Origin of the sequence: Paeniroseomonas aquatica, from assembly GCF_030409335.1 — a bacterium.
GTDB classification, from domain to species: domain Bacteria; phylum Pseudomonadota; class Alphaproteobacteria; order Acetobacterales; family Acetobacteraceae; genus Belnapia; species Belnapia aquatica.
In genome coordinates, this window is record NZ_JAUFPN010000174.1 from 1 (window position 1) to 44,838 (window position 44,838).

Genomic DNA, 44,838 nt, shown 5'->3' on the forward strand with positions numbered 1-44,838 from the left:
CCGGCGAGGCCGCCGGCATCGCCGCCGAGGCCCGCCGCGCCGCGCCGGGGCTGGCCGGCCGCTGCGCCGCCGCCGGCATCCCGCTGCTGTGGGTGGAGGACGGCTTCCTGCGTTCGGTCGGCCTCGGGGTGGATTTCATTCCCTCCGCCTCGCTGGCGGTCGATGCGCTGGGGCCGCACTACGACCCCCGCCAGCCCTCGGCGCTCGAGCGCATCCTGGCGGAGGAGGCCTTCGACGCGCCCCTGCTCGCCCGCGCCGCGGCGTTGCGCCGGGCGATCGTGGCGCGCGGCCTGACCAAGTACAACCTGCGCCGCCGCCCGCCCCGGCTGCCCGCCAGCCCCGGGCGCCGCCGCATCCTGGTGGTCGGGCAGGTGGAGGACGATGCCTCCATCGCCCTCGGCGCCGGCCGGGTGCGGACCAACCTCGGGCTGCTGGAAGCCGTGCGCCGGGCCGAGCCCGAGGCCTTCCTGGTCTTCCGCCCGCACCCGGATGTCGAGACCGGCTACCGCCGCGGCTATGTCCCGCGCCGCGCCGCGCTGCGCTGCGCCGATGCGGTGGTCGCCGGCGGCGATATCGGCGGCCTCTTCGCCGAGGTCGAGGCGGTGCACGGCATCACCAGCCTGGCGGGGTTCGAGGCGCTGCTGCGCGGCCTCGCCGTCACCACCTGGGGCATGCCCTTCTACGCCGGCTGGGGCCTGACCACGGACATGGAGCCGCCGCCGCGGCGCGGCCGGGCGCTCAGCCTCGATGCCCTCGTCGCCGGGGCGCTGATCCGCTACCCCCGCTACCTCGACCCGGTCAGCCAATTGCCCTGCGGCCCGGAGCTGCTGCTGGACCGGCTGGCCGACCGCGCCGCCTGGCCGCGGCCGTCGCCGGGGCGGCGGGCGGCGGTGCTGGGCTGGCGCTACATGGGCTGGTGGCTGAAGCAGTGCCGCCGCTTCGGGCTCTGGCAGCGCTGAAGGGGGGCGGCGCTGAGCTTCAGCTCCGCACGAAGGGCGGCGGCAGGGTCGGGGCGAGGTCGGCGACCACGCTGCGGACCACGTCGCGGTAGTCGGTGGCGACGCGGAGGTCCACCCCCTCGTCCAGCAGGTCCGGCGCCAGCCCCGGCCAGGCGCCGAAGTGCCGGCCGAGGCCGAAGCCACGGGTGCCGAAGGCCAGCATCACCCCGGCCCGGCCATGGTCGGTGCCGAGGCTGCGGTTGGACCGCAGCCGCCGGCCGAACTCGCTGACCACCAGCACCGTGCAGCGGCACGGCAGGCCGGCGATCTCGGCATCGAAGGCGCCGAGCCCCTGGGCCAGCACCCGCATCCGGTCGGCCAGCCGCCCCGGCTGGCCCTCATGCGTATCCCAGCCGCCGAGGTCCACCGTGGCGGCGACCAGCGCCGGGTTCAGCGCCGCCACCTGCGCCACCACCGCCAGCGCCCGGCCGAATTCCCGGGCCGGCGCGTAGGCCGCCGCGGGCTGGACCTGCGGCCGGCCCGCGGCATCGCGCGGCAGCAGGATGTCGATGCTGCGCAGCCCGGCCAGCGCCTCCCGCCCCGACCGGGCGGCGAGGCCGTGGCCATCCCCTGGGCCATCCCCTGGGTCGTCCCGGTGGAGGGCTTCCAGCATCGTCGCGCCGAAGGGGCCGCCGGGGGGCGCCAGCCCATCCGCCAGGCTGGCGATGCCGAGGCCCTGGCGGGCGCCGCGCAGCTCCGGCGCCAGCCCGCCCTGGGCCGAGAGCGCGGTGACCGGCGCCTCGGCCGCGCCCGCCGCCCAGGCGGCGAGCCAGCCGGTGGCGCCGCCGGGGTCGGCCCGCAGCGCCAGGCCGAGGCCCATCATCGCCTGGGCCTCGAAGTGGCTGCGGGTCGCCTGCGGCACGCCGGCGGCCGGCCAGATCGCCATGCGGCCGTCGCGCCAGATCTCGAACAGCGGCGCCGCCTCCGGATGCAGGCGGAAGTCGATGGCGGACGAGGCCTCCAGCCGGTGCCCGGCGCGCGGGCCGCTGGCCGCGGTGCGCAGCGCATCCGCCCGGAGGTCGACGAAATCCGCGTCATCCGCCGGCGAGAGCGCATGCAGACCGTCCATGCCGCCGCGCAGGTTGACCAGGACCAGCAGCGGGCGGGCGGCGGCCGGCTCCTCGGCGAAGGCGAGGCGGCGCAGGCCGGGCAGGGCGGCGGTGGCGAGTCCGGCGCGCAGCAGGTGGCGGCGGCCGAGGTGGAAAGCCATCTGCGGTCTCCCTCGCTCAGGCGGTTTGGAAGGCGGGGGCGGTCAGCACCCAGCCGGCCAGTTCGGCGACCTCGGCCGGCCCGGGCCGCGCCGAGCGGCCGGCCGCCGTCCAGACCCCGGCGACAGCGGCCCCGACCGCGGCCCCGGCCGGGCCGAGCGCCGCCTCGGCCAGCCGGGCCGCAACCTCGGCGACCGGCGTCTGGGCCAGCGGAGCATAGAGCGGCGACAGGCCGGTGCCGCCGCTGTTGCGGGCGAGGGCGATGGCCATGCCCCAGCGGGCGCGGAGCGCTGTGGCCCCCAGGTAGCCCTCCGGGTCCAGCGGCTGGCCATCCGGCGGGCCCCAGCCGAAGGGCAGCTGGCCGGCCAGGGCCATCTGGCCGATCAGGCCGGGGGTCGGGGTGAACGGCAGGGCGAGGGCGCGGGCGGCGGCGGCCACCACGTCCAGCGGCCGGCGGATGCGGGCCGGGGCCGGGTCCAGCGCCTCCGGCCCCGCCAGCAGGGCGCGCACCGCCTGGGCGATCTGGTCGTCCCGCGCCGCGTGGCGGCGGAAGGCCGTCTCGGCCCGGGCGACGGCGGCGGCCGGCACCGGGTCGCCGAGCAGGAAGCGGGCGAGCTTGGTGCAGAGGAAGCGCGCGGTGGCGGGGTGCTCGGCCAGGGCATCCAGCACCGCGCGGCCATGCGCCATGGCCGGGGCGAAGGGGTCGAGGTCCCGGCCGAGGAAGCGCTTCTGGTAGGGGTCGTGCCAGGCGGCGACATAGGCGAACTCGCCGGTGCGGGGCAGGGTCCGCAGCCCGTCGAAGGCCTGGCCGGCGGCGATGCTCCAGCCGGTCAGGGCGCGGGCGGCTTCCCAGACGTCGGCATCCACGTAGAAGGCCGGGCGGCCATCCGGCAGCTGCGGCACGTCGCGGCCGCTGCGGGCGCTGCCGCGATAGGCGGCCTGGCCGAGGGTGTGCAGCTCCAGCAGCTCGCGGGCGTAGTTCTCGTTCGGGGCGCCGGCGCGGGAGCTGTGGTTGTTGAGGTAGACCAGCATGGCCGGGCTTGTCGCCATGGCTTCCAGCAGGGCGCGGAAGGAGCCCAGGGCATGGGCGCGGATGCGCCGGTCGTGCTCCGGTAGCGACACCGCGACGCGGCTGTCGGCCTGGAAGGCGAGGCTGAAGTGGTCGTGCCAGAACTCCACCAGGCGCTCGCGCAGCTGGGCCTCGGCGGCGGTCTTGCGGAGCAGGGTGACCAGGGTCAGCTCCAGCCGTGGCCGGTCCCGCTCCGCCGCGGGCATCCGGTAGCCGGGCCGCTGGTCCGCGAGCGGCCAGCGTTCGGCCTGCGACTGACGCAGGGTGACCGGCGGGCGGCGTTCGTCGGTGAATTGCTCGCCCGGGCCGGGGGCGTAGCGGATCGGGATGAGCAGCCCGTCGATCCGGGCCTCGAGCGCGGGCTCCTCGGCCGGCAGGGCGAGCTGCCGGTCGAGCCAGGCCGGGATGCCGTGGCGGGCGAGGGCGGCGGCCTCCCCGGGGCAGGCGCCATAGGCGGCACGGGCGAGGAAGCGACGGGCGCCTGCCTCGGCGATCGGAGCAGCCTGGATCATCCCCGCCTCGCCTCCTGGAGCATACCGGTGCGCGAAGATAGCACGATCCGATCGCCGCAGGGGTGAAACCCGGTTCAGGCCCTGGTCATGAAAGGTTGCGCGGAACCATGCCGGCAGGAGGTTCCAACAAGCGAGGCCGCAGCCGTCTAACCCATTGGAAGGAATGGCGGACCCGATACGATTCGAACGTACGACCTTTGCCTTCGGAGGGCAACGCTCTATCCAGCTGAGCTACGGGTCCCGCTCCATCCCAATAGCCCAGACCGCCCCCCAAAGAAAGCCCCCTCCTGCCGCCCGGCGTCAGACGAATTGCGCCGCCTGCGGCACGCCCAGCAGGTGCCGGCCCACCATCTCGAGGTGCGCCGGCGTCGCCTGGAGGTGCTGGGAGATGCAGAGCGCGTCGCGGAAGCGCCGCTCGAAGGGCTGGGATTCCAGCACCGCGGTGGTGCCCGCAGCGCGGTAGCAGGCGACCGAGACCTCGGTCGCCTCCCCCATCACGCTGGTGGTCGCCAGCCGCATCGCCATGCGGGTGTCGAGCGAGAGGCCGCCGGTCGCCGCGGCCTCGGCCCAGGCCTCGCCCACCGTGCCTAGCAGGTACATCCGGGCGCTGCGCAGCTTGGCCTCCAGCTGCGCGACCTGGGACTGGATGGCGTGGTTCTCGGCCATCGCCTGCGCCCCGGCCCGCGCGGTCTTGCCACGCGCCAGGGCCATGAAGCGGTCCAGCATCCCGCGGGCGGTGCCCAGGGCGGTGGCGGCGAAGCCCGTGGCGTAGCAGAGGTGGGAGGTGAAGGCGGTGACGGTGCCGTGCTCCTGCCGGCCCTCCAGCCGGTCGCGGAAGCAGGCGTGGCTGTCCGGCACGAACACCCCGTCCAGCGCGTAGGTGTCGCTGCCGGTGCCGCGCAGTCCCATGGCGGACCAGTCCTCGGTGATCCGCGCCGCCCCCCGGGGGAACAGCACGGTGACGAATTCCGGCTTGCCGTTCGACCCGATGCGCGGCGTGCCGTCGGCCAGCTTCACCGGCACATGCGCCCCGAGGGTGGTCGCATGCCGGCTGCCGCTGGCGAAGTCCCAGGTCCCGGTCACCTGGAACCCGCCCGGCACCACCACCGCCGCGGCCTGGTTGTGCTGCGCGCCCCAGGCCAGCGCCTGGTCGCGGCCGCCGAACAGGCTGCGGCCGACCTCCGGCGCCAGGTAGGTCGAGGAGGTGAGGCTCGAGACATTGCCCTGGTTCACGCACCAGGCGGTGCTCGGGTCGCCGATCGCCAGCGCCTCGCAGATTTCGGCGAAGGTCACCAGGGAGAGGGCCTGGCCGCCGATGCCGCGGGCGGTCAGCAGGCGGAAGAAGTCATTGGCGCGAAGCGCCTCCAGCACCTCGGGCGTCAGCTGCCGCCCGGCCTCGATCGCCGGGCCGGCGGCCTCCAGCAGCGGGATCAGCGCCCGGGCGCGTTCGACCGGCCCGGCGCAGGAGAGGGCCTTCGAGCGTTGCGGCTCCAGCTGTCCGAGCTCGGCGGCGGCCATCGTCGTTCCCTCCCTCGCACGGGGTGGCTCCCCGGTCTTGCCGGGAGGCTAGCATGGCGCCACCGGCCGGCAAAACGGATATGCACGGTCGACCGACCACATCAAGGGCGATGGCCTCAGGGCCGCAGCCGGGCGAGGCGGTCCGCCGCGGCGGCCCGGCCCATGGCCGCCGCATCCTCGGGCAGCAGCAGCCGTTCCGCCACCAGCCGCGCCGCCGCCGCCTCCACCGCCGCGGCGTAGTCGCCCGGCCCGGGGTAGCGCTCGGCCAGCGATGGCCGCGGGTCCCCTGCCGCCTCGCGCTCCGCCCTGGTCGCGGCGAAGGGCAGCACCGCCCCGGTGTTGTAGCACAGCGCCCCCGGCGCGAAGCCGGCCGCGCGCGGGTTCCAGCCGGTATAGGTGGCCTTCGGCACCTCGATCGCCGGCGACCGCAGCCCGGCGACCGCATTGCCATCCGGGTCCACCCGCGGCAGCAGCACCGCATACTCGCCCTTGACCACCGGCGGCTGGACCGAGGCATCCACCCATTGCGCCGGGCCATGGGCCCCCTGGTCGCCGAGCGCCGGGATGGCCGGGTAGAGCCCGGCGGCCGGCAGCAGCGTGCCGTCCCGCCGCATCGGGTAGCGGCTGGCCGGCGGCTCCACCCCGTCCCGCGTCCAGGCCTCCAGCGCCGCCAGCAGCGCCCGCATCGGCCCGCCCGCGTGCAGCGGGTTGACCGGCAGGGCGCAGCGGTCGATCCGCCCCGCCACGGCCTGGGCGGCGGCGAAGTGGGGATGCCCGGTCATCAGGTAGGCCCGCACCTCCGGCGGCAGGTCGAGGTGGCGGCCCCGGGTATCGGTCACCAGCAGCGAGGCCCGGGCGCCCCAGAACTCGTATTCGCTGTCCGTCTGCATGATGCGGGGGCAGGTGCCGGTCAGCCGGCAGCGCAGCAGCAGCCCATCCCGCCGGCCGCTGAGGTGGTCCTCCGTCACCGCGTAGGTGAAGGGGAATTGATCCGCCGGATAGAGCCGGTCGCCGTGCGGGGTCGGGTTGCGGCTCGGCTGGGCGAAGCGGGCGTTGGTGAAGGTGCGGCGGGTGCCCGGGATATGCGCCAGCATGGCGTCGAAGACCTGCCGCCCGGCCTCGTCCTCGTTGAAGCCCTGGTACAGGTAGTCCCGCACGAAGCGGCCGGATTGCGAGATGCCGGCCAGCACCGCCCGGTCCACCGCGGGCCGCGCGCCGGCCGCTGCCGCCAGCGGGTTGGCCTCGCTGCGGTCCCGCCGCAGGAAGGTGGCCACGTCCCGCACCGCGGCGAAGGCCAGCCCCTGCACCACCGGGTCCCTGGCCGTGTAGATCAGCTCGTACAGCGCCCCGGCGTCGAAGCCCTCCGGCCGGGTGATCTCGACCCGCTGCGGGTCGAGGAAGCGGAAGCCCAGCCCGGGCGGCGTCTGCCGCGCATCCCCGGCCTGGGCCCGCACCGTCAGCGTGGCACCCTCGGGCCCCGCGGCCGGATAGGTCAGCGGCACCGTCACCGGGGACTGGCGGTGGTCGAACAGGAATTCCTCCCGCGACGGGCCGGTGACGCCCGGCACCACCGGCGCCGCGAGCCGCAGCCCGCCCCCGGGCGGCAGGTCCGCCTGCCAGCCGACCCAGGCCAGGGTATAGCCCTGCCGCAGCAGGTGCCCGTTGCCGGCCGCCGTGCCAGCGGCCAGCGCATTCGCCGCGGCGGTGTCGTCCATCAGCTGGCCGAGGATCTCGCGGCCCCGGTTGGGCACTTCCAGCAGCAGGGTGCCGTTGCCCCGGGCCGGGTCGGCGGGGCGCAGGATCACCACCTCGGCCACCGCCTCCACCCGCCCCGATGCGGTGCGGGGCGCCAGCTCCAGGTCGGCGATCAAGCGGTTCCGCGGATCGTCCGGGTCCACCGACAGGGTCGCCTTGCCGGCGATCCGCACATAGCCCCCGGCCGCCCCGAAGGCCTCGCCGCCGAAGGCCGGCGTGGCGGCGCCCTCGGGCACGAAGCGGATCACCTCGGCCGGCGCCGGCGCGGCCATGGCGACGCCGGCGGCCAGCAGGCCCGCGGTCAGGATGCGCATCGGATCCAAGTCCTCCCCGGCCGCAGCCTGCGGCGCTAGGCGGGGTTCGGCAAGGCCCGGGCCCGCTGCTGCACCCGCCAGTCCCGCCGGGTGATCCGGTACAGCAGATGGGTCCGCAGCGGATGGCCCTCCGGCAGCCGCGGATGCTCGAAGGTCCCGGTCGGGCGCATGCCGAGCTTGGCCATCAGCAGCCAGGAGGGCGCGTTGCGCGGCACGGTGAAGGCCACCACCTCCTGCAGCCCAATCGGCCCGAAGCCGGCATCCAGCGCCAGCCGCGCCGCCTCCTCGGCATAACCCTGGCGCTGGAAGGGCCCGGCGATGCGCCAGCCAATCTCGACCGCCGGGGTGAAGCCGGGGTCCCAGGGCGGCTCCCAGGCCAGGTGCAGCAGGCCGACCACCCCGACGAGGCCGGGTGCGGCCTGCCGTTCCACCGCCCAGAAGCCCCAGCCATGGGCATCCATGTGCGCCGTCAGCGCGGCGGCCCAGGCGTCGCTCGCGGCGCGGTTCAGCCGCGCCGGGAAATGCCGCATCACCGCCGGATCGGCCTGCAGCGCCGCCAGCGGCGCGAGATCCTCCGGCCGCCAGGGACGCAGCCGCAGCCGGGAGCCTTCGAGCACGAGCGGCGTTGGCGCCGCCGTGGACTCCCTGCTGCTCAAGACTTGCAGCCCGGTGCCCGGCAGGAAATTCGCACAAAAGCCGGGTTCGGATTACAGAGGGATGGCATCGGACCTTCGACCGGGCGGCGGCGCCGGGCCGCCTTGCCAGCCCGACGGTCCGGGAAAGCCGCGACGCCTGCGGCGGAGTAAAGGAAAGCGACTGGATGACCGACGCAACACCCGCCGTTAAGGGCAAGGGCCTGGCCGCTTCCGCCGGCGCGCTCGCTGGCCTTCGGGTGATCGACCTGACCCGCGTGCTCGGCGGACCCTATTGCACCATGGTGCTGTCCGATCATGGCGCGGAAGTGATCAAGCTGGAGCCGCCGCAGGGCGACGAGGTCCGCGACTGGGGCCCGCCCTTCAACGAGGCCGGCGATGCCAGCTACTTCGTCGGCGTGAACCGCAACAAGCGCTCGGTCGGCCTCGACCTCTCGAAGCCCGAGGGGCGCGAGGTGCTGCTCCGGCTGCTCGACGGCGCCGACGTGCTGATCGAGAATTTCAAGCCGGGCAGCATGGAGAAATGGGGCCTGGGCTACGAGGCGGTGCTCAAGGCCCGCTTCCCCGCGCTGGTGCATTGCCGCGTCTCCGGCTTCGGCGCCGATGGCCCGCTCGGCGGTTTCCCCGGCTATGACGCCGTCCTCCAGGCGATGGTCGGACTCATGTCGATCAATGGAACCGAGGATAGCGGGCCGACCCGGCTGGGCAACCCCATCGTCGACATCGCCACCGGCCTGTTCAGCAGCATCGGCATCCTGATGGCGTTGCAGGAACGGGCGCGCAGCGGCCTCGGGCAATACGTCGACATGACGCTCCATGATTGCGGCATGGCCCTGCTGCACCCCCATGCGGCGAATTTCTTCCTGAACGGCAAGCAGCCGAAGGCGACCGGCAACCCGCATCCCAACCTGGCGCCGTATTCGAAGTTCCGCACTCGCACCTGCGAGATCTTCGTCGCCGCGGGCAATGACCCGGCCTTCCGCAAGTTCTGCGACTTCCTCGGCTTCCCCGAGATGGCGAAGGACGAGCGCTTCGCCACCAACGGCGCCCGCGTCGTCAACCGCGACGCGCTGACCGAGGTGCTGAACGCGCGCTTCGCCGAGGAGGACGGGCATGAGCTGACCCGCCGCATGCTCGCCGCCGGCCTGCCGGCCGGGCCGGTGCTGCATGTGGATGAAGCCATGGACGCGGCGCATACCGCGCACCGTGCCATGGTGACCGAACTCGGCGCCTACCGGGGTCTCGGTACGCCGATCAAGCTGTCGCGCACCCCGGGTGGCACCCGCTCCGAACCGCCGCGCTACGCCGAGCACACCGACAGCGTGCTGTCCCAGAACGGTTTTTCCGCCGCCGAGCTCGCAGCCTTGCGATCCTCTGGCGTGCTGGTGGATACACGCCGCCGATGAGCGATTCCCCGACCACCGAAGCCCCCGCCGTCCTCGACATGCTGCGCCTGCAGCCGATCGAGAACCGCAACGACGTCCAGGCGCTGTTCGCCCAATGGGCCCGCGCCCTGGCCACCGACGAGCGCTACAAGGGCGCCCGCAACGCCTTCAAGCCGGATGCGGCGGCGGCGCTGGAGCCGGTGAAGGGCGCCTTCGAATGGCGCGTCACCCTGCGCCCCGCAGGCATTACCGCGGGGCTCGACTTCAACCTGCGGCTGATCGACAAATCCGCCTCCTACACGCCGCTCGACCGCACCAATCCCGGCGCTTTCGGCCGCGACCCGACCGATGGCGCGACCTATGCGCTGCGCCAATGGTACGACACCAAGCGCATCGGCAGCCGTCCCCTGAAGGACGAGGCCCTGATCAAGTACGAGGCGCCGCCGACTGCGGAGCTGTTCCACGCCGCCTCGCATGCCAATGCCGGGCGCGGGCGGCTCTACCTGATCGTGGCCAGGCTGACCGATCCGGCCGCCGAGATCGCGCAGCAGACCTTCGATGCCATCGGCGGCTTCCACAAGGTGGCCGCCGCCGCCCGCGAAGACGCTTGGTGACCTGAGCGACCGGGGAGGGCGCCAGCCGGCGTCAGCCCCGCGGGTCGCGCGCCACCGCGACCAGCACCGCCGCCGGCGCCGTCCCCACCCGCCGCAGCCGATGCGGCAGGTGGCCGGCGAATTCCACCGCATCGCCGCTGCCGAGCAGCAGGCTGCGGTCGGCGAAGGCCAGCTCGATGCGGCCGGCCAGCACGTAGAGCAATTCCTCGCCGGCATGCTCGTGCGGCCCGTCCTCGGCGAAGGCCGCGGCCGGGTGGATGATGAAGGCGGCGAGCGGGCCGCGGCCCTCGGTCAGCATCTCCAGGGCATGCGCCGCCGGGTCCCCGGGGCCGCGGCGGCGGGCCGCGGCGCGGGTCACCCGCACCGCATCGGCCGGCAGGCTTTCCCCCAGCAGCTCCGCCACCGGCACCGCCAGGGCGGCCGAGAGCCGCAGCAGGCTGGCGACCGACGGCGCCTTCTGCCCGCGTTCCAGCCGCGAAAGGTAGCCCTTGTCCAGCCCCACCGCCTCGGCGAGGGCATCGAGGGTCAGCCCCCGGCCCAGGCGCAGCCGGCGCAGCTGCGGGCCGAGCACGCCGGCCCCGGGGCCGCGGGCGGCTGGGGCGGCGGCGCCGCTCACAGGTCGAGCACCAGCCGCGGCCCGGCGCAGCCGGCGACGCAGGCCATGAGGTCGGTCGCGCGTTCCTCCGGCCGCAGCACCCGGTCGCGGTGGACCGGCGGGCCTTCCAGCCAGCGCACCCGGCAGGCGCCGCAGATGCCGCCCTCGCAGCTGGCCTCGACCTCGGCGCCCAGGGCGCGGATCGCCGGCAGCAGCGGCGCGCCGGCCGGCAGCGCCAGGCTGCGGCCCGACTTCGCCAGGACCAGGGTGAAGGGCCGCGCCTCCGGGTCCGGCGGCAGCGGCGGCGGGACGAAATGCTCGACCTGCGCCTGGCCGGCGGGCCAGCCGGCGGTGGCGGCCGCGAAAGCCTCGATCAGCCCGGCCGGGCCGCAGCAATAGGCCTGGATGCCGGGGCCGGGCGGCCCGAGCAGCCCGGGCAGGGCAGGGCGCCCGCCGCGGGTGTCGTGCAGCACGCTCCGCGGCGGCAGCAGCGCGGGCAGCGGCACCCCGTCCCGGTGCAGCAGGTGCAGGACGTAGTCGCCCCCGGCCCGGTCCAGCGCCGCCGCCATCGAGAGGAAGGGTGTCACCCCGATGCCGCCGGCAATGAAGACATGCCGGGTCGCGCCGGGCGCCAGGGGGAAGGTGCAGCGCGGCAGCGAGGTCGCCACCGCATCCCCGACGGCCAGCCCGTCGTGCAGGTAGGCGGAGCCGCCGCGCCCCTCTGCCTCCCGCTTCACCGCCACCAGCCAGCGGTCCTGCCGCGCCGGGTCGCCGCAGAGCGAATAGGCCCGCACCCGGCCCTCCGGCAGGTGCAGGTCGAGATGCGCGCCGGGGCGGAACCGCGGCAGCGGCCAGCCGTCCGGGTCCATCAGGGTGAGCAGGCGGATGCCCGGCCCGGCCGGCTCGGCCGCCCGCAGGATGGTCCGGATGTGCCGCATCAGTTGCCCTGTCAGATGCCCTGTCAGACCGGGCGGATGGCGTCGCCGAGCCGCACGGTGCCGCCCTCGAGGATGCGGCAATTGAGGCCGGAGCGGTTGATCATCGGGTCGAAGACCGGCTTCTCCAGGATCTCCTCGATGTGCCGGCAGGGGATGGAGAGCCGGGTCGCCTCCAGCAGGCAGTCGCCCAGCTTGAAGCGGCGGCCGACCAGATGCGTCAGCGGCACCCCGCGCGTGGTCACGTTGCGGCGGTGCTCCTCGGGCAGCAGCTCGATCCCGTGGTCGCGGCGGATGCATTCCAGCGCTTCCTCCTCGAACAGGGTGATCTGGCGGCCGTCCTCGGGCTTGGCCGAGTAGAAGCCCTCCTCGGTGCCGAGCATGTAGCGGTCGCCCAGGATGCCGCGGCCGGCGACCAACTCGATCGCCTCCATCCCGCGCATCGGCAGGAAGGCGCGGGCGGTGATGTGGAGATGGGCGACGGTGCCCAGCCAGGTCGGCGACACGGACATGACGATATGCTCCCGCATTGGGCAACAGGTTGCCCGGTGGACAGCCAGATGCCATGGCGGGGAGGCGCATTCAAGCGGCATGGCGGTGGCACCGGGTTTGCACTGCCCCGGCGACTGGCCGCCGGGAGACCCTTCGATGCAGCGTCGCTTCATGCTTGCCGCCGGCGCCGCCGCGCCGGTGGCCCTCGCCGCCCCGGCCCTGGCGCAGGGCCTGCCCGAGATCCGCTGGCGGCTGACCAGCAGCTTCCCCCGGGCGCTCGACGTCACCTACTCGACCAGCGAGTACATGTGCCGGATGGTGAGCGAGATCACCGACGGGCGCTTCCGCATCACCCCCTTCCCGGCCGGGGAGCTGGTGCCCGGCCTCCAGGCCATGGATGCGGTGAGCGCGGGCAGCGTCGAGATGGCGCATTCCGGCGGGCTGTTCTTCACCGGCAAGAACAGCGCGCTCGCCTTCTCGACCACCGTGCCCTTCATGCTGAACGTCCGCCAGCAGCATGCCTGGTTCTTCCATGGCGGCGGCAACGAGCTGCTGAACGGCGTCTACAAGGACTTCGACATCCACGCGCTGCCCTGCGGCAATACCGGCAACCAGATGGGCGGCTGGTTCCGCAAGGAGATCCGCACCGCCGAGGATTTGCGCGGGCTGAAATTCCGGGTCGCCGGGCTGGCCGGGAACGTCATGGCCAAGGTCGGCGTCATCCCGCAGCAGATCGCCCCCGGCGACATCTACCCGGCGCTGGAGCGCGGCACCATCGACGGCGTCGAGTACATCGGCCCCTACGACGACGCCAAGCTCGGCTTCAACAAGGTTGCCCGCTACTACTACTACCCCGGCTGGGGCGAGGGCGGCGCGGTCTTCCACGCCTTCGTCAACCTGCCGAAATTCCAGGCCCTGCCGGCCGCCTACCGCGCCGCGATCGAGACCGCCTGCACCGCCGCCACCACCTGGATGCTGGCGCAATACGACTGGAAGAACGTCGAGGCGCTGTACCGGCTGGTCGCCGACGGCGTGCAGCTCCGGGCCTATCCGAACGAGGTCGTCGATACCCTCCACCGTGCGACCCAGGAGGTCTTCGCCGAGCTTTCTGCCGCCAATCCGAAGTTCAGGGAGCTGCTGGACAGCCAGGTGGCCTTCCGGGACCGCCACTACGCCTACCACCAGGTCTCGGATTACGCCTTCGACAGCATGATGCTGCGGCTGCGGCGCCAGCAGGGCCGCTGAGGCCGAACCCTAACGCTTTGGTGCTTGCGCATCCCCCGTCTTGCCCGCTCAAATGCCGGCCGTCTGGAAAGAACGGCGGCCGGCCCCTGAGGGGCAACGGCCCGCCACAAGGGGGGTGCATGGCAGGCCGACAAGGTCCTTCGCCGCTGCGTCGCGCGATCCGCCGCCATGGCGGGGGTCGCTGACGCATGGCTTTGCTCGAGGTTCGTGACGTCATCGTCCGGTTCGGCGGCGTCACCGCCGTGGCCGGGGTCTCCTTCGCGGTGGAGGAACGCCAGATCTGCGGGCTGATCGGCCCCAACGGCGCCGGCAAGACCACCCTCTTCAACGTCATCAGCGGCATCTACAAGCCGACCGAGGGCGAGGTCCGCTTCGCCGGCCAGGGGACGACCGGCCTGCCACGCCATCGCATGGCCCCGCTCGGCCTCGGCCGCACCTTCCAGAATCTGGCGCTGTTCCGCAGCATGACGGTGCGGGAGAACGTGCTGGCCGGCGCCCATGCCCAAGGGGCCGCCGGCTTCCTCGCCAATGCGCTGCGGCTGCCGGTGGCGCGGCGGGAGGAGGCCGCGGCCGAGGATCATGCCCGGTCGCTGCTCTCGCTGCTCGACCTCGAATCGGTGGCCGAGGTGCCGGTCGCCGCGCTGCCCTTCGGGACCCAGAAGCGGGTCGAGATGGCCCGCGCCCTGATCGGCCGGCCGAAGCTGCTGCTGCTCGATGAGCCGGCGGGCGGGCTGAACCATGGCGAGGTCGATGGCCTCGCCACCCTGCTGCGCGACATCCGCCGCAACTTCGAGCTCAGCATCCTGCTGGTCGAGCATCACATGAACCTGGTGATGCGGGTCTCGGACAAGGTGGTGGCGCTCGACTTCGGCAAGAAGATCGCCGACGGCACGCCGGACGAGGTGCGGGCCGACCCGGAGGTGATCCGCGCCTATCTCGGCGCCGAGGCGGAGCCCGCGCATGCTGCTTGAGGTCAAGGGGCTGCGGGCCGGCTACGGCCAGACCCATGTGCTGCACGGGCTCGACTTCGTGGTCGAGGACGGCGGGGTCACCGCCCTGCTCGGCGCCAACGGCGCGGGCAAGACCACCACGCTGCGGGCCATCTGCGCGATGATCCGCACCGAGGGCGAGATCACCCTGAACGGCGAGCGGATCGACGGCCGCGCCACCGAGGACATCGTCCGCCGCGGCCTGGCGCATGTCCCGGACGGCCGCGGCACCTTCATGGAGCTCTCGGTCGAGGAGAATTTCCGCCTCGGCGCCTATACCCGCCGGGACCGCGAGGTGCAGGCGGATTTCGAGCGGATGTTCGGGATGTTCCCCCGCCTCAAGCAGCGCTGGAAGCAGCAGGCCGGGACGCTCTCGGGCGGCGAGCAGCAGATGCTGGCGATCGCCCGGGCGCTGCTGCTGCGGCCCAAACTACTTCTGCTGGACGAGCCGAGCTTCGGCCTCGCCCCGCTGATCGTGCAGGAGATCTTCGGCATCATGCGCCGCATCCGCGACGAGGGCGGCGTCGGCATCCTGCTGGTGGAGCAGAACGCCAACCTCGCCCTCGAGCTCGCCGACCGGGCCTACCTGCTGGAGACCGGGCGCATCGTCGTCTCCGGCCCGGCGGCCGAGATCCGCCAGGACGAATCCATCCGCCGCTCCTACCTGGGATACTGAGCACCATGGATGGTCTCGCACATCAGGTCATCGCCGGCATCGCCACGGGCGGCATCTATGCCTCGGTCGCCCTGGCGCTGGTCATGATCTACCAGGCGACGCATCACGTGAACTTCGCGCAAGGGGAGATGGCGACGCTCTCGACCTTCATCGCCTGGTCCATGGTGCAGGCGGGGATGCCCTATTGGGTCGCCTTCTTCGGCACCGTGGTCGTCTCCTTCGTCATCGGCGTGCTGGTCGAGCGGATACTGCTGCGGCCGGTGCAGAATGCGCCGGTGCTGACGCATGTCGGGGTCTTCATCGGGCTGCTGCTGATCGTCGGCAACCTGACCGGCTGGGTCTTCGGCTATACCACCAAGGTCTTCCCCACCCCCTTCAGTTCGGAGAAGCCGATCATGGGCGGGCTGGTTTCGGCGCATGAGCTCGGCAGCACCGCGGTGACCCTGGTGGTGCTGACGCTGGTCTTCCTGTTCTTCCGCTATACCAGCCTCGGCCTGGCGATGCGGGCGGCGGCCTACAACCCGCGCTCGGCCCGGCTGGTCGGCGTGCGCGTCGGCTGGATGCTGGCGCTCGGCTGGGGGCTGGCGGCGGCGATCGGCGCGGTGGCCGGGATGATGGTGGCGCCGGTGGTCTTCCTCGACCCCACCATGATGCTGGGGATATTGCTCTATGCCTTCGCCGGGGCGCTGCTGGGCGGCATCGACAATCCCTCCGGCGCGGTCATCGGCGGCTTCGCCGTCGGCGTGCTGGAGAACCTGGCCGGCGCCTATGTGGTGGGCACCGAGCTGAAGCTGACGGTGGCGCTGGCCATCATCATCGGCGTGCTGGTGGTCAGGCCCTCCGGCCTGTTCGGCCGCGTCGTGACGAGCCGGGTGTAGGGGCGATGAGCGAGAACCTGGTCCTCCCCCTCTCCACCGCCTCGGCCCGGCCGGCGACCTCGGCCTGGCAGCGGCTGGCCTTCGTGCTGGCCGGCGTGGCGCTGGCCGTCCTGCCGCTGTTCCTGCTGGAGAGCTTCCACCTGTTCCAGCTCACCATGGCGGTCATCATGGCGCTGGCGGTGCTCGGGCTGAACATCGTCAGCGGCTACAACGGGCAGATCTCGCTGGGGCACGGCGCCTTCTTCGCGGTCGGCGCCTATGTGACCGCGATACTGATGTCGCACCTCGACTGGTCCTTCTGGGCGACGCTGGCACCCTCCGCCGCCATCTGCGGCCTGGTGGGCTACGGCGTCGGCTTCCCGGCGCTGCGGCTGGGCGGGCTCTATCTGGCGCTGACCACCTTCTCGCTGGCGGTGGCGGTGCCGCAGATCCTCAAGCACAAGGCCATCGAGGACTGGACCGGCGGCGTGCAGGGGCTGTTCATCACCAAGCCGGAGCCGCCCACCTGGCTGCCGCTGGCCATCACCGCGGACCAGTGGATGTACCTGGTCACCGTCGGCATCGCCGCCGCCTGCTTCCTGCTGGCCTGGAACCTCATCCGCGGCCGCATCGGCCGGGCGCTGATGGCGACCCGCGACCATCCGACCGCGGCCGAGGCCATGGGCATGGACACCGCCACGCTTAAGACCCGCGCCTTCGCCACCTCCGCGATGATCACCGGCATCGCCGGCTCGCTCTCGGCCGTCGCGGTGGAATTCGTGGCCCCCGACAGCTTCACCTTCGGTGTCTCCATCACCCTCTTCGTCGGCATGGTGGTGGGCGGCGTCGCCTCCATCCTGGGCTCGCTCTTCGGCGGGCTGTTCGTGCTCTTCGTGCCCAACATCGCCGAGGCGATCTCGAAGGCCGCGCCCGGCGTGATCTACGGCATCATCCTCATCGCCTTCCTCTTCATCCTGCCGGATGGCTTCGCCGGCCTGCTGCGCCGAATCGCCGCGAAACTGCGCGGCCGATAACCAAGCAAACGAGAACCCGGGACAATGACCATGACCATCAACCGCCGTGCCCTGCTGACCGGAACCGCCGCCGTACTGGCTGCCCCCGCCATCGCCGCCGCCCAGGAAGCCCCGGGCGTGACGGCGACCGAGATCCGCATCGGCAGCACCAACGCGCTGTCCGGCCCGGCCTCCTCCTATTCGGTCATCTCCCGCTGCCTAACGGCGATGTTCAAGCGGCTGAACGACCAGGGCGGCATCGCCGGCCGGCAGGTCAATTTCATCGTCTACGACGACAGCTACCAGCCGCCGCGCACGCTGGAGCAGACCCGGCGGCTGGTCGAGCAGGACAAGGTCGCCTTCCTGTTCAACCAGCTCGGCACGCCGACCAACAGCGCCATCCACCGCTACGTGAACTCGCGCAAGGTGCCCCACCTGTTCCTGGCGACGGGGGCCGACAAATGGGCCCAGCCGAAGGAGTATCCCTGGACCATCGGCTGGCAGCCGAGCTACCGGACCGAGGCGCAGATCTACGCCAAATACGCGCTGGAGCAGAAGCCGGCGGCCAAGATCGGGCTGCTCTACCAGAACGACGACTTCGGCAAGGACTACGTCAACGGCGTCCGCGACATCCTGGGCGACCGCTTCGACGCGGTGGTGAAGCTGGTCTCGCATGAGGCGACGGATGCGACCATCGACAGCCAAATCGTGACGCTGCAGTCCTCGGGCTGCGACGTGCTGATCTGCGGCATCATCCCGCGCTTCGCCGCGCAGGCGATCCGCAAGGTCTTCGACATCGGCTGGAAGCCGATGATGTTCATGACCAACGTCTCGGTCTCCGGCTCCATCGTCATGCAGCCGGCAGGGGTCGAGAAGGGCATCGGCCTCATCACCTCGGACTACCGCAAGGACCAGTCCGACCCGAGCTGGGCCGACGACGCCGGGATGAACGAATGGCGCGACTTCATGCGCCGCTACATCCCGGACGGGGAGCTGGGCGACAACAACTACACCTACGCCTACGGCGCCGGCAGCACGATGATCCAGGTGCTGCGCCAGTGCGGCACCAACTTCTCCCGCGACAACATCATGAAGCAGGCGACGAACATCGCCCCGCTCGAGATCGGCACCCTGCTGCCCGGCGTGAAGGTCAGCACCGGCCCGGCCAACTACCACCCGATCCGCCAGATGCAGCTGCAGCGCTGGGACGGCAAGTCCTGGGTCCGCTTCGGCGGCGTGATCGAGGGCGCCAACGTGTAGCCTTCGCCGCACCACGACAGGGAGGACAACGATCATGCTGAACCGCCGCATGCTTCTGGCCAGCGCGCTCGCCGCGCCGGCGATAGCCCCCAGTGGCGCCCGGGCGCAGGATCTGCCCGGCGTCACCGCCAGCGAGATCCGCATCGGCAACACCATGCCCTACAGCGGACCCGCCAGCGCCTATGGCAGCATCGGCCGGTCGCATACCGCCTTCTTCCGCATGGTCAACGACCAGGGCGGCGTCGGCGGCCGCCGGATCAATTTCATCACCTACGACGACGGCTACAGCCCGCCGAAGACGGTGGAGCAGACGCGGCGGCTGGTGGAGCAGGACAAGGTCGCCTTCCTGTTCAATCCGCTTGGCACCGCCAGCAACAGCGCCATCGTCCGCTACATGAACCAGCGGCGCGTGCCGCACCTGTTCCTGTCCACCGGCGCGGACAAGTGGGGCACCTGGCAGGACACGCCCTGGACCATCGGCTGGCAGCCCAGCTACCGGACCGAGGCGCAGATCTACGTCAAGCACATGCTGGAGCAGAAGCCGAACGCCAAGCTGGCGCTGCTCTACCAGAACGACGACTTCGGCAAGGACTACGTCACCGGCGTGCGCGACATCCTCGGCCCCCGCTTCGACGGCGTGGTGCGCGCCATCTCGCATGAGGCGACCGACCCGACCATCGACAGCCAGGTCGTCTCCCTCCAGGGCAGCGGCGCCGACGTGCTGCTGACCGCGACCACGCCGAAATTCGCGGCCCAGACCATCCGCCGCGTCGCCGATGTCGGCTGGAAGCCGCTGCACTACCTCACCAATGTCTCGATCAGCGTCGGCACGGTGATGGAGCCGGCCGGGCCGGAGCGCGGCATCGGCATCATCACCTCGGCCTACCTGAAGGACCCGACCGACCCGGCCTGGGCCAACGACGCCGGCATGAACGAATGGCGTGCCTTCATGGCGAAGTACCTCCCCGACGGGGACCTGAAGGACGGCAGCTTCCCCTTCGCCTATGGGGTGGCCAGCACGCTGATGCAGGTGCTGAAGCAGTGCGAGGGCAATTTCGCCCGCGAGTCCATCATGCGCCAGGTCGCCGGCCTCAAGGCGCTCGAGGTGCCGACCCTGCTGCCGGGCATCCTGGTGAATACCGCGCCGGACAACTTCCACCCGATCCGCCAGATGCAGCTGCGGCGCTGGACCGGCACCACCTGGGAAGGCTTCGGCGGGCTGATCGAGGGCGCGAAGATCTAGCCGGCGAAGCGCAGCGCCAGCGTGCTTAGCACCGCGGCCGCCACCAGCAGCGCCAGCGCCAGCCGGCGCGCCGCCGGCTTGGCCGCGCCCTGCGGCTGCAGCCGCGCCGGGCCGACCCTGGCCGGGTGCCGCGGCAGCAGCCCGACCAGCCGCTCGGCGATCACGGTCGCATCGGGCAGCGGCCAGGGGCTGGCCGGCATGCCGGCGATGGCCTGCGCCAAGCCCTCCACCGCCGCCCGCGCCGGCAGGCTGGCCAGGCGCCTTGCCTCCTGCCAGGGGTCGAGGCCGAGGCGGGCCAGCACCGAGAGGACGCTCAGCGGGTTGCCGCTGGTCTCCTCGCCGACCTGGGCGAAGAGGAAGCCGTTCAGGTCGGATCGCTGGAGCGCATAGGCGTCGGTGTCGGTCATGGCCGCCCCGCGTCCGCGGCGCGGGCCCGGGCCAGGTCCTGCGGGTCCACCGGCAGCATCTGCACCACCGCCTGCGCCCGGCCCGGCCGGTGGGTGATGGTGGTCGAGACGCGGCGCCAGGCCGGGAAGGACAGGCCCTCGACCAGCTCCTCCTCGGTCTCCAGCACGTAGGTGCCCGCGGGCTGCAGCTCGGCCCAGCCGCGGAGCGAGAAGGGGTGCCGGAAGACGATGTCCTCGGTCTGGATTCGGTTCGACACGCGGTGCCTCCCTGGACGCATTGGATCGGCGAGGCACGACAGCGGCGATATGGTGACGCCGGCGTGCCGATGCACCCTCAGCCCCGCGGTTCCAGCAGCATCGGCAGCCGCTCCCCCGGCCTGAGGGTGAGGCGGCAGACCGGGAAGACCCGGGCCTCCGGCGCCAGCCGCAGCCGGAATTCCTGGCAGAGCGTCGCCAGCATGATGACGCCCTCGGCCAGGCCGAAGCCCATGCCGGTGCAGACCCGCGGCCCCAGGCTGAAGGGGATGTAGCTGTGCCGCACCCGCTCCGGTGCCTCCGGCAGGAAGCGCTCCGGCGCGAAGGCGTCCGGCTCCGTCCACAGCCTGCGATGCCGGTGCAGCAGCCAGGGCACCACCACCACCAGCATGCCGCGGTCCACCGCATGGCCGGCGATCTCCAGCGGCGCCTGCGCCTGCCGCGCCAGCAGCGGCACCGGCGGGTAGAGCCGCAGCGCCTCGTCCAGCACCGCCCGGGCATAGGGGAGCTTCGGCAGGTCCTCCCACCCCGCCGCCCGGCCGCCGAGCACCGCGCGGGCCTCCGCCGCCAGCCGCGCCTCGGCCGCCGGCGCCTGGGAGAGCAGGTAGAAGGACCAGGCCAGCATGTTAGCGGTGGTCTCGTGCCCGGCCATGAACAGCGTCGCCGCCTCGTTGCGGCAGGCGGTGGCATCCATCGGCCGGCCGCTGCCGGGCAGCGCGGCGCCCGCCATGGCCTTGATCAGCGAGGCCTCGCCGCTTCCCAGGGCGCCGGCCACCAGCCCGTCGACCACCGCATGGATGCGCCGCACCTCCGGCGTCAGCCCAGCCCGGAAGCGCGGGAACCAGTCCGGCAGCCCGGCCAGCGAGGCGAGGTCGATGTTGCCGACCCGCCCCTGGTAGCGGCGGAAGGCCTCCACCACGGTCGCCGCCCCGGCGCCGCCCAGCCGGCGGCCGAACAGCGTCGCGCAGATCACCTCCGCGGTCAGGTGGCCCATCTCCGCCAGCACGTCGAGCGGGGCCCCCGCGGGCAGGGCCCGCCAGGCGGCCTGCCGTTCCGCGGCCAGCGCGGTCATCACCGGCACCAGCCCGGCGAGGCGGGAGGGATGGGTCACGGCGGCGACGGTGCGGCGGCGCTCCTTCCAGACCAGCCCGTCCGAGATGAACAGCCCGTCGCCCAGCAGCGGCTCCAGCGCGTGCCGCATCTGCGGGCTTTTCCGCTCCAGCGCCGCCGGGTTGTCGATGAAGGCCTGCTGCACGCTGGCGGGGCTGTTGCAGATCAGCATCCGCTGCGCCAGCACCCGGGTCGGGATCACCTCCTGGGCGAAATGCCCGTCCTGCCAGACCTCGAGGAAGCTGCGCCGGGCCCGCGCCAGCAGCTCCGGCAGGGGCAGCCTTGCGGTCGGGCGGTCCGGATAGGGCGGGACGAAGTGGCCCAAGCTAGCCGCGGTGGATGCGGAGCGGCCCGAAGCTCTGCACCACCGGCATCACCTGCACCAGGTTCACGTTCACCCGGGCCGGCCGGGTCGCCACCCAGTGGACGGTATCGGCGATGTCCTCGGGCGTCAGCGGGTCGGTCCCGGCATAGACCCCGGCCGCCTTCTCGGCATCGCCGCCGAAGCGGATGGTGGAGAATTCGGTCCCCCCCACCAGCCCCGGCTCCACGTCGGTCACCCGCACCCGGGTGCCGTGCAGGTCGGCCCGCAGGTTGTAGCTGAACTGGCGGACGAAGGCCTTGGTCGCGCCATAGACGTTGCCGCCGGGATAGGGCCATTCGGCGGCGGTGGAGCCGAGGTTCACCACATGGCCGGCGTCGCGTGCGACCATCCCCGGCAGCACCGCATGGGTGACGTACATCAGCCCCTTCACGTTGGTGTCGACCATCGCCTCCCAGTCGTCGAGGTCGGCCGACTGCGCCGGCTGCAGCCCGCGGGCCATGCCGGCGTTGTTCACCAGCAGGTCGACGGCGGCCCAATCGGCCGGCAGCCCGGCGATCGCCGCGGCCACCGCGGCCCGGTCGGTCACGTCCAGCGCCAGGGGCAGCACCTGGCCCGGCAGCTCGGCCGCGAGCGCCTCCAGCCGCTCCCGCCGCCGCCCGACGGCGATGATCCTGGCCCCGTCGGCGGCGAAGCGGCGGGCGATGCTGAGGCCGAAGCCGGCCGTGGCGCCGGTGACGAGAACGATCATCGGGAACTCCTTCGCGTTTGCGTGATGCATAGGGCACGCGGCGGGGGTTGAAAAACCTTACGGTTCGTCCATCTTTGCGGGGTCGGCCGGCGCTGCAGACCACCCCCAAAGGTGGCGCGTCCCCCAGGATGCGGGGACCTGTTGAGCCGATGCGCTAGCGCTCCGGCGGCTGGTGCGCAATCGGGCGCTGAGCCGTGCGCCTCCCGTCCCATCGGAGGCTTAGACCGTGCAAACTCGTATTGGCGCACCCTTTCTCGCGTGTGCCGTCCTGCTGGCCATGACCCTGGCCAGGGAAGCGCCGGCTGCCGAGCCGGCGCCGACCGAGGTCACCATCCGCCTGGATGACCGGCAGTACCGCGCCGCCGGCATCGAGGTGACGCGCGTCGAGGCCGACGCGGGCACCACCCAGACCGTGCTGCCCGGCACCGTCAGCGTCCCGCCGCAGCAGCTCCGCGTCGTCGCCGCCCCCGCCGCCGGCCTGGTCGAGGCCCTGCTGGTCGGGCCGAACGAATCGGTGACCGCCGGCCAGCCCATCGCCCGGCTGCGCAGCACCGACCTGCTGGAGGCCCAGCGCACCTATCTCCAGGCCCTCTCGGCCGAGAAGCTGGCGGCCGAGCGGCTGCGGCGCGACGAGCAGATGCACCGCGAGCGCATCATCGCCGAGCGCCGCCTGCTGACCACCCGGGCCGACTACGACTATGCCCGCACCACCCTGCAGGAGCGCGAGCAGATGATGGCGCTGCTCGGCATGTCGGAGCCCGATCTGCGGCAGCTCAAGGAAAAGCGGGTCATGGCCCCGGCGCTGATCGTCACCGCGCCCGAGGATGGCGTGGTGCTCGAGATCCGCACCACCGCCGGCGAGCGCATCGCCGCCGCGGCGCCGCTGTTCAGCATCGGCCGGCTCGACCCGCTCTGGATCACCCTGCAGATGCCGCTCGCCCAGGCCGCGGCCATCTCGCCCGGCACCCGGGTCAGCGTCCCCGGCACCCCGGCCCAGGGCGAGGTGGTGCGGCTCGGCCGCAGCGTCGACCCCGCCACCCAGTCGCTCTCGGCCATCGTCGAGGTCACCGACGGCGCCGAGGCGGTCCGCCCCGGCCAGGTGGTCAGCGCCAGCGTCGCGCTCCGGCCCAACGGCACCCCGCAGTGGCGGCTGCCCTCGGGCGCGGTGGTGCGCCATGCCGGGCAGTCCTGGGTCTTCCTCCGCACCCAGCAGGGCTTCCGCGCCCGTCCCGTGGTGGTAATCTCGGAAACCGCCAGCATCGTGTCCATCCGCGCCAACCTCGCCCCGGACGACCAGGTGGCGACCCGCGGGATCCTGTCCCTGCTGGCGGAACTGACCGAAGTCTACGGGGGCTGACCGCAACATGCTGATGAAGCTCGTGGGGCTGGCGCTGCGCCAGCGCCTGATCGTCGCGCTCGCCACCCTGGGGCTGATCGCCTGGGGCGTCGACGCCTATCGCAAGCTGCCGATCGACGCCTTCCCGGACGTCTCGCCGACCCAGGTGCTGGTCGCCATGCAGGCCCCCGGCCTGCCGCCGGAGGAGCTGGAGACCCAGGTCACCAACCCGACCGAGCTGGCGATGAAGGGCATCCCCAACCTCGCCAGCATCCGCTCCATCACCCGCTACGGCACGGCGCTGATGACCTTCGAATTCGCGCCGGGGACCGACATCTACTGGGCCCGCACCCAGGTGGACCAGCGGCTGGACGACCTGGAAAGCCAGTTCCCCGACGGTGTCTCCGGCGGCCTCGCCCCGGTGGTGACGCCGCTGGGCGAGATGCTGATGTTCACCCTCGAGGGCGGCAGCCTCTCGCCGATGCAGCGCCGCACCCTGATGGACTGGACCATCCGGCCGCAGCTCCGCGGCCTGCCGGGCGTCGCCGACATCAACACCCTCGGCGGCCATGTCCGCACCTACGAGGTCGCCCCCGACCCGGCGGCGATGGCCGCGCGCGGCATCACCACCGCGATGCTGGCCGAGGTGCTGCAGCAGAACAACCGCAACGACGGCGCCGGCCGCGTCCGCGACGGCGAGGAGGCGCTGCTGGTCCGCGCCGAGGGCCGCATCCGCACGCTGGAGGACATCCGCGCCATCGTCGTGGTCGCCCACCCGACCGGCGTGGTCCGCATCGCCGACATCGCCGACGTCCGCTTCGGCGCGCTGGCCCGCAACGGCGTGGTCACCCGCAACGGCGACGGCGAGGCGGTCTGGGGCATCGTGCTCGGCCTGCGCGGCGCCAATGCCCGCACCGTGGTGAACGGCGTGACGGCGAAGCTGGACGAGATCCAGAAACAGCTGCCCGAGGGTGTGAAGATCGAGGTCTTCTACGACCGCAACGACCTGATCGAGAAGGCGGTCTGGACCGTCCAGAAGGTGCTGCTCGAGGCCATCGCCCTGGTCGTGGTGCTGCTGATGCTCTTCCTCGGCAACTGGCGGGCGGCGCTGGTCGTCTCGCTCTCGCTGCCGCTGGCGGTGCTCTCGACCTTCGGCATCATGTCGCTCTACGGGCTGTCCGCGAACATCATGTCGCTCGGCGGCCTGGCCATCGCCATCGGCCTGCTGGTCGACTGCGCCGTGGTGGTGGTCGAGAACGCGGCGCACCGCCTCTCCACCATGGAGGGCCGCACCGACCGCCGGGCCCGGCTGCAGGCGACCGCCGAGGCGGTGCGGGAGGTGGCGGTGCCGCTGGTCTCCGGCGTCATCATCATCGTCACCGTCTTCCTGCCGCTGCTCTCGCTGCAGGGCCTCGAGGGCCGGCTCTTCGGCCCGGTGGCGCTGACCATCATCTTCGCCCTCTGCGCCGCGCTGCTCATCTCGCTCACCGTCGTGCCGGCGCTGGCGGCGACGCTGCTCCAGGCCGGCAACCATGCCAAGGACCCCTGGCTGATCCGCCAGCTGCACCGCGGCTACGACCCGTTGCTCGCCTGGGCGATGAAGAACCCGCTGAAGGTCGGCGGCAGCGCCATCGCCGGGCTGGTCCTGGCCGGCGTGCTCTTCACCCAGATCGGCTCCACCTTCATGCCGGTGATGGACGAGGGCACCCCGGTCATCACGCTGCGCAAGCACCCGACCATCAGCGTCGACGAGGCCGCCGAGACCGACCTGCTGCTGCAGCGCGAGATCATGAAGCGCGTTCCGGAGGTGCGCGGCATCATGGGCCGCGCCGGCGCCGACGAGCTGGGCATCGACCCGGTCGGGCTGAACGACAGCGACCTGTTCCTGACCATCGCCCCGCAGAAGGAATGGCGCGAGCCGAAGAACCGCGAATTCGTCATGGACGAGGTCCGCAAGGTGCTGGATGTCTTCCCCGGCATCTCCTACGCCATCAACCAGCCGATCGACATGCGCGTCCAGGAAATGATCATCGGCGCCCGCGGCGACGTGGTGGTGAAGATCTTCGGCTACTCCATCGGCGAGCTGAACACCCTGGTCCGCAAGGTCGAGGAGGCGGTGAAGGGTATCCAGGGCTCCTCCGAGGTCTTCGGCCTGCGCAACGACGGCATGAAGTACCTGCGCGTCGAGATCGACCGCTTCGCCGCCGGCCGGCTCGGCCTCAACGTCCGGGACGTGCAGCAGGCGCTCAGGGTCTGGGTCGATGGCCGCGACATGGGGCTGGTGCTGGAGCAGGAACGCCGCATCCCGCTGATGCTGCGCGGCGAGGGCAGCCTCCGCCGCTCCGCCTCCGACCTGCAGCGGCTGGTTCTCGCCCTGCCCGGCGGCCGCACCGTCGCGCTCTCCCAGGTCGCCCGCATCGCCGAGGAAGAAGGCCCGATCCAGGTCATCCGCGAGGGCACCCAGCGCTACGCGACGGTGCTCGCCAACGTCCGCGGCCGCGACCTGGTCGGCTTCGTCGCCGAGGCCCAGGCCGCGGTGAAGGCCCAGGTCGAGATCCCGCCCGGCTACCGCCTCGAGTGGGGCGGGCAGTTCGAGAACCAGCAGCGCGCCTCCGCCCGGCTGGCGGTGGTGGTGCCGATCGCCCTCGCGCTGATCTTCCTGCTGCTCTACTTCACCTTCAACTCGGCCCGGCAGGCGGCGCTGGTCTTCTGCAACGTGCCGTTTGCCGCCATCGGCGGCGTCGTGGCGCTCTGGGCCTCGGGCGAGTTCCTCTCGGTGCCGGCCTCGGTCGGCTTCATCGCGCTGGTCGGCATCGCGGTGCTGAACGGCGTGGTGCTGGTCAGCTACATCAACCGCCTCATCGCCGAGGAGGGCCTGTCGCTGCTGGATGCGGTGATGGAGGGCGCGCGCCGGCGGATGACGCCGGTGATCCTGACCGCGACCATCGCCGCCTTCGGCCTGGTGCCCTTCCTCTTCGCCACCGGGCCGGGCGCCGAGATCCAGCGGCCGCTGGCGATCGTGGTCATCGGCGGGCTGGTGACGGCGACGGTGCTGACCCTGGTCATGCTGCCCATCCTCTATTCCCGCTTCGCCCTGCCCAAGGCGGCGATCGAGGCCGGGATGCGCAATCCCGAACAACCCGCCTTGCCGCTGCCGCACCCGGCCGCGCCCAAGCCTGCCCCGGCGGAGTGACCCCGATGCGCTCGATCATGCTGCTCCAGGCGGTCGCCCTGGCAGCCCTGCTGCTCGTCTCCAGCTGGGCGAATGCCCAGACGGCGGCGCCCCGCACCGCGCCGCCGCTGCCCGCCTACCCGGAGGTGACGGCGCCGCGGGCGACCCTGCCGCGCACGGCGGCGCCGCCCCGCCCGCTGCCGCGGCCGGCCCCGGGCCCGGCCCGGGGCACGGCCTCGCTGGCGCGGCACCTGGACCAGGCCATGGCGCTGGATGCGACCGCCCGGGCGCTGGCCGCCCAGCGCGACGCGGTGGCGGCGCGCAGCGCCACCGTGCGCTCGCCCATCGCCGGCTCCCCGGCGGTCAGCGGCGCCTGGCGCACCGATACCCGTGGCCCGCGCGAGGCGACCCAGTTCGACGTCGAGGTCGGGGCGCCGATCTGGCTGCCGGGGCAGCGGCGGGCGCTCGGCGGCAGCGTCAGCGCCGCGGTGGCCGAGGTGGAAGGCCAGCTGGTGCAGCGCGAGCTGGAGCTGGCCGGCCAGCTGCGGGAGGCCTGGTGGGCCGCCGCCCTGGCGGCGCGCGAGGCCAGGCTGGCGCGGGACCGGCTGGCGACGGCGCGGGACATCGCCCGCGACGTCGACCGCCGCGCCGCCCTGGGCGACATCCCGGCCTCGGACGGGCTGCTGTCGCAGAACGAGACCCTGGCGGCCGAGCTGGCGCTGAGCGAGGCGGAAGCGAACCTGGCGGCGTCGCGGGCCAGCTATGCCGTGCTGACCGGCGGCGCCATGCCGGACCTGGAGGCCGAGGCCCCGGTCCCCCGCAACGTCAGTCATCCCCTGCTCGCCGCCGCCGAGGCCGGGCTGGCCGCGGCCGAGGCGGAGGCCCGGCTGGTCGCCGCCACCCAGCGGGACAATCCCGAGCTTGGCCTGTTCGGCCAGAGCCAGAGCGGCAACGTGACCGAGCAGGGCGTCTCCTTCGGCGTCCGGCTGCGGCTGCCGCTGGCGACCGAGGCGCGCAACGCGCCGCGGCGGGCCGCCGCCCAGTCCCAGCTCACCCGCGCCACCGCCCTGCTGGTGCAGCAGCGCCGGCTGGTGAATGCCGGCGTGCTGGCGGGCGAGGCGGCGCTGCGGGCGGCCGAGGAGGCGGCCCGGCTGGCCCGCCAGCGCCTCGGCGTCGCCGACCAGCAGCTCGACGTCGCCCGCCGCGCCTTCCGCCAGGGTGAAACCGGGATCTTCGACCTCTACCGGGTGCGGCAGCTGCAGCTCGATGCCGCCGGGGCTGAAGCCCGGGCGGCGGTGCAGGCCGGCCGGGCGCGCTCCCGGCTCAACCAGGCGCTGGGGGCGGTCCCCGGCGCCTGAGGGTCAGAGCAAACTCCGATCTGATGGACTCATCAGACCGGAGCTATCTGCTCGCCAGAACAACAGGCCAGAGCGGGCTCCGTGAGCCGGTGCGAACGGAAACTGCTCCAGCGCCGACCGATGGGATCATCGGGCGCGGCTCAGCCGGCCAGCGCCGTCGCCGTCCGCCGCCGCAGCTCGGCCACCAGCCGGTCCGCGCCGCCCTCCCGCAGGATGGCAGTGAACTCGGCGCGGCGGCTGGCCAGCTCGCTGATGGTGCCGGTCAGGTAGACGTCGACGATCCGCCCGTCCCGCAGCAGGTAGTTCAGCAGCACCGGCGCGTCGCTCGGCCGGTTGAGCCGGGTATTGACCAGCACGTCGCCGTTCGGCCGCGGGGTGGTGCCGAGGGTCTCGAAGCTCTCGCCGCCGAAGCCGTCGAAGCGGCTGGCATAGGTGGCGATGGACCAGTCGGAGAAGGCGGCGACCAGCGCCTGCTGCTGCGCCTCGGGCAGGCCGGTCCAGGGCGGGCCGACCGCGATCCGGGTCATCGCCGCCAGGTTGAAGGCGGCCTGCATCACCGGCCGCAGCCGCTGCTCCCGGCCGCGGACGCCGAGCGACCGGGCGTTCCGCATCAGGTCGAGCAGGGTGGCGTGCAGCCGGTCGACCACCCCGGCCGGGGACGGGCCCTCGGCCAGGGCGGGGCGGGTCAGCAGCAGGAGGCTGGCGGCGAGCAGGGTGCGGCGGGTCATGCCCGGCGCCATAGCATGGCCGGGCCGGGGCGGCGACCCGGGGCCCGGATCACCTCGGCTGGAAATCCCCGGCCGTCCGGGCCACAACCGGGCCGGGCAAGGGATGGGGATGCATGGCTGAGACGGTGATGCTGACGGGCGCGACCGGCTTCCTCGGCTCGGCCATCGCGCTGGCGCTGCACCGGGCCGGGCACCCGGTCCGGGCCTTGGTGCGCGAGGGCACGCCGCGGGACGTGCTGGACGGCGTGCCGGCGGCCTTCATCCCCGGCGACCTGACCGACGCGGCCTCCGTCGCCCGCGCCACCGAGGGCTGCGGTGCGGTGATCCACTGCGCCGCCGACTACCGCATCTTCGTCCCCGACCCGGCCCGGATGCGGGCGGTGAACGTCGCCGGGACCGAGGCGGTGATGCGGGCGGCGCTGGCCGCGGGCTGCCGCCGGGTGGTGCATGTCTCCTCGGTCGCCACCCTCAGGCCGCGGGACGACGGGCGGCCGGCGACCGAGGCCGATGCGGCGACGCCGGCCCAGGCGATCGGCCCCTACAAGCGCTCCAAGACCGAGGCGGAGCGGCTGGTGGAACGCCTGGTGGCCGAGGCCGGGCTGCCGGCGGTCATCGTCAACCCCTCCACCCCCATCGGCCCGCGCGACCGGCGGCCGACGCCGACCGGGCGGATCATCCTCGAGGCCGCGCGCGGCCGGATGCCGGCCTATGTCGATACCGGGCTGAACTTGGTGCATGTGGACGACGTCGCCGCCGGCTGCGTCGCCGCGCTGACCCGCGGCGCGGTGGGGGAGCGGCACATCCTCGGCGGCCAGGACGTGCCGCTCGGGGAGATGCTCGCCTGGATCGCCGCCAGCCTCGGCCGCCGACGGCCCTTCCGGCTGCCGCGCCTGCCGCTCTGGCCGGCGGCGGTGGTCGCCGAGGGCTGGGGGCGGCTCGCCGGGGGCGAGCCGATGCTGACCCTCGACGGGCTGCGGATGGCGGGCCACCCGATGTATTTCAGCGCGGCCAAGGCCGAACGGGTGCTGGGCCACCGGGCGCGGCCCTGGCCGGAGGCGGTGGCGGAGGCGATCGCCTGGTTCCGCGCCCAGGGGATGCTGCCGGGGATGCTGCCGGGGATGCTACGGCCGTGACCTGGCTGGCACTGGCCGCCTGCCTCGCCTGGGCGGTGCTGCTGCTGGGCCGCGGCTTCTTCTGGCTGGCCCGCGACGACGACCGCGCCGCCGCCGCCCTGCCCGAGCCGGCGGCCTGGCCCAGCGTGGTGGCGGTGGTCCCGGCGCGGGACGAGGCCGCGACCATCGGCGCCACGGTGCGGAGCCTGCTGGCGCAGGACTACCCCGGCGACTTCCGCCTGGTGGTGGTGGACGACCGCAGCGCCGACGGCACCGGTCCGGCGGCGCTGGCGGCCGCGGCGGGCGACCCCCGGCTGGTGGTGCGGCGCGGCGAGGCCCGGCCGGCCGGCTGGACCGGCAAGCTCTGGGCGCTGGAGCAGGGGCTGGCCGAGGCGCGGCGCAGCGCCCCGGACAGGCTGCTGTTCACCGATGCCGACATCCGCCACGCGCCGGACAGCCTGCGGCGGCTGGTGGCGCGGGCCAGCGCCGAGGGCCGCGTGCTGGTCTCGCTCATGGCCCGGCTGCGCTGCGCCTCGGCGGCCGAGCGCTGGCTGATCCCGGCCTTCATCTTCTTCTTCCAGATGCTCTACCCCTTCCGCTGGTCCAATGCCCCCGGGGCGCGGACGGCGGCGGCGGCGGGCGGCTGCGTGCTGCTCGACCGCGCCGCCTTCGAGCGGGCCGGGGGGCTCGGGCCGATCCGCGGCGCCATCATCGACGACTGCGCCCTGGCGCGGCGGATGAAGGCGGTGGGGCCGATCTGGACCGGGCTGACCGACCGGGTGGAGAGCCTCCGCCCCTACGAGGGGGCGGGGGCGATCCGGCGCATGGTGGCGCGGACCGCCTATGCCCAGCTCGGCTACCGGGCGGCGGCGCTGGCCGGGATGATCCTGGCCCTGGCGCTGGTCTTCCTGGCGCCGCCGCTGCTGGCCGCCTTCGGCCATGGGCCGGCGCGGGGGCTGGGGCTCGCCGCCTGGGCCGCCATGGCGCTGGCCTATGCGCCGACGCTGCGGCGCTTCGGGCTCTCGCCGCTGCGGGGGCTTGCCTTGCCCGCGGTCGCCGCCGCCTATATGGCCTTCACCCTGGATTCGGCCTGGGCGGAATGGCGCGGCCGGGGCGGGATGTGGAAGGGCGAGGCCGGGCCCCGGGCGGACCCGGGGTAGGGGGCGCTGAACGCCGAGGCATGCGTCCCGCCACGGTCTGCCACCCGCCGGCCCGGCCATCCGCAGGCCGGCCGATGGTCTATCTGGACGGAGATCGGGCCACAGCCCGCGACAAAACCACGCCCGAACGGGGGGCGTCCCTTCGCAATCGCGGAAAGACGCCGTATGCCGTTGGGGTTCTCGACCCGCGTCGCCTCGGCGGCCCGGGATCCATGGGGGATTGCTCGCCTTGTCCACGATTCAGGACCTAGCCGCGTCGGGGGCGGCGCATTGGCTGCGTTCGGACCTGACGCTGGCTGGACCGCTCGGGCCGCTGGCGCCGGAGCCGCTGGATGCCGCCATCGAGGGCGCCGTCGCGCACCTGCTCGCCCGGCAGCGCCCCGACGGGCACTGGGTCTTCGAGTTGGAGGCGGATGCGACCATCCCCTCCGAATACATCATGCTGCAGCGCTTCTTCGCCCGGAAGGACCCGGCGCGGGAAGCGCGGATCGGCCGCTACCTCCGCCGGATCCAGGCGCAGCAGGAGGCCACCTGCGGCGGCGGCTGGCCGCTGTTCCACGGCGGCCCGCTCGACGTCTCCTGCTCGGTGAAGGCCTATTTCGCGCTGCGGCTGATCGGCGACGCGGCCGGGGCGCCGCACATGCGCCGCGCCCGGGAGGCCATCCTGGCGGCCGGCGGGGCGGAGATGAGCAACGTCTTCACCCGGGCGACGCTGGCGCTGTTCGGCGAGGTGCCCTGGCAGGCGGTGCCGGTGATGCCGCCCGAGCTCATGCTGCTGCCGCGCTGGTTCCCCTTCCACCTCTCGAAGATCAGCTACTGGGCGCGGACCGTGCTGGTGCCGCTGACCGTGGTGATGGCGCGCCGGCCGCAGCCGCTGGCGCCGCTCGGCGTGACGGTGCAGGAGCTGTTCCGCACCCCGCCGGCGCAGGTGAAGCACTGGCCCGGCGGCGCCCATGCGGCCGAGCCCTGGCGCACCCTGTTCCGCCAGATGGACGCGGTGCTGCAGCGCGCCCATGGGCTGATCCCCGAGACGCTGCGTGCCCGGGCCGAGGCGCGGGCCGAGGCCTTCGTCACCGAGCGGCTGAACGGCGAGGACGGGCTGGGCGCCATCTACCCGGCCATGGCCAATGCCATCCTGATGTACCACTGCCTCGGCGTGCCGGCGGACGACCCGCGGCTGGTGACCGCCTGGGTGGCGGTCGAGAAGCTGGTGATGGACCGGGCCGACCAGGACGGGATGCCGGGCGAGACCTACGTCCAGCCCTGCCTCTCCCCGGTCTGGGACACCGCGCTGGTCGCCCATGCGCTGCTCGAGGCCGGCGGCCCCGAGGCGGAGGCGGCGGTCGGGCAGGGGCTCGGCTGGCTGCTCGACCGGCAGGTGACCGATGTCGCCGGCGACTGGGCCGAGGCGCGGCCGGGCGTGCCGCCCGGCGGCTGGGCCTTCCAGTACGCCAACCCGCACTACCCCGACGTGGACGACACCGCGGTGGTGGTGCTGGCGCTCGACCGGGCGCGCAAGCAGGCCGGGCCGGGCCGCGGCCCGGGCCGGCCCGCCGAGGCGCGCATGGAGGCGGCGATCGGCCGGGCGACGGACTGGGTGGTGGGCATGCAGTCCCGCGGCGGCGGCTGGGGCGCCTTCGACGCCGACAACACCCACCACCACCTGAACAGCATCCCCTTCGCCGACCACGGAGCGCTGCTGGACCCGCCGACCGCCGATGTCTCCGGCCGCTGCCTCGCCATGCTGGCCCAGCTCGGCCACCCGCCCGGGAGCGCGGTGATGACCCGGGCGGTGGAGTACCTGCTGGCCGAGCAGGAGCCGGACGGCGCTTGGTACGGGCGCTGGGGCGTGAACTACGTCTATGGCACCTGGTCGGCGGTGACGGCGCTGAATGCCGCCGGCCTCGGCGCCAGCCACCCGGCCATGCGCCGCGCCGTCGCCTGGCTGAAGGCGGCGCAGAACGAGGACGGCGGCTGGGGCGAGGATGGCGAATCCTACCCGCGGCGGGGCGGCACCCGGGCGGATCCGGACCGGGCCGCGGCGCCGAGCAGCGCCAGCCAGACCGCCTGGGCCCTGCTGGCGCTGATGGCGGCCGGGGCGGTGGAGGATGCGGCGGTGGACCGCGGCGCCCTCTGGCTGCTGCGGCACCAGGACCAGGACGGCTCCTGGCCCGAGCAGGACTACACCGGCACCGGCTTCCCGCGGGTCTTCTACCTGCGCTACCATGGCTATGCCCGGCTGTTTCCGCTCTGGGCGCTGGCGCGGGTGCGCAACCTGCGCCGGGGGAATTCGCGGGTGGTCCAGTTCGGGCTCTAGCCCCCGGACCGGCCGCCCGGCGGTGGGGCCAATCCGCCTCAATTGTCCTCAATTCCGCTCAATTCGGTAAAATTCCCCTCAATTACTGAGGATCAACCCTTTGCGTTCCTTCACTAATTGCCCCTGATCCGGCCCTTCGGCGGCAATGTTACCCCCGGCGCCGCCGGGGTGGGCTAGATGCCGGGTTTCGCTGACGCATGGGGGGGGACATGACCCGATTGGCAGGCCGGCACGTGCTGCTGGTCGAGGATGAGGCCTTCATCGGCATGCATATCGAGGATCTGCTGCTCGATGCCGGCGCCCAGGTGGTGGGGCCGGCGCAGACGGTGGCCCTGGCCCTGATGATGCTGACGCATGAGCGGGTCGATGCGGCGGTGCTCGACCTGCACCTCGAGGGCCGTTCGGCCGCCTCGGTCGGCGCCGCCCTGGACGCGCGGCGGATTCCCTTCGTGGTGGTCACCGGCGATGCCGGCGCGGCGGAACGGAACGGCCTCGGCACCGCGCCGGTCCTGGCCAAGCCCTTCGACCCGGAGCGGCTGATCACCACCCTGTCGGCGCTGCTGGCCGACCGGGAGGCGGGAACGCCGACCCGGGCGGCCTAGGATTTCCTACCTATAAATCCTTCCGCCGCCGAATGCAACGAAAAGCCGGCGGGGGCAGGGGCGGGGGTGGGGGCAGCGGCTGGCCCCCACCCCCGCCCGGGCCTCAGCCCCGCGCCACCGGCGGCAGGTAGATCTGCCCGCCGGTGTTGCGGAACTTGTCGCTCATCTCCTCCATCCCCTGCTGCGCCGCCGCCCGGACTTCCTGGCTGATCTTCATCGAGCAGAATTTCGGGCCGCACATGGAGCAGAAATGCGCCAGCTTGGCACCCTCGGCCGGCAGGGTCTGGTCGTGGAACTGCTCGGCGGTGGCGGGGTCGAGGCTGAGGTTGAACTGGTCGCGCCAGCGGAAGTCGAAGCGGGCGCGGGACAGCGCATCGTCGCGCAGCTTGGCCGCCGGGTGGCCCTTGGCGAGGTCGGCCGCATGCGCCGCGATCCGGTAGGTGATGACGCCCACCTTCACGTCGTCCCGGTCCGGCAGGCCGAGGTGTTCCTTCGGCGTGACGTAGCAGAGCATGGCGCAGCCGAACCAGCCGATCATCGCCGCGCCGATGCCGGAGGTGATGTGGTCGTAGCCGGGGGCGATGTCGGTGGTCAGCGGTCCGAGGGTGTAGAAGGGCGCTTCGCCGCAGACCTCGAGCTGCTTTTCCATGTTCACCTTGATCTTGTGCATCGGGACATGCCCGGGGCCTTCGATCATCACCTGCACGTCGCGGGCCCAGGCGACCTTGGTCAGCTCTCCCAGTGTCTCGAGCTCGGCGAATTGGGCGGCGTCGTTGGCATCGGCGATGGAGCCGGGGCGGAGGCCGTCGCCGAGCGAGAAGCTGACGTCGTAGGCCGCCATGATCTCGCAGATCTCGTCGAAGTGGGTGTAGAGGAAATTCTCCTGGTGATGCGCCAGGCACCACTTCGCCATGATCGAGCCGCCGCGGGAGACGATGCCGGTGACGCGCCTGGCCGTCAGCGGGATATAGGCGAGGCGGACGCCGGCGTGGATGGTGAAGTAGTCCACCCCCTGCTCGGCCTGCTCGATCAGCGTGTCGCGGAAGATCTCCCAGGTCAGGTCCTCGGCGCGGCCGTTCACCTTCTCCAGCGCCTGGTAGATCGGGACGGTGCCGATGGGCACGGGGCTGTTGCGGATGATCCATTCCCGCGTGGTGTGGATGTTGCGGCCGGTGCTGAGGTCCATGACCGTGTCGCCGCCCCAGCGGATGGCCCAGACCAGCTTGTCGACTTCCTGCGCGACCGAGGAGGCGACGGCGGAGTTGCCGATGTTGGCGTTGATCTTGACCAGGAAGTTGCGGCCGATCGCCATCGGCTCGGATTCCGGGTGGTTGATGTTCACCGGGATGATGGCGCGGCCGCGGGCGACCTCGTCGCGGACGAACTCCGCCGTGACGTAGTCGGGGATCTCGGCGCCGAAGCTCTCGCCGTCGCGCTCGGCGGCTTCGCGCAGTTGGGCGCGACCGACATTCTCGCGGATGGCGACGTATTCCATCTCCGGCGTGATGATGCCGGCGCGGGCATAGGCGAGCTGGGTGGGGACCTTGCCGGGCTTCGCGCGGAGGGGCTGGCGGGTGGTGCGGTCGAAGACCGGGACGCGGCGGGCCTCGCCGGGCTTCAGGCCGTCGTCCTCGGGCTTGGGGTCGCGGCCCTCGTAGGATTCGACGTCGCCACGGGCGGCGATCCAGTCCCGGCGGAGCAGGGGCAGGCCGCGGCGGATGTCGGCGACGTAGCTGGCATCGGTATAGGGGCCGGAGGGGTCGTAGACCCGGAGCGGGGGTTCCTGGGCGGAGGGGTCGAGGTCGATCTCGCGCATGGCCACCCGGATGTCGGGGTGGTGGGTCCCGGCGATATGGACCTTGCGGGAGGCGGGCAGGGGCCCGGTGGTGACGTCGAGGGCTTCGGTGGGGAAGATATCGGGCATTCTTGGACCTCCTGAGGGGAGATCCGGGCGGTGTGACGCGCGGGGCCGGGCGCAATTGGTCTTCGAATTACGCCCGCTCGTTCCGTTCCCTACGCCGGCATGACCCGGATCAGGTTCGAAGGGTCAGGGCGACTTAGCCCACTCTCAGCCCCTGCCGGGGCCCCCCTTGGAACGGACTGAGCCTGGGGCCGCGCCGGGCTGCTTGTCAACGTGGCGGCCGGCGGCGGAACCACCGGTGCCCGGGCCAGGAGTCCAACCGGGGCTAGAGCTGCTCGCGTTCCCGCTGGTGCGGCTGCGGCTGCTGCGGGCCGTCCTGGTCCTCGTCCTGGGACGACTCGCCGCCCTGGCCGTTGCCCTGGCCACCCTGGGCATGACCCTGGTGGCCCTGAGGTTGCCCCTGGCCATGCCCCTGGCCATGCCCCTGGGCATTGCCGGAGCCGTTGAACTCGGGCTGCTGCTGCTCGCCGCCCTGCTCGCCGCCCTCGTTGCCCTGGTCGGGGCCGTTCTGGTAGCGGCGCTGCTGCGGCACGCTGGCCTGCTGCTGCTGCACCTGGCTCATCGCGTTCAGGATGCGGAAGTAATGCTCGGCGTGCTGGAAGTAGCTTTCCGCCATGACCCGGTCGCCCGAGCCGGTCGCGTCGCGGCCGAGCTGGAGGTACTTCTCGAAGAGCTGCTGGGCGGTGCCGCGCAGCCGCATGTCCGGGCCGTTCGAGTCGAAGACATGGTTGCGGCTCATCGGCTGGTGGGCCGCGGGGCGGTACTGGCCACCGCCGCCGCCGCCGCCACCACCCTGGCCACCGCCACCGCCACCACCGCCCTGGCCGCCCCCACCGTGACGGTGGCTGCGGCCGCGAATCCGTTTCATGTTCATCGGTATTGCGTCTGCCGTCTCGCAGGTGGGCCGCCCCGTCCTGGCCCGCGATTCGGGCAGGATCGGCACTGGCGGTCGGGGTTTTTCAAAGCGCCATGGAGGCCAGCTCGGGCAGGCCGTTCCACGGGTCCGGTCTGCGCAGCACTGGATCGGGCCAAGCCCGCCTGCCAACGAAGTCCTTCCGCAAGCTAACCCCTGATGGGCGCAGCGCCAAACGATTTTTTCGGAAGGGCAGGGATCCGGCCGCTCAGCCCGGAGCGGCGGCCGCCCCGAGCAGCAGGGCGCGGTCGATGCCGCCGAGGTCGGCGCGGCAGCCGAGCGGCGCGAGGCCGGCGGCCCGGGCCAGGGCCTCCACCACTGGGCGCTGGCCCTGGCCCAGCTCGAGGATGGCGCGGCCGCCGGGGGCGAGCAGCCCCGGCAGGGCGGCGGCGATCAGGCGATAGGCGCCGAGCCCGTCGGCGCCGCCGTCCAGCGCCGAGGCGGGCTCATGCCGGGCCACCTCGGGCATCAGCCCGGGGATGGCGGCGCTCTCGATATAGGGCGGGTTCGCCAGGACGAGGTCGAATCGGGCGCCGGCCAGCGGCGCCGCCCAGTCGGCGGCGGCAAAGGCGCAGCGGCCGGCGAGGCCCAGGCGCCGCGCATTCTCCCGGGCCAGGGCGGCGGCGGCGGGGATGCGGTCCAGGCCGAGGCCGGTGGCGGCGGGGAATTCCCGCAGCGCCGCCAGCAGCAGGCAGCCGGTGCCGGTGCCGAGGTCGAGGATGCGGCGGACGGCGCCGGGCTCCGGGAAGGCCTCGATCGCGGCCTCGATCAGGGCTTCGGAATCGGCCCGGGGGATGAGGGTGGCGGGGGAGACGGCGAGGCGCAGCGACCAGAACTCCGCCTCGCCCAGCAGGTGGGCGACCGGCTCATGCCCGAGCCGGCGGCGCAGCAGCGCGGCGAAGTCGCGGGCGGCGTCAGGGGGCACGGCGGCGCGGGGGTCGCGCAGCAGATCCTCCTGCCGGCAGGCGAGGGCATGGGCGAGCAGGATGCGGGCTTCCTGGCGCGGGCTTTCGATCGCGGCGGCGCGCAAATGCTGGCCGGCGCGGCAGAGGAAGAAGCCGACGGTGCCCGCGGGCTCGGCGCAGGTGGAGGTGGAAGGTTTGCCGCCGCGATTCACGCTACGCTCCTCGGCCGCTGCGCAGCCTGCGGGGCTCCGCGATGGCGGCGGGTCAATCCTGGTCCGCCGCGAGCCGCGCCGCCTCGTCCTCCTGGGTCAGCGCGTCGATGATCTCGTCGAAGTCGCCGAGCATCACCTTCTCGATCTTGTGCAGGGTCAGGCCGATGCGGTGGTCGGTCACCCGTCCCTGCGGGAAGTTGTAGGTGCGGATGCGCTCGGACCGGTCGCCGGTGCCGACCTGGGACTTGCGGTCGGCGGCGCGGGTGCCGGCGAGGCGGGCGCGCTGGGCCTCGTAGATGCGGGCGCGGAGGATCTTCATCGCCTTGGCGCGGTTCTTGTGCTGGCTCCGCTCCTCCTGCATCGCCACCACCGTGTTGGTCGGGATATGGGTGATGCGGACGGCGCTGTCGGTCTTGTTCACGTGCTGGCCGCCGGCGCCGCTGGCCCGGTAGGTGTCGATCCGGAGGTCGCTCTCGTTGATCTGGACGTCGACCTCCTCGGCCTCCGGCAGGACGGCGACGGTGATGGTCGAGGTATGGATGCGGCCCTGCGTCTCGGTCGCCGGCACGCGCTGGACGCGGTGGACGCCGGATTCATACTTGAATTTGGCGAAGACGCCGCGGCCCTGGATCTCGGCGGTGGCGCCCTTCACGCCGCCCAGCTCGCCCTCGTCGTATTCCATCACCTCGAACCTCCAGCGGCGGCCCTCGGCGTAGCGCTGGTAGGCGCGGAACATCTCGGCGGCAAACAGCGCGGCCTCGTCGCCGCCGGCGGCGGGGCGGATTTCCAGGATGGCGCTGCGTTCGTCGGCGCTGTCCTTCGGCAGCAGCATGAGGCGGACCTCGCGCTCCAGCCGCGGCACGGCATCCTTCTGGGCGAGGTACTCGTCCTCGGCCAGCTCGCGCAGCTCGGGGTCGGCCAGCATGGCCTCGGCCTCGTCGCGGGCGCGCTCGGCGGCGCGCAGGGCCTCGACCTTGGCGACCAGGGGCTCCAGCTCGGACAGCTCCTTCGACATGGCGCCGAACTGGCCGCCCTCGGCGGTGGCGAGCTGGTGCTTCAGTTCCTCGGCGCGGGTCAGGACGCGGTCGAGCTTGTCGGCGATGCTCATGGCGTCGGCGCCTCGTCCTCATCCTCCTCGGCCTCGAGCATCTCGGCCAGCATGGCCTCGACCGCGCTGTCCACGACGCCGGTCTCGGCCAGGGCGCGCACGATGTCGTCGAGCGGGACGCGCTCCTGGGTGCCGGCGTCGAGGTTGCGGACCACCGCCACGCCCTCGGCGATCTCGGTCTCGCCGAGGATGACGGCGGCGCCGGCGCCGATCTTGTTGGCGCGTTCCATCCGCCGCTTGGTATTGCCGCGATAGGCGATCTCGGCGATCACGCCGGACTGCCGCAGCGCCTGCAGCAGGTCGAGCGCCGGGCCTTCCGCGGCATCCCCCACCGGGATGACCGCGACCGGGCGCGGCGCCGGCGGGGTAAGGCCGGCGGCCTCGACCAGCAGCGCCAGCCGCTCGACCCCCGCGGCCCAGCCGACCGAGGGGGTGGCGGGGCCGCCCATCTCCTCGACCAGGCCGTTGTAGCGGCCGCCGCCCATGACGGTGCCCTGGGCGCCCAGCCGGTCGGTGACGAATTCGAAGGCGGTGTGGCTGTAGTAGTCGAGGCCGCGCACGATGCGCGGATTGACCCGGAAGGGCACGCCGAAGCGGGTGAGGTGGCGCTGCACCGTCTCGAAGAAACCGGCGGCCTCGGGGGTCAGGTGGTCGAAGATGGTGGGCGCATCGGCGATCAGGGCGCGGTCGCCCTTGTCCTTGCTGTCGAGGATGCGGAGCGGGTTCTTCTCCAGCCGCATCCGGCTGTCGGCCGAGAGCGCCTCGGCATGGCCGGTGAAGTAGCCGACGAGGGCGGCGCGGTAGGCATCCCGCGAAGGCGCGTCGCCTAGGGTGTTGATCTCGAGGATGGTGCCCTCCTCGATGCCCAGTTCCTGCTGGATCTGCCAGCCGCAGGCGATGACCTCGGCATCGGCGAGCGGCTCGGGCGCGCCCAGCACCTCGATCCCGATCTGGTGGAACTGGCGGTAGCGGCCCTTCTGCGGCCGCTCGTAGCGGAACATCGGCCCGGCGTAGAAGACCTTGCGCGGCAGGCCGCCTTGCGTGAGGCCGTTGCTGACCAGGGCGCGGCAGACGCCGGCGGTGTTCTCCGGCCGCAGGGTGACGCTTTCGCCGCCGCGATCCTCGAAGACGTACATCTCCTTGGCGACGACGTCCGAGGTATCGCCCAGGCCGCGGCTGAAGACGCGGGTATCCTCGAAGATGGGGGTGGCCCATTCCTCGAAGCCATAGAGCGTCGCGATGCGGCGCGCGACCTCGATGACGCGGTGGTGGCGGCGGTGTTCCTCGCCGATCAGGTCATGGGTGCCGCGGGCGGGCTGGAGCTGGGACATGGCGATGGCGGTAGCCTTCCTGCCGGCCTGAAACAAGAGGGTTGCGGCGGCGCCTTCCTCAGACCGTGCCGCCATCCACGACGAAATGCTGGCCGGTCACCATCCGGCTGTCGTCGGCGGCGAGCCACAGCACCATCCGCGCGATATCGGGCGGGTAGAGCCGCTCCTTCAGGCATTGCCGGTCCATGTTCGCGGCCTCGTCAGCCGGCGTCGCCCATTTCTCCAGCTGGCGCTCGGTGAAGATCCAGCCGGGGACGACCTCGTTGACGCGGATCCGGTCGGGGCCGAGGTCGCGCGCTAGGCCGCGGGTCAGGCCGCGGATGGCGGCCTTGGCGGTGGTATAGGCGGGCATGCCGCCCTGCAGCTTCATCCAGCTGACCGAGCCCATGTTGATGATGGCGCCGCGGCCGAACTCCTTCATCATCGGCGCGACCGCCTGGGCGCAGAAGAAGTGGTGGCGCAGGTTGGTGTGCATGCGCTCGTCCCAGTAGTCGGGCTCCACCGTCTCGAGGCCGTGGCGGTCGTCGCGCGCCGCGTTGTTCACCAGGACGGAGATGGGGCCGAGCTGCCGGCGGATCTCGGCGATGGCGGCGCGCAGCGACGCGATGTCGCGCAGGTCGCAGAACAGGAACAGGGCGCCGGTGCGGGCGGCGGTGGCCTCGCCGGCCGCCCGGTCGAAGTCGAGGAAGGCGACGCGGGCGCCCTGGGCCGCGAAATGCTCGACCACGACGGTGCCGATACCGCTGGCGCCGCCGGTGATGAGCACGACGCGGCCCTGCAGGCTGGGGTAGCTGGCGAATTCGGGGGTGATGCTCATGCGGCGGCTTCCTTGCATGCCGGGACTTGAACCGCCCGAAAGCCTCGGAGTTTCAGCCGGTTACCGGCGGCAACACGGGCTGGGCGTCGAGCCAGGTGGTGTACCAGGAGAAGCCGAAGTGCAGGTGCGGGCCGGTGACGCGGCCGGTCGCGCCGATGGCGCCGATGCGCTGGCCGGCGGCGACCTGCTGGCCCTCCGTCACGCCCTGGGCCGACATATGGGCATAGAGGGTGTTCACCCCGTGCCCATGGTCGATCACCACGATCCTGCCGAAGAAGAAGAAGTCGCCGGCCAGCGTCACCACGCCGCCGGCGGCGGCCAGCAGCGGCGTGCCGGTCGGGGCGGCGATGTCGAAGCCGAAATGCGGCTGGCGCGGCTCGCCGTTCAGGATGCGCTGGCTGCCGAAGACGCCGCTGATCCGGCCATGCGCGGGCAGCAGGAAGCCGGCGGCGAAGTCGGTGCGGGGGCTGTCGGTGGCCCGCGCCGCGGCGAGGCGCGCGCGCTCGGCGGTGATGCGGCGGAGCGCCTCCGGGTCCGGCGTGACCTGGGCGGGGGGCAGGCCGGTGATGCGCTGGGTCGGCCAGTCCCGCCGGGCGACGGCCAGGCGCTGGGTCTCGGTCCGGCCATTCGGCGCGGTGAGGACGAGGGTCGCCTCCGCGCCATGGTCGCGGCTGAAGCCGAAGGCGTATTCGCCGCCCGGCCCGACCCGCAGCGCCCGGCCGTCGAGCGCGAGGCGGCTGCCGGGGGCGACGCGGCCATGGGCGAAGCCGCCCTGGGCCAGGCCCTCGGCGGGGATGGCGGCCAGGCCGGGGCGGGCAAGCAGCAGGGCGGGCAGGGCAAGGGCGGTGCGGCGGCGGATCACAGCAGGGTCTCCTGCGCGGGCGGGTCGCCGCGGCGGCGAGGGGTGGCCTTGGTCCCGTCGGCGGTGGCGCCGACCGCGGCATCGGCGAAGGTGAGGGTCAGCCGCGCCCCGGGCGGGACCGCGGCGGCGGTGGTCAGCGGCGCGCCCTCGGCATCCTGCACCAGGACGAAGCCGCGGGAGAGGACCGACTGGTAGGAGACGCCCTCCAGCCGGGCGACCAGGCCCTCCAGCCGGGCGCGCTTCTCCCGCACCAGCGCCTGCACCGGGGTGGCGGCGAAGCGGGCGAGCGGCGGGGCGGCCTGGCGGCGGGCCTGGAGGCGGTGCCAGGCGGCGCCGGCGCGGCCATCCAGCAAGGCCAGGGTGGCGCGGCGGGCGGCGATCTGCTCGCGCGGATGCGGCAGGCGCGGGGCGAGGCGGCCAAGGGTGGCGCGCTTGCGGTCGATCAGGCCGGGGAGGGCGAGCGCCAGCCGCTCGCCGCGATCCTCCAGCCGCTGCCGCATGGCGCCGAGGATATTGGGCAGGTCCGGCAGGCCGCGCTCGGCCAGCATGAGGCGGCGGCGGGCGCGGTCCAGCACGGCGCGGCCGAGCTGCAGCAGCCGCGCCTGGGTCTGCGCCAAGTCGGCCAGCAGGTCGGCGCGGGCGGGGATGGCCATCTCGGCCGCCGCCGTGGGGGTGGGGGCGCGGCGGTCGGAGGCGAAGTCGATCAGGGTCGTGTCGGTCTCGTGGCCGACGGCGCTGATGAGCGGGATGGGGCTCTCGGCGGCGGCGCGGACCACGATCTCCTCGTTGAAGGCCATGAGGTCCTCGAGGCTGCCGCCGCCGCGCGCCACGATGATGACGTCCGGCCGCAGCGCCCCCGCCATCCGGCCAAATCCACGGATGGCGGCGGCGATCTGCTCGGCGGCGCCGGCGCCCTGGACCGGGACCGGCCAGAGCAGGATGCGGCGGGGGAAGCGGCGGAGGATGGTGGTGCGGATGTCCTGGATGACCGCCCCCCGCTCGCTGGTCACCACGCCGATGACCTGGGGCAGCATGGGCAGGCGGCGCTTGCGCTCGGGCGCGAAGAGGCCTTCCTCGAGCAGGCGCTTACGCAGCATCTCGATCCGGGCGAGCAGCGCGCCCTCGCCGGCGTATTCGATCCGGTCGATGACGAGCTGGTACTTGGAGCGGTCGGGGTAGGTGCCGATCCGGCCGGTGGCGATGACCTCGATGCCGTTCTCCGGCTTGATCGAGAGCCGGCCGACCGAGGTCTTCCAGATGACCGATTCGAGCTTCGCCGCCTCGTCCTTCAACGACAGGTAGATGTGGCCGGAGGGGTAGCGCTTCAGCTCGGTGATTTCGCCGCGCACGCGGACGCGGCCGAAATTCTCCTCCAGCGTGCGCTTGATGGCGCCGGCGATCTCGGAGACGACGAATTCGGGGATGTTGGCCCGGGGGGCGGGCGGAGGCGTGTCCATGCGGGCACCTTATGCTAAGGGCGCCCGGCTTAGGAGGCTTGGCGATGAAGGTTCTGGTGGTCGGCGGCGGCGGGCGGGAACATGCGCTGTGCTGGGCGATTGCCGCCTCGCCCCTGCTGGAGAGGCTGTGGTGCGCGCCGGGCAATGCCGGGATCGCGGCGGTCGCGGACTGCGTCGCCATCGGCGCCGAGGACGTGGCCGGGCTGGTCGGCTTCGCCCGGGCGGAGCGCGTCGACCTCGTGGTGGTGGGGCCGGAGGCGCCGCTGACGCTGGGGCTGGCGGATGCCTGCATGGCGGCCGGGCTGAAGGTCTTCGGCCCGAGCCGGGCGGCGGCGGCGCTGGAAGGCTCCAAGACCTTCACCAAGCAGGTGGCCGATGCCGCCGGGGTGCCGACCGCCGCCTGGGCGCGGTTCGAGGATGCGGCGGCGGCGCGGGCCCATGTCCGGACGCAGGGCGCGCCGATCGTGGTCAAGGCGGACGGGCTGGCGGCCGGCAAGGGCGTGGTGGTCGCGGCGACGGTCGCGGAGGCCGAGGCGGCGATCACCGGCATCATGGAGGACCGGGTGCATGGCGCCGCCGGCGCCGCCGTCGTGATCGAGGAATGCCTGGTTGGGCAGGAGATCTCCTTCTTCGCCCTCTGCGACGGCGAGACGGCGCTGCCGCTGGGCGCGGCGCAGGACCACAAGCGGGTCGGCGAGGGCGACACCGGGCCGAATACCGGCGGCATGGGCGCCTATTCGCCGCCGCCCGTCTTCACCGAGGCGCTGCGCGAGCAGGTGATGGCCGAGGTGGTGCGGCCGACCTTGGCCGAGATGGCGCGGCGGGGGACGCCCTTCCGCGGCGTGCTGTTTGCCGGGCTGATGCTGACCGCGCAGGGGCCGAAGCTGATCGAGTTCAACGTCCGCTTCGGCGACCCGGAATGCCAGGCGCTGATGGTCCGGCTGCGGTCCGACCTGCTGCTGGCGCTGCTGGCGGCGGCCGACGGCGAGCTGCGCAACTTCGCCCTGCGCTGGGACCCGCGGCCGAGCCTGACGGTGGTGATGGCCGCGGCCGGCTACCCCGGCGCCTATGCCGGGGGCACCGAGATCCGCGGGCTGGAGCGGGCGGCGGCGGTCCCCGGGGTGCAGGTCTTCCACGCCGGGACGGCGCGGCGGGCGGATGGCGCGGTGGTGGCCACCGGCGGGCGGGTGCTGGGGGTCACCGCGGTGGCGGCGACGCTGCCCGAGGCGCGGGCGGCGGCCTATGCCGCGGTGGATGCGATCGACTGGCCGGAGGGCTTCTGCCGGCGGGACATCGCCTACCGCGCGCTCTAGCCCAGCACCTCGTCGACGGTCCCGTCGGCGACGATGCG

At 73.1% G+C, this 44,838-nt stretch carries 39 protein-coding genes, 1 tRNA gene and 1 riboswitch; of the genes, 18 read left to right on the top strand and 22 right to left on the bottom strand.

Going from position 1 to position 44,838, the window contains the following annotated elements:
• A partial coding sequence (locus QWZ14_RS18840) for a capsular polysaccharide export protein, LipB/KpsS family (protein ID WP_456307255.1) occupies nt 1-959 on the top strand: 959 nt, incomplete at its 5' end.
• A gap of 19 nt (nt 960-978) precedes the next feature.
• Here QWZ14_RS18840 and QWZ14_RS18845 read toward each other — a convergent pair.
• The 6 genes from QWZ14_RS18845 to QWZ14_RS18870 form a co-directional block, all read right to left on the bottom strand.
• Nucleotides 979-2,208, bottom strand: a complete 1,230-nt coding sequence (locus QWZ14_RS18845) for a DUF1501 domain-containing protein (RefSeq protein WP_290318358.1) — start codon at nt 2,206-2,208, stop codon at nt 979-981.
• Between the two features lie 16 nt (nt 2,209-2,224).
• Nucleotides 2,225-3,787: a DUF1800 domain-containing protein gene (locus QWZ14_RS18850; RefSeq protein WP_290318359.1), complete on the bottom strand. Its 1,563-nt coding sequence runs from the start codon at nt 3,785-3,787 to the stop codon at nt 2,225-2,227.
• 164 nt (nt 3,788-3,951) lie between these two features.
• A tRNA-Arg gene (locus tag QWZ14_RS18855) sits at nt 3,952-4,028 on the bottom strand.
• Between the two features lie 59 nt (nt 4,029-4,087).
• On the bottom strand, nt 4,088-5,305 hold the full coding sequence (locus tag QWZ14_RS18860; RefSeq protein WP_290318360.1) for an acyl-CoA dehydrogenase family protein: 1,218 nt from the start codon (nt 5,303-5,305) through the stop codon (nt 4,088-4,090).
• A 116-nt stretch (nt 5,306-5,421) separates the two neighbouring features.
• Nucleotides 5,422-7,374: an alpha/beta hydrolase domain-containing protein gene (locus QWZ14_RS18865; RefSeq protein WP_290318361.1), complete on the bottom strand. Its 1,953-nt coding sequence runs from the start codon at nt 7,372-7,374 to the stop codon at nt 5,422-5,424.
• A gap of 35 nt (nt 7,375-7,409) precedes the next feature.
• Nucleotides 7,410-8,030 carry a GNAT family N-acetyltransferase gene (locus QWZ14_RS18870; RefSeq protein WP_290318362.1) on the bottom strand — a complete coding sequence of 207 codons (621 nt, stop codon included), beginning with the start codon at nt 8,028-8,030 and terminating at the stop codon, nt 7,410-7,412.
• A 164-nt stretch (nt 8,031-8,194) separates the two neighbouring features.
• Between QWZ14_RS18870 and QWZ14_RS18875 the strand changes: the two genes are divergently transcribed.
• The gene (locus QWZ14_RS18875) at nt 8,195-9,433 is read left to right on the top strand and encodes a CaiB/BaiF CoA transferase family protein (RefSeq protein ID WP_290318363.1); all 1,239 of its coding nucleotides are present in this window, start codon (nt 8,195-8,197) and stop codon (nt 9,431-9,433) included.
• Nucleotides 9,430-10,026 carry a hypothetical protein gene (locus QWZ14_RS18880; RefSeq protein WP_290318364.1) on the top strand — a complete coding sequence of 199 codons (597 nt, stop codon included), beginning with the start codon at nt 9,430-9,432 and terminating at the stop codon, nt 10,024-10,026. Before QWZ14_RS18875 ends, QWZ14_RS18880 begins: the two co-directional genes overlap by 4 nt.
• Before the next feature lie 31 nt (nt 10,027-10,057).
• Here the strand turns inward: QWZ14_RS18880 and QWZ14_RS18885 are convergent, their stop codons facing one another.
• From QWZ14_RS18885 to QWZ14_RS18895, 3 genes are read right to left on the bottom strand one after another with little or no spacing between them, the layout of a single operon-like run.
• The gene (locus QWZ14_RS18885; protein WP_290318365.1) at nt 10,058-10,642 is read right to left on the bottom strand and encodes a helix-turn-helix domain-containing protein; all 585 of its coding nucleotides are present in this window, start codon (nt 10,640-10,642) and stop codon (nt 10,058-10,060) included.
• On the bottom strand, nt 10,639-11,559 hold the full coding sequence (locus QWZ14_RS18890) for a PDR/VanB family oxidoreductase (RefSeq protein WP_290318366.1): 921 nt from the start codon (nt 11,557-11,559) through the stop codon (nt 10,639-10,641). The genes QWZ14_RS18885 and QWZ14_RS18890 overlap by 4 nt, the downstream gene beginning before the upstream one ends.
• A 23-nt stretch (nt 11,560-11,582) precedes the next feature.
• Entirely contained in the window at nt 11,583-12,068 is a 486-nt protein-coding gene (locus QWZ14_RS18895; protein WP_290318367.1) for an MOSC domain-containing protein, read from the bottom strand.
• Nucleotides 12,069-12,204: 136 nt separating this feature from the next.
• On the opposite strand from QWZ14_RS18895, the gene QWZ14_RS18900 reads away from it, so the two are divergent.
• The 7 genes from QWZ14_RS18900 to QWZ14_RS18930 all read left to right on the top strand — a co-directional run bounded on the left by QWZ14_RS18900 (nt 12,205) and on the right by QWZ14_RS18930 (nt 19,331).
• The gene (locus QWZ14_RS18900; RefSeq protein ID WP_290318368.1) at nt 12,205-13,293 is read left to right on the top strand and encodes a TRAP transporter substrate-binding protein; all 1,089 of its coding nucleotides are present in this window, start codon (nt 12,205-12,207) and stop codon (nt 13,291-13,293) included.
• Nucleotides 13,294-13,481: 188 nt separating this feature from the next.
• Nucleotides 13,482-14,264 carry an ABC transporter ATP-binding protein gene (locus tag QWZ14_RS18905; protein WP_290318369.1) on the top strand — a complete coding sequence of 261 codons (783 nt, stop codon included), beginning with the start codon at nt 13,482-13,484 and terminating at the stop codon, nt 14,262-14,264.
• Complete coding sequence (locus tag QWZ14_RS18910) at nt 14,254-14,958, top strand: ABC transporter ATP-binding protein (protein ID WP_290318370.1); 705 nt, start codon at nt 14,254-14,256, stop codon at nt 14,956-14,958. The genes QWZ14_RS18905 and QWZ14_RS18910 overlap by 11 nt, the downstream gene beginning before the upstream one ends.
• A gap of 5 nt (nt 14,959-14,963) precedes the next feature.
• Nucleotides 14,964-15,836 carry a branched-chain amino acid ABC transporter permease gene (locus QWZ14_RS18915; protein ID WP_290318371.1) on the top strand — a complete coding sequence of 291 codons (873 nt, stop codon included), beginning with the start codon at nt 14,964-14,966 and terminating at the stop codon, nt 15,834-15,836.
• Between the two features lie 5 nt (nt 15,837-15,841).
• Nucleotides 15,842-16,849, top strand: coding sequence for a branched-chain amino acid ABC transporter permease (locus tag QWZ14_RS18920; RefSeq protein ID WP_290318372.1), 1,008 nt, complete (start codon nt 15,842-15,844; stop codon nt 16,847-16,849).
• 30 nt (nt 16,850-16,879) lie between these two features.
• The gene (locus tag QWZ14_RS18925) at nt 16,880-18,088 is read left to right on the top strand and encodes an ABC transporter substrate-binding protein (RefSeq protein WP_290318373.1); all 1,209 of its coding nucleotides are present in this window, start codon (nt 16,880-16,882) and stop codon (nt 18,086-18,088) included.
• 34 nt (nt 18,089-18,122) lie between these two features.
• Nucleotides 18,123-19,331 carry an ABC transporter substrate-binding protein gene (locus tag QWZ14_RS18930; protein ID WP_290318374.1) on the top strand — a complete coding sequence of 403 codons (1,209 nt, stop codon included), beginning with the start codon at nt 18,123-18,125 and terminating at the stop codon, nt 19,329-19,331.
• Here QWZ14_RS18930 and QWZ14_RS18935 read toward each other — a convergent pair.
• The 4 genes from QWZ14_RS18935 to QWZ14_RS18950 form a co-directional block, all read right to left on the bottom strand.
• Complete coding sequence (locus tag QWZ14_RS18935) at nt 19,328-19,738, bottom strand: hypothetical protein (RefSeq protein WP_290318375.1); 411 nt, start codon at nt 19,736-19,738, stop codon at nt 19,328-19,330. The two genes, QWZ14_RS18930 and QWZ14_RS18935, sit on opposite strands and share 4 nt — an antisense overlap.
• The gene (locus QWZ14_RS18940; protein WP_290318377.1) at nt 19,735-19,995 is read right to left on the bottom strand and encodes a hypothetical protein; all 261 of its coding nucleotides are present in this window, start codon (nt 19,993-19,995) and stop codon (nt 19,735-19,737) included. Before QWZ14_RS18940 ends, QWZ14_RS18935 begins: the two co-directional genes overlap by 4 nt.
• 77 nt (nt 19,996-20,072) lie before the next feature.
• Entirely contained in the window at nt 20,073-21,428 is a 1,356-nt protein-coding gene (locus QWZ14_RS18945; protein WP_290318378.1) for a cytochrome P450, read from the bottom strand.
• Between the two features lies 1 nt (nt 21,429).
• Nucleotides 21,430-22,176: an SDR family oxidoreductase gene (locus tag QWZ14_RS18950; protein ID WP_290318379.1), complete on the bottom strand. Its 747-nt coding sequence runs from the start codon at nt 22,174-22,176 to the stop codon at nt 21,430-21,432.
• A 226-nt stretch (nt 22,177-22,402) separates the two neighbouring features.
• Between QWZ14_RS18950 and QWZ14_RS18955 the strand changes: the two genes are divergently transcribed.
• Genes QWZ14_RS18955 through QWZ14_RS18965 form a run of 3 tightly spaced genes read left to right on the top strand, consistent with a single transcriptional unit; the run spans nt 22,403 to nt 28,042 of the window.
• Nucleotides 22,403-23,533 carry an efflux RND transporter periplasmic adaptor subunit gene (locus QWZ14_RS18955; protein ID WP_290318380.1) on the top strand — a complete coding sequence of 377 codons (1,131 nt, stop codon included), beginning with the start codon at nt 22,403-22,405 and terminating at the stop codon, nt 23,531-23,533.
• 7 nt (nt 23,534-23,540) lie between these two features.
• Nucleotides 23,541-26,705, top strand: coding sequence for an efflux RND transporter permease subunit (locus tag QWZ14_RS18960; protein WP_290318381.1), 3,165 nt, complete (start codon nt 23,541-23,543; stop codon nt 26,703-26,705).
• 5 nt (nt 26,706-26,710) lie between these two features.
• Nucleotides 26,711-28,042, top strand: coding sequence for a TolC family protein (locus QWZ14_RS18965; RefSeq protein WP_290318382.1), 1,332 nt, complete (start codon nt 26,711-26,713; stop codon nt 28,040-28,042).
• A 140-nt stretch (nt 28,043-28,182) separates the two neighbouring features.
• Here the strand turns inward: QWZ14_RS18965 and QWZ14_RS18970 are convergent, their stop codons facing one another.
• Nucleotides 28,183-28,770, bottom strand: a complete 588-nt coding sequence (locus QWZ14_RS18970; protein WP_290318383.1) for an ABC transporter substrate-binding protein — start codon at nt 28,768-28,770, stop codon at nt 28,183-28,185.
• A gap of 113 nt (nt 28,771-28,883) precedes the next feature.
• On the opposite strand from QWZ14_RS18970, the gene hpnA reads away from it, so the two are divergent.
• The 4 genes from hpnA (at nt 28,884) to QWZ14_RS18990 (ending at nt 33,961) form a co-directional block, all read left to right on the top strand.
• Nucleotides 28,884-29,903, top strand: coding sequence for a hopanoid-associated sugar epimerase (hpnA, locus tag QWZ14_RS18975; protein ID WP_290318384.1), 1,020 nt, complete (start codon nt 28,884-28,886; stop codon nt 29,901-29,903).
• Entirely contained in the window at nt 29,900-31,042 is a 1,143-nt protein-coding gene (locus tag QWZ14_RS18980; RefSeq protein WP_290318385.1) for a glycosyltransferase, read from the top strand. The genes hpnA and QWZ14_RS18980 overlap by 4 nt, the downstream gene beginning before the upstream one ends.
• Before the next feature lie 286 nt (nt 31,043-31,328).
• Nucleotides 31,329-33,359: a squalene--hopene cyclase gene (gene shc / locus QWZ14_RS18985; RefSeq protein ID WP_456307256.1), complete on the top strand. Its 2,031-nt coding sequence runs from the start codon at nt 31,329-31,331 to the stop codon at nt 33,357-33,359.
• A 209-nt stretch (nt 33,360-33,568) separates the two neighbouring features.
• Nucleotides 33,569-33,961 carry a response regulator gene (locus QWZ14_RS18990; protein ID WP_290318386.1) on the top strand — a complete coding sequence of 131 codons (393 nt, stop codon included), beginning with the start codon at nt 33,569-33,571 and terminating at the stop codon, nt 33,959-33,961.
• Nucleotides 33,962-34,064: 103 nt separating this feature from the next.
• Here the strand turns inward: QWZ14_RS18990 and thiC are convergent, their stop codons facing one another.
• From thiC to xseA, 8 genes are all read right to left on the bottom strand, one after another.
• Nucleotides 34,065-35,885 carry a phosphomethylpyrimidine synthase ThiC gene (gene thiC / locus QWZ14_RS18995; RefSeq protein ID WP_290318387.1) on the bottom strand — a complete coding sequence of 607 codons (1,821 nt, stop codon included), beginning with the start codon at nt 35,883-35,885 and terminating at the stop codon, nt 34,065-34,067.
• A gap of 68 nt (nt 35,886-35,953) precedes the next feature.
• Nucleotides 35,954-36,062: riboswitch (TPP riboswitch) on the bottom strand.
• 85 nt (nt 36,063-36,147) lie between these two features.
• Nucleotides 36,148-36,750: a DUF4167 domain-containing protein gene (locus tag QWZ14_RS19000; RefSeq protein WP_408903723.1), complete on the bottom strand. Its 603-nt coding sequence runs from the start codon at nt 36,748-36,750 to the stop codon at nt 36,148-36,150.
• Nucleotides 36,751-37,003: 253 nt separating this feature from the next.
• Nucleotides 37,004-37,825, bottom strand: coding sequence for a peptide chain release factor N(5)-glutamine methyltransferase (gene prmC / locus QWZ14_RS19005; RefSeq protein ID WP_408903724.1), 822 nt, complete (start codon nt 37,823-37,825; stop codon nt 37,004-37,006).
• Nucleotides 37,826-37,964: 139 nt separating this feature from the next.
• Nucleotides 37,965-39,020 (bottom strand): peptide chain release factor 1, encoded by a 1,056-nt coding sequence (prfA, locus tag QWZ14_RS19010; protein WP_290318391.1) that lies wholly within the window; start codon nt 39,018-39,020, stop codon nt 37,965-37,967.
• Nucleotides 39,017-40,351 carry a histidine--tRNA ligase gene (gene hisS, locus QWZ14_RS19015; protein ID WP_290318392.1) on the bottom strand — a complete coding sequence of 445 codons (1,335 nt, stop codon included), beginning with the start codon at nt 40,349-40,351 and terminating at the stop codon, nt 39,017-39,019. Before hisS ends, prfA begins: the two co-directional genes overlap by 4 nt.
• A 58-nt stretch (nt 40,352-40,409) precedes the next feature.
• On the bottom strand, nt 40,410-41,168 hold the full coding sequence (locus QWZ14_RS19020) for an SDR family NAD(P)-dependent oxidoreductase (protein WP_290318393.1): 759 nt from the start codon (nt 41,166-41,168) through the stop codon (nt 40,410-40,412).
• A 52-nt stretch (nt 41,169-41,220) separates the two neighbouring features.
• On the bottom strand, nt 41,221-42,030 hold the full coding sequence (locus QWZ14_RS19025; RefSeq protein ID WP_290318394.1) for a M23 family metallopeptidase: 810 nt from the start codon (nt 42,028-42,030) through the stop codon (nt 41,221-41,223).
• Complete coding sequence (gene xseA / locus QWZ14_RS19030; protein ID WP_290318395.1) at nt 42,027-43,487, bottom strand: exodeoxyribonuclease VII large subunit; 1,461 nt, start codon at nt 43,485-43,487, stop codon at nt 42,027-42,029. The genes QWZ14_RS19025 and xseA overlap by 4 nt, the downstream gene beginning before the upstream one ends.
• A gap of 44 nt (nt 43,488-43,531) precedes the next feature.
• Here xseA and purD point away from each other — a divergent pair, with 44 nt between their 5' ends.
• The gene (purD, locus tag QWZ14_RS19035; protein ID WP_290318396.1) at nt 43,532-44,800 is read left to right on the top strand and encodes a phosphoribosylamine--glycine ligase; all 1,269 of its coding nucleotides are present in this window, start codon (nt 43,532-43,534) and stop codon (nt 44,798-44,800) included.
• Nucleotides 44,801-44,838: the final 38 nt, after the last annotated feature.

Excerpts from the sequence above, each read along its gene's own strand:
- QWZ14_RS18845 (WP_290318358.1), bottom strand. The coding sequence starts at position 2,208 with ATGGCTTTCCACCTCGGCCGCCGCCACCTGCTGCGCGCCGGACTCGCC.
- QWZ14_RS18850 (WP_290318359.1), bottom strand. The coding sequence starts at position 3,787 with ATGATCCAGGCTGCTCCGATCGCCGAGGCAGGCGCCCGTCGCTTCCTC.
- QWZ14_RS18860 (WP_290318360.1), bottom strand. The coding sequence starts at position 5,305 with ATGGCCGCCGCCGAGCTCGGACAGCTGGAGCCGCAACGCTCGAAGGCC.
- QWZ14_RS18865 (WP_290318361.1), bottom strand. The coding sequence starts at position 7,374 with ATGCGCATCCTGACCGCGGGCCTGCTGGCCGCCGGCGTCGCCATGGCC.
- QWZ14_RS18875 (WP_290318363.1), top strand. The coding sequence starts at position 8,195 with ATGACCGACGCAACACCCGCCGTTAAGGGCAAGGGCCTGGCCGCTTCC.
- QWZ14_RS18880 (WP_290318364.1), top strand. The coding sequence starts at position 9,430 with ATGAGCGATTCCCCGACCACCGAAGCCCCCGCCGTCCTCGACATGCTG.
- QWZ14_RS18890 (WP_290318366.1), bottom strand. The coding sequence starts at position 11,559 with ATGCGGCACATCCGGACCATCCTGCGGGCGGCCGAGCCGGCCGGGCCG.
- QWZ14_RS18895 (WP_290318367.1), bottom strand. The coding sequence starts at position 12,068 with ATGTCCGTGTCGCCGACCTGGCTGGGCACCGTCGCCCATCTCCACATC.
- QWZ14_RS18900 (WP_290318368.1), top strand. The coding sequence starts at position 12,205 with ATGCAGCGTCGCTTCATGCTTGCCGCCGGCGCCGCCGCGCCGGTGGCC.
- QWZ14_RS18905 (WP_290318369.1), top strand. The coding sequence starts at position 13,482 with ATGGCTTTGCTCGAGGTTCGTGACGTCATCGTCCGGTTCGGCGGCGTC.
- QWZ14_RS18910 (WP_290318370.1), top strand. The coding sequence starts at position 14,254 with ATGCTGCTTGAGGTCAAGGGGCTGCGGGCCGGCTACGGCCAGACCCAT.
- QWZ14_RS18915 (WP_290318371.1), top strand. The coding sequence starts at position 14,964 with ATGGATGGTCTCGCACATCAGGTCATCGCCGGCATCGCCACGGGCGGC.
- QWZ14_RS18920 (WP_290318372.1), top strand. The coding sequence starts at position 15,842 with ATGAGCGAGAACCTGGTCCTCCCCCTCTCCACCGCCTCGGCCCGGCCG.
- QWZ14_RS18925 (WP_290318373.1), top strand. The coding sequence starts at position 16,880 with ATGACCATCAACCGCCGTGCCCTGCTGACCGGAACCGCCGCCGTACTG.
- QWZ14_RS18930 (WP_290318374.1), top strand. The coding sequence starts at position 18,123 with ATGCTGAACCGCCGCATGCTTCTGGCCAGCGCGCTCGCCGCGCCGGCG.
- QWZ14_RS18935 (WP_290318375.1), bottom strand. The coding sequence starts at position 19,738 with ATGACCGACACCGACGCCTATGCGCTCCAGCGATCCGACCTGAACGGC.
- QWZ14_RS18950 (WP_290318379.1), bottom strand. The coding sequence starts at position 22,176 with ATGATCGTTCTCGTCACCGGCGCCACGGCCGGCTTCGGCCTCAGCATC.
- QWZ14_RS18960 (WP_290318381.1), top strand. The coding sequence starts at position 23,541 with ATGCTGATGAAGCTCGTGGGGCTGGCGCTGCGCCAGCGCCTGATCGTC.
- QWZ14_RS18965 (WP_290318382.1), top strand. The coding sequence starts at position 26,711 with ATGCGCTCGATCATGCTGCTCCAGGCGGTCGCCCTGGCAGCCCTGCTG.
- QWZ14_RS18970 (WP_290318383.1), bottom strand. The coding sequence starts at position 28,770 with ATGACCCGCCGCACCCTGCTCGCCGCCAGCCTCCTGCTGCTGACCCGC.
- hpnA (WP_290318384.1), top strand. The coding sequence starts at position 28,884 with ATGGCTGAGACGGTGATGCTGACGGGCGCGACCGGCTTCCTCGGCTCG.
- QWZ14_RS18990 (WP_290318386.1), top strand. The coding sequence starts at position 33,569 with ATGACCCGATTGGCAGGCCGGCACGTGCTGCTGGTCGAGGATGAGGCC.
- thiC (WP_290318387.1), bottom strand. The coding sequence starts at position 35,885 with ATGCCCGATATCTTCCCCACCGAAGCCCTCGACGTCACCACCGGGCCC.
- QWZ14_RS19000 (WP_408903723.1), bottom strand. The coding sequence starts at position 36,750 with ATGAAACGGATTCGCGGCCGCAGCCACCGTCACGGTGGGGGCGGCCAG.
- prfA (WP_290318391.1), bottom strand. The coding sequence starts at position 39,020 with ATGAGCATCGCCGACAAGCTCGACCGCGTCCTGACCCGCGCCGAGGAA.
- hisS (WP_290318392.1), bottom strand. The coding sequence starts at position 40,351 with ATGTCCCAGCTCCAGCCCGCCCGCGGCACCCATGACCTGATCGGCGAG.
- QWZ14_RS19020 (WP_290318393.1), bottom strand. The coding sequence starts at position 41,168 with ATGAGCATCACCCCCGAATTCGCCAGCTACCCCAGCCTGCAGGGCCGC.
- xseA (WP_290318395.1), bottom strand. The coding sequence starts at position 43,487 with ATGGACACGCCTCCGCCCGCCCCCCGGGCCAACATCCCCGAATTCGTC.
- purD (WP_290318396.1), top strand. The coding sequence starts at position 43,532 with ATGAAGGTTCTGGTGGTCGGCGGCGGCGGGCGGGAACATGCGCTGTGC.